The following is a 57,671-nucleotide window of genomic DNA, read 5'->3' on the forward strand; positions in this document are numbered from 1 at the left end:
ACCATTGTTTTATCAATTCCCGAAACCGTTCCTGTGAATGTTGGAGATGCTAAATTCGCTTTTAAATCTAAAGCGGTTTGAGCAGCCGTGGAAACTGGTTTGTTTACATCCGAAGTATTATCAACGTTTGCTAAGCCAACCATTGTTTTATCAATTCCAGAAACGGTTCCTGTAAAAGTTGGCGAATTCAATGGTGCTTTTAAATCCAAGGCTGATTGTATTGCTGTAAATAGAGTATTTATTCCTGTATCCACATACGATTTAACTGCTTTTACAGTTGGAAACTTAACGTCTGAACTTCCATCTTGAGTAAAATTAGTGCTTTTGTTGGCAATATCTTCTTTTAATTGCAGTGCAGATTTCGCAGCATCACTAATTGGCTTTGCTGCATCCGATGTATTATTGACTTGATCAAGTTCCAATGTCGTTTTTGCTCCTATAATAGTGGTAGCATTCGTACCTCCGTTTTCTACAGCAACAACACCTGTTACATTAGTACTATTTATTGCAGCATAAGCAAACGGAACAGTCGTAAAAGGCTGATTGCTAATTTCAGTAAATGACGAACAATCACCTGAAATATTTATACTCACTACTAATCTTTTTGGAGCAGCAACCCACGCTATATTATCAAAAGATGAGGCATATCCACCATTACGAGTACCAGTACCTATTACAAGATTTACCATCCCGTATTGATCTGTAGTAGTTTGAATAACTTCCTGGTATTCGATCTTTGAAAACTCATCTACAAACTGGAATTGCATGCATACGTTTTTATTTGCTACAGGCAGATTTTCACTAGTTACTGAAGAAATTTTATTAGTGGGTTTCAAAATAACGGCCTGATAGGTAATTCCATTGCTTTGTGCAAAACCCTTTACACAAAGAAAAAAGATGAAGAGCAAAATAATTTTTTTCATAATTTGATTCATTAAATGTGATAAATTTTAAAAAAATAAGATTGAAGTTGTTCTAAAAAAAATTAGAATTGCCTACACGTTTTCGATAGAAGTTTTGGAAGTTCCACCACAATGGGAAGCATTACATTACTCACATTGCTATTTTGACTATTCTGATTTGCGAAGACTCTAATAATTCTACATTGAATAAGAAGAAACTGTTGCGAAAATTCGGAGAAGAGTAAAGGAAAATTTTGCACGGCAGCAAACGGAAAAAAAATAAAAGCATACTTAGACAAAAAATTTACTTTCATTATTCGGAAAAATGTTGCTAAATACTCACATAAGGAAGCGTAATTTTTTGTCATAGTTTTATGATTTTGGTATATACTGAAAACGTTGAAGTATTTAAGCGAACTAAGTATTCTCCTCTTGATAAAAACGGAAGCAAAACAGTCAAGAGGAAATTTTCTGCTTTTTTACTTTGATTAAAAACTAACCTACCACTGATATCAAATACATTTATTTCAATATCATCAGAAACAATTTTTGAGAATTCGAAATTTATTGTTTGAATAAATGGATTGGGATACGTATTAAATTTTATTTCCTCGGGTGGATTTGAGGCAATATACTTTCCCCAAAAACTCTGTTGAAATCCCTGCTGAATCACATAATCAAAACTTGAAGTCCCAACATTACTGTTTTGACCAATCGTTTGTGAAACTGAAATCCCATCTGGTAATTTTTTGGAAGCACCTTGTGCAGAAACCATTTGATGATGTAAAACTTGACCTTGAAAAGTCACCGTAAATAATATAAGTAAGTACCTCATAAATATAATATTTTATACAATATTACATAAATAAAATGTATTTCAACGATAAAATTTGCATTTAATCGGAAATAATAAGTATTAACAAGTGTATAATTACATATTATAAATACATGATTAACAATACAATATAAAATCGAAACTTTTCTTTTTAGATACAAAGTGAAAGGTTATTAGCAGCCTATCACCAGACGTACAATTTTGAAATAACCAAAAAATACAATACATAAAGGTTCAAGGTGATATACGGCACAAAAAAAGGGTTTAACTCTACTACAGTTAAACCCTTTTCAATAAATAGCATTGCTATTTATTTCTTATAATACTTTCTATATTTTGGATAGGATAAAGCACCAAATAATGCAATGCCTCCAATTGTATACCAAATCCAACTTAGTGAATGTGCTTCGCCACTTGCATACGAATGTAATCCCACTAAGTGAAAATTCACTCCATAATACGTAAACAATGTAGAGATAAAAGCAAACATACTCATTAGATTAAAAAACCATTTACCACGCAATGCAGGAACAAAACGAGCATGAATTACAAAAGCATAAACCATAATGGTAATCAAAGCCCAAGTTTCTTTTGGGTCCCAACCCCAATACCTACCCCAACTTTCATTAGCCCATTGTCCGCCTAAAAAGTTACCAATAGTAAGCATGATAAGTCCAATTGTTAGAGCCATTTCATTGATATAAGTAATTTCTTGAATGTTTAAATCCATTTTTACTTTATTCTTTTCATTCGTAAACATAATTAGCAATAATGCTACAGCTCCTAAAATCATTCCCAAAGCTAATGGACCATAACTTCCTACGATAACCGCAACGTGAATCATTAACCAATACGAGTTCAAAACAGGTTGTAGGTTGGCAATTTCGGGATCAATCCAGTTCAAGTTAGCTGCAAATAAAATCATTGCAGTTACAAATGCTGAGGACGCCACAGTAAGTTTTGATTTACGATCAAATGCCAATCCAAAAAACATAGTTGCCCATGCAATATAAATGATAGATTCATAAGCATTACTCCAAGGTGCATGTCCAGAAATATACCATCTTGCAATTAACCCAACTGTATGTAAAACAAAAAGTAAACCTATTATTATATGCATCCCATTTACAGAAAATTGCAACCACTTACGTTCTTTGAAAATTTGTAAAATGGTAAAAAACAACATTGCAATAGCTGCCAAAATATACCAAGTGGTTAATTTGCTAAAAATATCATATTTGTTATACATTATCTCTGAGGAGATTCTGTCCTCACTTGGTCTTACTTTACTACCAAAACGTTTTTGAAAACCAGTAATACTTTCTACTAATTCATCAGCAGTCTTAAAATCTCCTGTTGTAGATGCAGTTGCTAATGAACCAAAATACAATGGCAACACATTTTTGGTATAAGTTGCTTCCATACCTTTAAAACCAGCCTCATTCAATTCTAAAAAGGAAACCCATTTATTGTTTTTATCCTCTGGAATCGGGAAAATTTTAAGGATACGACCACTCAAAGCAGATTCCATAAGATTTACCCTTTTGTCTGTATCGATAAAATCTTTTTCAAATTGATTTGGATTAGCAGCTTTATAAGACTCGTCTAAGTATTTAGAAAGTTTGTAATTCCCTTTTTCATCAAAAAATGCTATGAACGGTGCAACCTTTGCTTTGCTATCAACACCAATTATTTTTCTTATACTATCGTTTCCTTTTCTTAAATGAATGATAGGAATCTCAATCCAATAACTAGCATACTGAGTTATTGATAAGAAAACTTGATCTGAATTCATATCATTATAAGAATCACTCTGGCTTACTTTTCGCAATAATTCTGATGAAAAAGTGTTGATTGGTTTCATTCTTCCACCACCATCTTGAATCACTAATCTACCAAATTTAGCAGCATGAGCCTCAGACACTTTGTATTTAGTAATCAACGCTTTTAACTCCTCTTGGCTTAATTTTTTCTTAGAATGACTGCTGTGTTGTGCTGGTTTTTCACTAGCGGCTGCCTCACTTGCTGGAGCTTCAGTATGTGCGTGACCTTCATGGTCAGCATGATCGTGTTCTTGAGCCATACCGCTCATACTAAAAAACAAGAGGAAAACCCCTAGCAATTTTGCTTTTTTAGATTTCACAACATCCAATTTTCTTTTTAGATCCGCAAATCTTGAATATTTAGTAAACATAATAGCCATCATAGCAAAATACAACATAAAATAACCGATGTACGTTAATAAAGTACCCCAAAAATCATGGTTTACGGATAAAATAGTTCCTTTTTCATCAGGGTCAAATCCCGATTGAAAAAAACGATATCCTTCATAATCTAAAACATTATTCATATAAATTCGGGCATCAAATGACTCTTTATCTTGAACCGTTACTTTACTTTCAAAAGAGGAATAACTTTTCTCTGTTCCTGGGTATTTTTGAGCAATAAAATCATTCAATTTGATTTTAAAAGGTAATACATAGGCTTTGCTTCCGTAGAAAAACGAATAATCTATTTTTCCAATTTTAACCGTTTTGGACTCCCCTACTTTACCTTTGGTTCCTAAAAGAGTAACTGTTTTTTCCTGACCTTCTGCTTTTATTTTAAACGTAATAGCATCTTCATGCGTTTTAGCTTTAAAATCATTATCCGATTCATAGTCTACAATTCCTTTTACGGCAGGATCAGGAAATACAAAACGCATTTCGCCTATGCTATATAAAGAACGCATCATTAAGGGTTGTGCATTATCCTTGGTAACTTTACCTTGTAACTTATCTGCCATACGCATAAAGTTACCTTCAAAAGGAGTTTGAATGGTATATTCTTTACCATTTGTGGTAATGTTTATAGCGCCATCAGTGTATTTATTGAGTGAAAACAAAACGTTATGAATGTTTTGAACTTCGCCTTCTTTCAAGAAATGTTCGTGTCTTCCACCATCGCCAGCTTCAACTATTTTTAAATACAAAATTCCTTTTGGATCTGGTTTTATATATTCTTTGGCACCCATTATAAAGTTTTCATATTCTACTTCAAATGGGGTATCGGCAAATTTTCCTGACATGCTAAAATCATTATTTGTAGCAGGAGATAACAGTATTTTTTTCTCGAAAACTCTACGTTTCATTTCGCCTTTATACTCTCCATCAACAAAAACGGTAAGAAACGTTTTCTCTGAAAAAATCTGATTTTCAGTAGCTCCTTCACGAATCGGCATAACTCCTTCATAACTTATATAACGCGTTACAAATGCACCAACAATGATGAAAATAAACGACAAATGGAGCAATAAGGTAGCCCACTTTTCTTTTTTTAATAATTGATATCGCTTGATGTTACCAATAAAATTAATCACAAAAAAGACATGAATGGCCTCAAACCACCAAGCATTGTAAATCAAGATTTTTGCAGTATCTGTATTGTATTTACTTTCTATAAAAGTTCCGGTACCCATAGCAACTGCATATGCTATAAACAAGAAAGCCATCAAACGTGTAGAAAACAAAAAAGAAACTATTTTTTTTTCCATTTTTAGGAGATTATGTTTTGTAAAATTGCCACAAAAGTACTTAAAAATGTTGAGTACTTTTAGCTGACATTTGTTAATTAAATCAAAATTAAGGTGGTGTTAAGAGAGAAAAACATTTATTTTCGGTTTCAAACTGTTACATTTTTACAGTAATCTCCAATTGATTTTTTTTTATATTTTTTTTTCTAATTTTGTCTGATGAATAAAGTAGTTATTATAGGTTCTGGAAATGTAGCTCAACATTTAATTGAGGCTTTTCAAGTTGAGGAACAAAACAAAGAAATTGAATTAATACAAGTCTACACAAGACAAAAATCAGCACTGTCTCACCTACTGTCTTGGAATCAAATTACAGATGATTTTAATTCCCTTGCCGAGGCTGATGTATACATTATATGTGTGGCCGATGATGCTATTGAAGAAGTTTCGGCAAAGCTACCCTTTAAAAACCGATTAGTAGTACATACATCAGGCAGCATTCCACTTACCGCAATCCATGAAGACAATAGAAAAGGTGTTTTTTATCCCTTACAAACTTTTACAAAAAATAAAAAAGTAGACTTTTCTAAAATACCTATTTGTCTTGAAAGTGAAAACGCACCAGATTATCATATACTTCTTAAAATAGCACAATCTATTTCTAAAAAAGTGTATGCAATCAATTCAGAACAAAGAAGAGCATTGCATATTGCTGCCGTATTTGCCAATAATTTTACCAATCATTTGTTCCAAATTAGCCAAGAAATTTGTCAGGACAACCAAATTCCTTTTGAAATTTTGAAGCCGTTAATTTTTGAAACTGTTCAAAAACTTGAAATTTTAACTCCACAAGAAGCCCAAACTGGGCCTGCAAAAAGGAACGACCAAAAAACCATTGAAGCGCATGAAACTTTTTTGGCACACAAAAAATATTTAAACATTTATAAAATTCTAACCCAATCTATACAAGAAAATGTCAAAAAGTTATAAGGAAATAATGAATGATATCACTACATTTATTTTTGATGTAGATGGTGTACTTACAGATGGATCTGTTTTTGTGACCAATGAAGGTGAAATGTTAAGAACAATGAACATTCGCGATGGATATGCCATGAAAGCGGCTGTAGAAAGCGGATATAAGGTGTGTATCATATCTGGCGGAAGTAACGAAGGTGTTCGAGTACGCTTACGAAATCTAGGTATAACCGATATTTATTTGGGCACACCTAATAAAGTTGAAACCTTTGATGAATACACCAATTTGTACCAAATAAAACCTGAAAACGTATTATACATGGGTGATGATATTCCGGATTATCATGTGATGAAATTTGTAGGTTTGCCTACCTGCCCGCAAGATGCTAGTCCAGAAATAAAAACCATTTCAGGCTATATATCTCATAAACACGGTGGTAAAGGAGCTGTACGTGATGTTATTGAACAAGTTATGAAAACTCAAGGAAAATGGAATACCCATTTTGAAGGTAATCATGATTAGTTAATACTATTTTTTTACTCATACTTAATGAAATCAATTTAGTTTTAAAATGATTTTAAACGTAATATTATGCACTATTTAAAACTCATTCGATACCAAAATCTCTTAATGCTTGCTTTGATGCAACTCGTTTTTAGATTTGGATATTTTCAATTCGAAAATGTAACATTGGCACTTCAAGACTGGCAATACCTTTTGCTTGTTTTATCTTCTGTATGTATTGCAGCGGGCGGTTATGTGATAAATGATATTTTTGATCAAGGTACAGATGCTATCAACAAACCCAGTAGAATGACCGTTGGAAAAAGCATTTCTGAATCTCAAGCTTACAATTTATATGTGGGACTCAAAATTGTAGGTGTAGGAATAGGTTTTTATCTTTCAAATGTAATTTCTAAACCTGGTTTTGCCTCAATTTTTGTATTGATAGCAGCTACGCTATACCTTTATGCAACAAGTTTGAAACAAATGTTACTTACAGGCAATGTAATTGTAGCACTTTTATTATCTTTTAGTGTTGTAATTATAGGTGTTTTTGATTTATATCCTGCCACCGTACCTGATAATAAACAGCAAATGGGTATTTTATTTTCAATACTTCTTGACTACGCTGTCTTTGCTTTTATGATTAATTTTATTAGAGAAATTGTAAAAGATATTGAGGATAATGATGGTGATTTTAATCAAGGTATGTACACGCTGCCTATTGCAATAGGAAAGTCTAGAGCCGCAAAAACTGTTTTTGCCCTAAGCTTTATTCCTCTTGCAGCCATATTATATTATATCAACAGTTACTTATTAAACTTGTTTTTTGTAACTATTTATTTGTTGATATTTGTAGTAGGGCCTTTATTATTTTTTATTGTAAAAATATATACTGCAAACGCAACAAAAGATTTTAAAAATTTGAGCGTTATACTCAAGTGGATACTCTTTTTTGGAATCCTATCATCAGCTATTATCCGAATAAATATCAAATACAATGCTTAAAAACAAACTGAAAGATTACAAAATAATTTTGGCATCAGGTTCGCCAAGACGCCAACAATTTTTTAAAGATTTAGATCTCGATTTTGAAATACGACTCAAAGAAATAGAAGAAGTTTATCCATCTGGATTAAAAGCACACGAAATAACTGATTATTTAGCGGAGTTAAAAGCATCGGCTTTTGAAAACGAACTGGATAAAAATGAACTTTTAGTAACTAGTGACACCATTGTTTGGCATGAAGGTAAAGCTTTGGGTAAACCAAAAGATAAAGAAAATGCTTTTGAAATTTTAAAATCCTTATCGAATGCGACACATGAAGTAATTACATCGGTTTGTTTTAAAACTTCGGAAAAAATGGATGTTATTCATGAAGTTACCAAAGTTACCTTTACTGCTCTGAGCGATGAAGCTATTGCGTATTATTTAGAAAATTACAAACCTTATGACAAAGCTGGTTCTTACGGAATCCAAGAATGGATCGGTTTTATAGGAGTTTCAAGAATTGAAGGATCTTATGCTAACGTGATGGGAATGCCTACAGATAAAGTGTATGAGTACCTTTCAAAATTATAAAGCCTATGTTAATTCAATTTGTAAACGAATATTCTAAAGAAATTATAGCTACAGGAATTATAGGTATATTACTCTTTTTTTTACGATACGTCACAACAAAAATTGTGAGAAGATATGCAAAGTCTAATTTAACAATTGAGCACAGAACTAATTTAGTGATCAAATACCTTCATTTGTTCATCAATATATTAGTAGTAATTGCGTTGATTATTGTTTGGGGAGTACAACCCAAAGATATTATTATTGCGTTATCTTCATTTACTACCGTTGTAGGTGTAGCCATGTTTGCGCAATGGTCTATTTTAAGCAATATTACCTCTGGAATTATCTTGTTTTTTTCATTTCCGTTTAAAATTGGTGATGTGATAAAAATTCATGATAAAGATTTCCCCATTCAAGCAGAGATTGAGGATATAGGTGCATTTCATGTTTTTTTATTGACCGATGAAGGTGAGAAAATCATTTTTCCAAACAATTTATTACTGCAAAAAGGGATTTCGATTATTAAAAATAAACATGCTGATCAAGAATTTACAGATTAATAGTTTCCTATAGTAAAGGGAAATAAGAATTTATTATGTGATAATATTGTAATCATTTGAAGTAATGATGTAATTACTAGTTGAGGTTTTTTATTGATTTTTGTACTGTAAATTGTTCTTATATATTTGTAAGACAACTCAAACCATTTCTATATGAACGAAGAACTAAAATTTCCTTTTTACGCTAAGCTTACTTTTATCACATTGGGTTTAATTTCCTTGATTTTTATATTTTACATAGGGCAAAATATAATTGTTCCCATTATAATGTCGTTTTTGTTTGCGATCTTATTATATCCAATTGCTCAATTTTTAAAATTAAAACTTAGGTTTCCCAACGTCTTAGCAGTAATGATTGTAGTAATTTTATTCATCTTGTTCTTCATTGGACTTTTTGTTTTTTTATCCTATCAAATAAGTGATTTTGCTGAAGATTTTGATAAGATTGAGAAAAACATAAACATCCATCTCTCTAATATTCAAGGTTTCATTAGAGATACGTTTCATGTAAGTTCAAGAGAACAAAAACAATATATTGATACTGCAACCGAAGATTCATTAGAAAAAGGAAAAGAGATTTTGGGCACAACATTGATGTCATTTACAGATACTCTTGTAAATTTAACCCTAATACCTATTTACACTTTTTTAATATTATTATACCGAACCCACTTTTTGATGTTTTTATCAAAACTTGTTGATAAAGAACACCATCATAAACTAAAAGATATATTGACCAACATACGTATTGCTATAAACAGTTATATCGTGGGGTTAATTATAGAAATGATATTAGTAGCCACAATGACTACAATTGGATTGATGTTAATCGGTGTTAAATATGCTATATTACTGGGAGTGATGACTGGTATTTTAAACTTGATTCCGTACATAGGAATTCTTTTTGCAGGAGTTTTAAGTATCGTGGCCACTTTAACAGGCACACCTGATTTATCTATAATTGTTGGTGTTATTGCAGTTACTGTAGTTGTTCAGCTTATTGATAACAATATTTTGGTACCGTTAATTGTAAGTTCAAAAGTTGAAATCAATGCATTTATATCTATTATTGCCATCATTATTGGTGGTGCCATAGCAGGGGTTTCTGGAATGTTTCTTGCACTGCCTATATTGGCTGTTTTGAAAGTTATTTTCGATAGAATAGACACATTAGAGCCTTGGGGTTACCTTATGGGTGATCATTTACCCAAAACGTACACGTGGCGTAACATAAAATTACCCCTTTTTGATTCAGAAGAAGAATCCAAAAAAAGCGTATTTAAAACGGATGTCATCAATCCCGTTTTTACAGAAACTACAACTGAAATTGACCCCTCAAAAACTAAAGAATAGATCAATAAGTTTTAGTTTCTATATCCTATGCCTACCCCATCATTGATTGAGGGGTAGTTATTTCAGTCTGTCAACTGTACCCTTGATTTTTATAAAATGAGTACCCTAACAAAAACTTTATTATCCCTGCTTATTCTTTGTGCAGGACAGTTGACTTTTGCACAAAAAAAAGCGACTTCAAAGGATAGTACTGCCATCTATTCCAATATTAAAAACTTTTCTAAAAAGACCAAGTTTACACAGGTGATGCACAAACTAATCTTTAGATCTTCTGTTATAAAAAGCAGAAGCACTAAACAAGTACAGAAACAATACTCCGATTACGAAGGTAAAATTATTCGAAAAATAAACATTGTAACCTTAGATCCATTTGGATACTCAGATGTTGACACTTCAAAAAAACCAAAAAATTGGGCTGAGCGAACCGGTAATAAAATCCATGTAAAAACCAATAGATTAGCCATTTTAAATTTACTTTTAATTAAAAAAAACAAACCTTTTGATTCTTTACTTGTAAGAGAATCTGAACGATTGATTCGCTCGCAACGATACGTAAACCGCGTAGATGTGGCTCCGCAAAGCATTGCCAATAGCCCTGATTCCGTTGACATTTCTATTCGCATTTTAGATTCCTGGAGTATTATTCCAAAAGGATCACTTTCAAGTTCAAAAATGAATATTGAAATTAATGAACGTAATTTTTTAGGGTCAGGACATCAATTTGAAAATAAGATCAAAAATCAATTTAGTGATTCAAAAACTGCTTATGATGTGTCGTATAGTATTCCTAATATTAAAAATACTTTCATAAACACTAAAGTAAGGTATCAAATAGATTTAGACGGTTATTATGGCAAAAGTATAAATATTGAACGGCCTTTTTATTCCCCTTTGACAAAATGGGCAGGCGGTATTTATCTAGATCAACAGTTTAGAAAAGATTCTCTTCCTGACTTGAATGCTGTTTTTGAATTTCAAAATTTTAAATACAATACACATGACTTATGGCTAGGGCGCGCTTTCAAGCTATTTAAAGGGAACTCGGTTGGTGACCGAACTACAAATCTTGTTGTAACGAGCCGATTTATGAATTTAAAATATTCAGAAAGTCCTACAGCGGTATATGATCCCGAAGATTTTTATTCTAATGAAAAACTTGCCTTAATTGGAGTAGGAATTTCGTCACGTACCTTCGTTCGAGATCGATACATATTTCAATATGGTATAATTGAGGATATACCTATTGGTAAAATCTATGCATTAACAGGTGGATATCAATATAAAAATAATGCTAGACGTATGTATCTGGGTTCTCGTGCGTCTTTTGGTAACTTTTATAAATGGGGCTTTTTGAGTACCAATTTTGAATTTGGAACATTTTTAGAAAACTCAAATACGATGCAAACTGCATTTACTTTTGAAGCCAACTATTTTACTAACTTAATGACAATTGGTAAGTGGAAAATCAGACAATTTGTAAAACCTCAGGTAATAATTGGTTCTAAAAGAGCTAATGCCTACGGTGATCAATTATCAATAAATGAAAATTACGGGCTTAGTGGTTTTACTATGGCAGCCTATGGAACTCAAAAGGCTATCTTAACACTACAAACTCAAGGATACTCCCCTTGGAATCTTTGGGGATTTCGCTTGAATCCATTTATCAACTACTCAATTGCAGCGCTAGGCAACACCTCAAAAAGCTTTTTAGAAAGCAAAGCTTATTCCAAGTTGAGTATTGGATTCATTATCAATAACGATTACCTTGTTTTTAGTTCTTTCCAAATTTCATTATCCTATTACCCAACAATACCTGGCAATGGGAGTTCAATTTTTAAAACAAATGCAGTCGAAACAACTGATTTTAGATTGCAGGATTTTGATTTAGCAAAACCAAGAACTGTACAGTATAAATAATTGAAAATCAACAAACAAAAAAAAATAAATTAACATCAAAAATCGAGTGTGAATTATACAATTTATATTTCAAATTATGTAAATCAACTATGTCTTAATACTTTATATTTGTTATCTTAATAATCACTTCTAAAACCAATAATAATGAAAAAAGTTACCTTCTACTTAATGATGATGGTGTTGTCATTAAGTGTGCTACCAACACAAGTATTTGCCGCTGAAAAAAATCCAACTACAATTTCTTCTACTCCAAAAGAAGTTCCTGCAGAAGTTAAAGTTTTATTGAATCGTCTTGATGAAATAAAAGCAATGGACAAATCAGAAATGAGTCGAGCAGAAAAAAAAGAACTTAGAAAAGAAGTTCGAGCAATAAAAACTGAATTAAAATCTACGGGTAATGGTGTCTATTTATCTGTAGGAGCTATTATTATAATTATTCTTTTACTTATATTGCTTTTGTAAAGCAAATTTTAAAGATTTGAAGAGGAAACGTAAATGCGTTTCCTCTTTTTTTTTCCATTATACCTCCATTATATTACTAAAACAATTAAATAAATTTTAAATTATGAAAACCATTCAAACAATATTAATTGGGATACTTTTTATGACCTATTCTTTTTCAATAGAAGCACAAGTATCTGTAAATGTAAATATCGGTACACCTCCAGCTTGGGGACCATCAGGATATTCAGCAGTAGACTATTATTATTTACCAGATATTGAAGCTTATTATGACGTTAGAGCAACAGAATTTATTTTTTTAGGTAATAGTGGATGGATCAGATCTAGAAATCTACCCAATCAATATCGAAGCTATAACTTATATAATGGATACAAGGTAGTGTTGAATGATTATCGTGGTAAAACTCCTTACGTTAATTTTAAAACACACAAAACAAAATATTATAAAGGGTACAAAGGTAAACCTCAAAAAAATATTGGAGTTTACAAAGTGAATAATTCAAGTTCATTTAAAGCCAATAAAAATTACAAAAGCGAACAAGGAAATCACGGAAACAATAAAAAAGACAAAGGAAATAATGGTCATGGAAAAGGTAAAAATTAAATTTTAAATATTTAATTACCAATAATTTAAATATAAAATAAATCTTTTGATATATTTCCCTCTTTCTTTAATAAATAGTACTTAATCTGATTTGGCACAGTTCTTGAAAATTGTTGATAGAGATAAAAAAACATTTTTATAATAAATCAATAAAATAGAATAATATGAAAACGATTAAATTGATAGCTGCTGGAATTATTTTACTAGTTACAAGTTCAATGCAAGCACAAGTATCTATAAATGTAAATATTGGTAGTGCTCCTTCTTGGGGACCAGTAGGAAATGTAAATGCTGAGTATTATTACTTACCAGACGTAGAAGCTTATTATGATGTAAGAGCTACACGATTTATATATTTTGACAGTGGAAGATGGATTCGTGCAAGGTTTCTACCTAATCAATATAGAAATTACAATCTAAACACAGGGTGTAAAGTAGTTCTTAACGATTACCATGGTCCAAGTCCTTACAATCATTTTAAAACCCATAAAGTAAAATACTATAGAGGGTACAGAGGTAATGAACCTAGAAATGTAGTGTACAATGTAGATAGAAGAGTTTACGCAAACAATAGACCTGATAATCGAGAATACTATAAAGGACACAGAGACAATGATCGTCATGATGACCACAAAAACTACAAACAAAAAGATAAAAGACACGATAGAGATCACGGACGTGGACATGATAGAGATTAAGGAATCATATATACTTAAAAAAGGGAGAAGAACACTAAATGTTTTTCTCCCTTTTTTTGTAGAAAAGATTTTATAAACAGTATCGAACGTTAAAAAATTTTGTAAAAAATATTTAATCCCTACATTTGGAGTTAAAGGAATAATATATTTAGATAATGTATAAAAAAAGCTACTTAATCAGTATTGTATTGCTAATTTGTTTGCAAATCACAAATGCACAACAACCTCAAAAACTTAATTCAGTTGAAATTTACAATCAAATTGAAAAACTCAATTTTCTAGGCTCAGTATTATACATAGCCGCACACCCTGACGATGAGAACACGAGACTTATTTCTTTTCTTGCCAATGATCAAAAAGCACGCACAGCTTATCTCTCGTTAACTAGAGGAGATGGTGGGCAAAATTTAATTGGTACACAGTTACGAGAATTACTAGGTGTAATAAGAACTCAAGAACTTATAGAAGCTAGAAAAATAGATGGTGGTGAACAATTTTTCTCGAGAGCAAATGATTTTGGATTCTCAAAAAATCCAACGGAAACTTTATCCATTTGGGAAAAAGAAAAAGTATTAGCTGATGTAATTTGGGCAATAAGAAAATTCCAACCAGATGTAATTGTTAATCGCTTTGATCATAGATCTCCGGGAACCACACACGGGCATCACACCGCATCAGCAATGTTAAGCGTTGAAAGTTTTAAGATGGCTAATGATCCAACTGTTTTTCCCGAGCAATTACAATTTGTAAAGCCTTGGCAAACTAAAAGACAATTTTTTAATACTTCATGGTGGTTTTACGGTACAATGGAAAAATTTAATGCTGCTGATAAAACAAACTTAATTAGCCTTGAAACGGGTACATATTATAGTAATCTAGGGAAATCAAACCAAGAAATTGCTGCTTTGAGTCGGAGTCGTCATCAATCACAAGGTTTTGGTAGTACAGGTGTTCGCGGTGAGGAGACTGAATATTTGGAATTCATAAATGGAGAAGCTTTAAAAGATAAAAAATCTCTTTTTGAAGGTATAGATACTTCCTGGAATCGTGTAAAAGGAGGCGCTCCTATTGGCGAACTACTCGCAATCATAGCAAAGGAATTTGACTCAAAAAATCCTTCGGCAAGTATTCCAAATTTGGCGAAAGCCTTCACCATGATGCAAGCCTTAGAACCTAATCAATGGTCACCTGTAAAAGCAGCCGCAGTAAAAGAAATCATTGCTGCATGTGCTGGATTGTATTTAGAAGCTGTGGCCCAAAACCAAGAGACAACTCCTGGGAGTACCCTAAAATTAAAACTTGAAGCTATCAATAGAAGTGCCATTCCCATGGAGTTGATTAGTGTTAAAACAATACCAAATAACATTCTTTCAAGTCAAAACCAAGATTTAAAATACAATCTACTCAAAACAATAAATCTTGATTTTAAACTTCCTGAAAACCTAGATTATACACAACCATATTGGTTGCAAGATGCGGGTACAACTGGAATGTATACTGTAAACGACCAAAATAAAAGAGGTGTTCCAGACATTTTAAGAGAAGCGAAAGTAGAATTTAATATTCGTATCAACGGAATTGAAATTCCATACGAGCGTACCATTGTTTACAAATATAATGATGACGTAAAAGGTGAAGTTTACAATTACCTTGATATTGTTCCAGATGTAACTACTGCAATTACAGATAAGGTTTTGCTTTTTAAAGACACAAAAACTAAACAAGTAGGTGTTAAAATTAAAGCTGGTAAAGATAATATTAAAGGAAATTTACAGCTTGAACTTCCAAAAAACTGGACAGTAACACCTCAAAACATTCCGTTTTCATTTGAAAAAAAGGGAATGGAGCAAATTTTTTATTTTGATGTTACAGCTCCAAAAAAAGCTGAGGAAACAATAGCTAAAAGTGTTGCAATTATTGACAATAAAAGATTTGATAAAGAACAAATTATCATTTCTTACGATCATATTACAAAACAGCAAGTACTTCAAACTGCATCGGCTAAATGTATCAAAACCGACTTAAAAACAAATGAAGAAAGAATTGCTTACATTATGGGTGCTGGTGATGAAGTCCCAAACAGCTTGACACAGTTAGGATATAAAGTAACATTAATCAAAGCAGATGAAATTACACCAGAAAAGCTAGAAAACTTTGATGTAGTAATAACAGGAGTTAGAGCATACAATACTATCAACGCATTGGTTAACAAACAAGCAATCCTTTTTGATTTTGTAAAAAACGGAAAAACAATGATTGTTCAATACAATACTGCAGGTGACTTAGTGACCAATGACATAGCACCTTATCCTTTAAAATTATCTAGAGATCGTGTTACCGAGGAGGATGCTGAAGTTCGTTTTTTGGCTCCAAATCATCCCGTTATGAATTATCCTAATACAATAACGGCACAAGATTTTAAAGGCTGGAAACAAGAGCAAGGATTATATTACCCAAATGAATTTGACAAGGCGTTTACCCCTATTTTTTCATCAAATGATAAAGGAGAAACACCTAAAAATGGCGCTTTATTAATTGCGCCTTACGGCAAAGGACATTATGTATACACAGGCATTAGTTTTTTTAGGGAACTACCAGAAGGTGTTACGGGTGCTTATAAATTGATCTCAAATATTATCTCTTTAAAGCCTTCACAAACCATATCAATTCAAAACAACAAGCTCTAATTTATAACTATGGAACCATTGAAACAAAAAACTTGGAAAAAAAATTACACTTGGGTATTGGTGGCAAATGCCATATACATTGCCATTTTTTGTCTTATTATGAAATTATACTCTTAAACTATGCAATTATTTGATTGGATTATATTAATTGTCACATTACTTTTTATTGTTATTTACGGAGCTTGGAAAACAAAAGGAAGTAAAAACGTTGAGGATTTTATACTTGGTAATAACGAAACTCCGTGGTATGTCGTAGGACTATCTGTAATGGCAACACAAGCTAGTGCAATTACATTTTTATCTACTCCAGGTCAGGCTTACCATGACGGAATGGGTTTTGTGCAGTTTTATTTTGGATTACCTATTGCCATGGTTATTATTTGTGTAACCTTTATTCCGTTGTACCACAAGTATAAAGTGTACACAGCATACGAGTATCTCGAAAAAAGATTTGATTTAAAAACCCGCTCTCTTGCTGCCATACTGTTCTTGTTTCAAAGAGGCTTGGGAACTGGATTAACTATTTATGCCCCCGCAATAATTTTATCTGCTATACTCGGATGGAACCTGACATATATGAATATTATAATAGGTTTCTTGGTAATTATTTACACGTTTTCTGGAGGGACAAAAGCTGTAAATGTGACTCAAAAACAACAGATGTTTGTGATCATGTCTGGAATGTTTATCACATTCTTTCTTATTCTGTATTATTTACCTAATGATATGACGTTTTCTAGTGCTCTTCATATTGCAGGTGCCAATGATAAAATGAACATTGTCAATTTCTCTTTTGATCCCGAAGAAAAATATACTTTTTGGAGTGGTATAACAGGCGGTTTTTTCTTGGCACTAGCCTATTTTGGAACAGATCAATCCCAAGTGGGTCGCTATTTATCGGGGAAATCTGTACGTGAAAGTCAAATGGGACTGATTATGAACGGACTTTTAAAAGTTCCTATGCAGTTTTTCATATTACTTACAGGTGTCATGGTGTTTGTTTTTTTTCAGTTTAATCCGGTACCTTTGAATTTCAATCCAAACAATAAAACATTGATTGAAAAATCAGCATATAAAGGAGAGTACAACGCATTAGAACAAAAACTGAATGATCTTTCTGAAGATAAAAAAGTCATAAACTTACTGTATATTGATCAGCTTAACCAAGATTATGACAATCCTATCTTGAGAAAAGAACTAGTAGCTTTATCAAATAAAGAAAAAGATTTAAGAGACAAAGCCAAAGAGATCATTCTAAAAGCAGATAGTAACAGCGAAACCAATGATAAAGATTACGTGTTTTTTCATTTTATTCTTAATTATTTACCAAAAGGTCTTATTGGGTTATTATTGGCTGTAATTATATCGGCGGCCATGTCATCAACTGCCTCAGGACTTAATGCCTTAGCATCTACAACTGCTATAGATATCTACAAAAGAAATGTAAAAGGTGAAAAATCAGAAAAACATTTTTTGTATGCAACAAAGTTTTTTACACTTTTATGGGGTGTGATTGCCATTCTTTTTGCCTGTGTTGGAACTTTATTTGAAAATTTAATTCAATTAGTAAACATTATTGGATCTATATTTTACGGGACCGTTTTAGGGATTTTTCTAGTAGGTTTTTATATCCACAAAGTACAATCAAAAGCTATTTTTTACAGTGCTGTGGTAAGTCAACTCACCATTTTTATCATTTATTACTACGCTATTTATGTATATCCTAGCGGTCAGGAAAAGTTAGGCTATTTATGGCTAAATTTTATTGGCGCCATGCTAACTATAATTATTTCATTGCTGTTTCAGTTTACAATTTTTAGAAAGTCCCAAAAAGAAGTAGCGCACTAAATACTGTACTTATTCCTGATAAAAAATCTTATTCTTGTTTTATAGTTTTAAAACCAGAATAAGATTTTTTATTTGGTCTTGATTCACAAACTAGTTGAACACGAGAGAGCTAAAAAATTTAGATTTCTCCTCACCAAAGGATTTTGTCTAATTTTAAACTAGAACATTACAATCTTACAAAAGACTGTATACCTGTAAATCTATAAGAAAACTGTATGCTGTAATTCCTATAATCCAGTTCATCAAAAAAAAATCCCGAACTACCATGGTAATTCGGGATTTAAAGTATTTGTTTTGCTTTTTAGCTCTTACTCCATTCAGCAATACTGTCTTTATTCATTTTTACATAATCTTGATTTTTTGCAATTTCTGCTGCTGCTAGGGAAGCTTTTGCAGTTTCTACAGCTCCTTTTTTATCGCCTAATTTTGCTTGAATCAAAGATTTCAATCTGTTGTACCAAAAAGGTTTTTCTTTTGTCATGTCTAATGCTTTGTTAACATGAGCCAATGCTTTGTTAGCATCTCCATTAGATTGAAACAAAAACTGAGCTGCAGAGAAATAATCCCCAGCAGATGGACCTGCCAACACTTTATCTATATTAGCAGTAGTTTTTTGCTGTGTAGGAACTTCAAATTTTACTGCTGCATATGAATTTTCCCAATACATTTCTAGAAAAGCATAATTATTGTCTAAACCGCTAACTCCTATTGTAAAAGTTTCTACACTTTTATTTAATGTTTCTGGCTTAACTGATGTTTTCAAAGCTACATTTTCTTCTTTCCATTCTTCTGGATTTCCCCAGTTATCAGTAGTTTTATAGAAAATTACATCCCAACTTTCAATTTTAGGAATCGTGTACAAAGAATATTTTCCTTTTTTTAAGATTTTTCCATCAATAACTACATCGTCACTAAAAGAAACTATTGTGTTTTCGTTAGCTCCTGTTCTCCAAACTTTTCCAAACGGAATTAAATTTCCAAAAACTACTCTACCCTTAGCGCTTGGTCTTGAATAAGTAATTTCAACATCAGTTAATCCCACAACTTGGTTTATGGTAGTTTTAGGACTAGATTGAGGTGTTTTTAATTGTGCTTCTGCACTTAAACCAGCCACAAAAAGGGCTAGCGCGATAATCATTTTTTTCATGGTTTGTTATTTTATGATTTTCAAATTTACAAATTCAGATACTCTTAAATGTTAATTATTCCTTAATTTAGCCTTGATTTCCTGCACCTATTCAAAATTCAATTCGTTAAAATGATTGATGATCACATCTGCAATTGACAAATCTTGATCAGCAGAATGAATACTGTTGTAGCCTACACAAAAAATTCCTGCGGCATTTGCAGCTTTAATGCCATTAGTACTATCTTCAATAACGATACAATTCTCTTTTGGGGCAATAGATAGGCTTGCAGCATGTTCAAAAATGGCAGGATGTGGTTTTGATTGTGCAAAATCTTCCCCGCTTATTTTATGCGAAAAATAGTCGTGCAACTTAAACCTATTAAAAACCCGTTCAATGGTAACCTTAGATGCTGATGAGGCCAAAATTAATTGTATCCCATTTTGATGTAATTCTTGAATTAAATTTTCAACACCTTCCAGCAATTCTAAATCAGCCTTACTGTCAAAAGCATCGTTAAAAATAGTACGTTTCCGCTGAATTAATTCCTCTACTTCTTGGTCAATTGTAAATAACTCTTTCAATTTCTGAAAGGTATTTCGTGTGGAAAAACCAGTAAACGAAGTGTACATTTCTTCGGTAACAGCAATATTTAGCTCTTCAAATTGCTTGAAATACGCGTAGCGGTGAACCGGCTCTGTATCTACGATTACGCCATCCATATCAAAAATTACTGTTTGTATCATTTTAAATTATGAGTTATGAATTATAATTATTAATCCCTGAAAAGAGGAATAAAAAACGGAACACTATTTTTTTAGCAAGTAGCGTATTACTGTTTCTGCGGCATACAAGCCAAATAATCCTGGCATGTAACTATTGGTTCCGTAAAACGATTTTTTATAATTAGATCCGTCGGTCATTCTCAAACTGGATTCGTCTTGAATTTCAGAGGAGAAAACGACTTTTAATTTATCTATTTTTAACTCTTTCAAGCGTCTGCGAATGGTTTTGGCAAAAAAGCAATTTACAGTATTCGTAATATCAGTCACTTTTACTTTAGAGGCTTCCATTTTTCCACCTGCACCCATGCTGCTGATGATTTTTACTCTTTTGCGTTTTGCTGCAACGATTAAATTTAGTTTTGGTGTCACACTATCAATGCAATCCAAAACATAATCAAACTCCTCCGTAACAATCTCAAAAGCACGCTCAGGTGATAAAAATTCTTGCACGCGAGTTAATTGCAACTCTGGGTTAATATCCATCAATCTATCGCCAACGATAGTGATTTTTGGTTGTCCAACTGTAGAGTGCAAAGCTGGCAATTGTCTGTTAATGTTGGTAATATCCACTACGTCCCCATCTACAATTGTCATTTTGCCCACTCCGGCTCTAGCCAAAAATTCAGCAGCAAATGAGCCTACACCTCCTAATCCTACTACTAATACGTTTGCATTTTGTAAATTAGCTAAACCTTCTTTTTTAAATAAAAGTTCTGCTCGTTCTGTCCATTCTGCCATTTTTTTATGTTTAAAAGTGTCCTGTTTTACATGTTATCCAATTAAAATTGAATTCCAAAAACAGTACTAAAGTTATTGTTTATGATTTTTTGAATTTCTTCAACTGTTGTTTTTTTGTATTGGGCAGCACGTTCATAAACGGCTTTTATCCCATCTTCTACAGTATCGGTTTCTAGAAAAAAACGTTCTTGGGGAATGCTTTTAAAAACCGACTCTAATGCTGGATTACGCAATAAATATTTCCCAAAAGAAAGGTAAAATCCCTGCTCTAACAATTGCTTAGCTACAATTGAATTTTTAGAAAATCCATGAATTAGTATGGGAACTGAGATGTTGAGCTTTCTTTTAAGGGCAATCAATTCATCAAAAGCGGCCACACAATGAATGACAACTGGTTTATTGTATTTTTGTGCCAAAAGTAATTGTTTTTCAAAAACCACTTGCTGCAATTCAAGCGAGATTTCAATGCGTTTATCCAAGCCACATTCCCCTACTGCAAGACAATTGGATTGTTGTAATTGTGTTTCAATGATTTTCAAATCAGCGTCAACTCGTTCTTCTGTGATGTACCAAGGATGAATCCCGATAGAATAAAAAGGGAGTTTCGCATCAAATTCATGAGGATATTGATTCACCAACTCTAGGATCCCAGATTGATTTGTAAAGTGATGCGTATGTAAATTGAAAAATTCCATTAGTCATGAAACTTTTTAACACCAGCCTTAATAGCTATACTTAAATCATTTTCTAATGGTACTAAGGGACAAGAATAACCGGGATTATACGCACAATACGGATTGTACGCCTTATTAAAATCTATTGTTATAACATCACCATCAGGTATTTGTAAATCTATGTATCGCCCGCCAAGGTAACTTTCATCACCTGATGTTACATCCGAAAATGGTAGAAATAAGTAATTTACATATTCCTTTTGTTTAGACAACTCTATATTTTGATATACATTCAACTTAAATCCTTGACCATCCATAGTAAAATAAACTTCACCGTATTTAATGTAAGTTGGTTTTCTATCGGTTGATGTTTTCATTAAAAAAGGTTGCTCACTAGGTGTTCTAACTAATTTTGCAGTCACAAAATAAGTTGGGTTTGCAGGAAAAAATTCCAAAGATTTAAAAACTGCTCGATCTTGTGCCGTGAGCGGACTTTTTTTTGGGTTTGAATACTGTGCATTTAATTCTTGTTGAAACTGAGCTACGGCATCAGCATGATAAGACTTTTGCGCCACAACAAAAGTGAATTGTAAACATAATAAAAAGGTCAGTACAGTTTTCAATAGTTTGATTTTTATGCAAAAATAGTCTAAAAGTTACAATACCACAACGAAAATTAAGGAACAAGAAACGTCATGAATAGCCTATTCCGTAGCCCAGATAGCAGCGAAAATCCTTGTATTTTTTTCTTTTCGAAAAAATACAAGATTGTAGCGAATAGCTGGAAAAAGCTCCTAAAAAACATTGTAAATTTGTAACTCACAAAACTACTTTATGCTCCAAACTGCTTTTCAACGCTACATCAATAATTTTAGAGGATTTACCAGAGAAATTTGGATCCTTACCTTAATTACTTTTATTAATCGTGCCGGAACCATGGTGCTTCCCTTTTTATCGAAATATTTAAAGGAGGATTTACAATTTACTTACGCGCAAGTGGGCTGGATTATGGTGGCTTTTGGCTTTGGATCCATGCTTGGCTCTTGGTTGGGAGGTAAATTATCAGACAAAATAGGGTTTTACAAAATCATGATCTTCAGCTTATTCACTAGCGGACTATTACTTTTTATGGTTCAGTACATTCGGACTTTTTGGGGATTGTGTGCCGGAATGTTTGTGATCATGACCGTTGCAGATATGTTTCGTCCCGCCATGTACGTCTCACTAGCTACCTATGCAAAACCTGAAAATCGTACCAGAGCCTTGACTTTAGTACGCCTTGCGGTAAACCTTGGTTTTACAGCAGGACCAGCATTGGGTGGGTTAATCATCATGAATATGGGCTACAGCGGCTTATTTTGGGTTGATGGGAGTTCTTGTATCATCTCTATTTTGATTTTTACACTTCTCGTAAAAGAACGCAAAAAACCATCCGATTTGAATAGCAGTACCAGTGAAACTGAGATTCCAGCATCAGTTTTCAAAGACAAAATATTTTGGATTTTTCTTTTTGTATGCTTTATAACTGCCGTATTGTTTTTCCAACTTTTTACCACTTTACCGCTGTATCACAATGAAAAATTTGGATTAACGGAGTTTCAAAGCGGACTTTTATTATCCCTAAATGGTCTTTTAATTTTCTTTCTGGAAATGCCCATTGTAAGTTTTAGCCAAAGAAAAAATATCAAAAAACTTAAGATAATCCTTTGGGGATCCTTACTTATGGCACTTAGTTTTTACGTTTTATTGCTTAATATTTGGGCTGGCATCTTAGTGGTTAGTATTATTTTTATCACTTTTGGCGAGATGTTTATATTTCCCTTCTCCAATTCCTTTGCTCTTAGTAGAGCACCAAAAGGTCACGAAGGCCGCTATATGGCTTTGTTTACCATGAGTTTTAGTTTAGCCCATATTGCTAGTTCAAAAACAGGTTTGGAAATTATTGACAGTTGGGGTTATCAAGCAAATTGGTTCATTATGGGAACACTTGGGATTTTTGCCGTTGCAGGTTGTATATGGTTACAAAAACTAGTTCAGCAGGAAAAACGATCTAAATAATTTTATAATTTGGGCGTGACCCTAATCTAAAAAGGGGCTTATCAACATAGCGTTGAATAAGCCCCTTTTTTAGATTACGGTCGGGCTATCCGCACCGCTGCGGCGGTTTGCTCCTATCCCTCACGCGGCCCAACCTGAAACACTAAAACAATATATAACAGACATTTAGACTATTTGAAAACATACAACCCATTACAAAAACTATAATTTTAGTTAAACAACTATAAAAATAGTTTGCAAACTATAAAAATAGTTGTAAGTTTGAATCAAATAAAAAACATCATGCAAAAACTGACTAATAAAGAAGAGGAAATCATGCACATATTATGGAAGCTCAAAAAAGCTTTTGTAAAAGAAATTTTGGCCGAAATCACAGAGGAGCAACCGCATTACAACACACTATCTACTATAGTGCGCAATCTTGAAGAAAAAGGATTTGTATCACACAATGCCTTTGGGAACACACACCAATACTTTCCCGTAGTATCCCTTGAAGAGTATAGAAAACGCTTTATGCACACAGCAATTGATCATTACTTTAACAGCTCTTATAAAAATATGGTAAGCCATTTTGCCAAAGAAGAAAAAATATCAGCTGCTGAATTACGTGAAATTTTAGCCATGATTGAGCAACAAGAACAAAACAACTAAGCTATTTAAAACCAACTAACCAAAAACTAAAACCAGCATGGAAGCACTTTATCTATACCTCATAAAATCCAGCGGCTTACTAGCACTTTTTTTCGTAGCGTATCATCTTTTGCTTCGCAAAGAAACTTTTTTTACCAGCAACCGATGGTTTTTAATATTGGGTTTAATCACTTCGGTTGTTTTGCCATTCGTAGCCTTTACAAAAATTGTTTGGGTTGAACCAAGCACAAACACCATTGACTGGTCTCAAATACCACTAACTACCAGTTCTGAAAAGGATATTTCAGAAATCAATTGGTTCTTAGTTATCGGAATGATTTACGCCATTGGAATGCTTCTTTTCCTACTAAAACTTGCTTTGGATTTTTATAGTTTACACCGAGTTCTAAAAGGAAAACACTTTAAAAATCAAGCCGATTTTAAATACATTGACACCACAGAAAATATAGCGCCTTTCTCTTTTTTTAATACCATTGTTTATAATTCCACCTTGTACAGCAAAGCCGAATTAGAAAATATTTTGGAGCATGAAAAAGTACACAGTGAGCAAAATCACACTGTTGACGTATTAATTTCAAGACTGTTTTGTATTGTTTTTTGGTTCAATCCCTTTATCTGGTTGTATAAAAAAGCAATCTTGCAAAATCTAGAATTCATTGCTGATAGTGAAGCAACTAAAAAAATATCCGACAAAAAAGCGTATCAATTCACGCTCTTAAAAATAACAACACACGAAAATTGTGTTGCCATTACCAATCATTTTTATCAATCATTAATCAAAAAACGAATCGTTATGTTAAACAAAAATCAATCAAAAAAATGGAATTCATGGAAATATGCAGTAATTGTTCCAGCTCTAGTAGCGTTTGTACTTTTATTTCAAATTGAAGTAATTGCACAAGAGAAAAAACAAGTTACAAAAGAGAACACCTTAAACTCAGTCGACTTTGAATTAGAAATAAACGCTACGTCAACGAAAGAAGAACTAAATGCTCAAAAAGATTTATTTAAAGAAGATTTTGGAATTCAACTAGCTTTCACTGACTTAATATACAATAGTAGCAATGAAATTATTCAACTAAAAGCTGAAATAAAAAGTAACAACAATGAAAGAAAAATATATAGCGTTAAAGGAACAACACCTATAAAGCCTTTTAAAATATTTGCTAAAACCGAAAATGATAAAAAAGTTATTTTTGGTTTCAAAGCTGATAAACAGAAAAATAGTCAACTGAGTAATCATTTTAAAGCCACAGAAAAGAATGGTGAAAAAATTGAAATTAAACTAAATGAAGGCAATTCAGGAACAAACGAATCCAATCACGAGGATTATTTATCTATTAATAATTTTAAAAAAGATGGAGTAGAATATTTACTCGTTATCAATGGAGTTAAACAATCAAAAGATCACCCCATTCGCTTGCCATTTAATGATGAAATAGTAAGTCAAACGATATTAGAATCACAGGAAGCTATTGCTAAGTATGGATCTGATGCTGCAAATGGAGCGTGTGAAATTATAACTTCAAAGACTACAATTAAAAATAAAAAACGCAAACAAAAAAACAGCAAATATCCTGAAAATGATGATGCTGATATTTATACCACAGTTATAGCAACTGAAGTACCAGAATTAAAACTTGATAAAGACAATATTAAATCATCAAATAATGACCAAAACACTGCAAAAACTTTAGAAATGACATTTTCTAAAAATCAAACCAATTCTTTACCAAAAGACGTAGAATATTATATCAATGATAAAAAAGTAACTAGAAACAAAATTGAAAAATTAGATCATAATACTATTGAACGCGTTGATGTAGATAAATCTAAAAACAATACAAAAATTATGAAATTTTACACAAAGAAATAAGATACAAATCAATTAAAGACGGTTCAAATCATGACCGTCTTTTTTTATATCTTTGTGAAAAATTAAATTGAATGTATAAAATTCTTGCTCAAATTAACAGAATCATTCTTCCTAGTTTTACAAAACAACGTTTGGACTTGGCCAAAGCCAAAAAATGGCAGATAGCAATTATTGGTTACAGGTATTACGTTACCACTCGTGCCTTACGCTAGTAGGTCATAGCGGCAAATACAACATGATTTAAAATTTTATCTCTTCCGTTCAAAAAACGCAGTTCCATCAAGAAATTACATTGAACAACCACACCGCCTAGCTTTTCTACAAGTTCACAAACTGCCTTTGCCGTTCCGCCAGTAGCCAAAACATCATCATGAACAAGCACACGGTCCCCTTTTTATATGGCATCTACATGAATTTCTAAACTATCTGTGCCATACTCTAAATCATAACTAGCCGAAATGGTCTTATAAGGCAATTTATTAGGCTTACTAACAGGGATAAAACCCACCTTCAACTCTTGCGCTAATAAAGTTCCAAAGAAAAATCCACGACTCTCTACCCCAACAACCTTATCAATTTTTAAATTTTCCACACCTGATAACAATATTTTAAGGCATTCATTCCTTGCTTCGGGATCAAGAAGCAGTGGAGTGATGTCTTTAAACAAAATTCCTTCCTTTGGAAATCCCTGAATATCACGGATATAATTTTTTAAAATCATTTTTTTTATTTTTTTACAATTTTACACTTGCAAATTACACATTTATGCCTATATTTGCACCCGCAAGCAAGACAATAAGTCGCTTCGCAAAAAGGCCTTGTGGCGCAACTGAATAGCGCACTTGATTACGGCTCAAGAGGTTACTGGTTTGAATCCAGTCAAGGTCACTTTAAAATCCTTAAACACACTGTTATCAGTAGTTTAAGGATTTTTTTTGTACTATTTTTTTTATTTACTTTATAAAAATACAAAATCCCTATTTGATACTCTCAAAATAGGGATTATAATATAAAATGTATTCTCTTGAGATTATAGTGTAGCCATATCAATTACAAAACGGTAACGCACATCCCCTTTTGTCATACGGTCATACGCTTCATGAATGTCTTTGATATCGATTAATTCAATATCTGATACAATACCATTTGCAGCGCAGTAATCAAGCATTTCCTGTGTTTCAGGCAATCCTCCTATTAATGATCCTGCTAAACTTCGTCTTCCTCCTATTAAACTAAAGGCATGAATTTCATAGGGTGTTGGAGGTACTCCCACGCATATATGCACACCATTAACACGTAATAATGATAAGTACAGATTTAAATCATGAGGAGCAGATACGGTATCTAGAATAAAATCAAATGTTCCTGCTGCTTTAGCTAATTGTTTTTCATCTTTGGTCACAATAAAATGATGCGCCCCTAGTTTTTTTGCATCTTGTTCTTTATCCGGTGAAGTACTCAAAACAGTCACTTCAGCACCAAAAGCAACACCAAACTTAACGGCCATGTGTCCAAGTCCACCAAGACCTAGTACAGCCAGTTTATGTCCTTTTCCTACTTTCCAATGTCTCAAAGGTGAATATGTTGTAATTCCTGCACACAATAATGGAGCTACTGCTGCTAGGTCTAATTTATCTGATATGTGTAAAACAAAATCCTCATGAACTACAATTGTGTTCGAATACCCTCCGTATGTAGGTGTAACACCATCTTGACCAAGTGCATTATACGTATCTGTTCTTCCGTTGATACAAAATTGTTCTAATCCCTCTTTACAATTTTCACAAGTTCTACACGAGTCCACAAGACAGCCTGTTCCCGCTAAATCACCTACTTTAAATCGTGTAACTTTTTCTCCTACTCCAACTACTTTACCAACAATTTCATGTCCAGGTACCATTGGGTAAATAGATCCTCCCCAATCATCTTTTATTTGATGTAAGTCACTATGACAAACACCACAAAATTGTATATCAAACTGAACATCATGTGGCCCAAGAGCTCTTCGTTCAAAATTCCAAGGCGCTAAATCTGATTTGGCATCTTGTGCCGCATATCCTTTTGTAAGTATCATAATAAGTAAATTTAATTGTTATAAAATTATGAAATTTTAACTTATCAATAATTTTAAAGAGTTATATAATTACAATCAAATTATCAATCAACAGCAAAAGATTATGTAAGCTTAAAATATAATTTGGATAAGAAGAAATTGATCAAACTATATTTAAGAAAGTATTAGGTAGGCTAAACTTAATTTGATATCAGCAATTCAAATCATGATCGAATAGTACAAAAAACTAAATACTAAGCCAATATTTATGAGATTTTAGAACAATAATTGTTGCCGTTTTTTTCAAAATGTCACTGTACAATGTGTTCCTTTGTAAAAGAATTCATTTCCATAATATTCAAACAATACAATGAACACATACCTCTTTGATAATCATTTTGTTGAAACTAACTATAGCGAGCATGAGTTAAATCATCAAGAGTTTGAATGTTGCACTTTTACCAATTGTTCTTTTTCCGAATGCCATTTTATATCCGTGACCTTTATTGATTGTACTTTTATAAACTGTTTTTTTACATCCGCAAAAATAAATCACGTTGCGCTACGAAATGTAGTATTTGAACACTGCGAAATTAAAGATGTAAACTTTGCTATGTGTGACGCATTTATTTTTAGAATTGGATTTAATAACTGCATTCTTGATTTTTCGAAATTTTATAATTTAAATCTAAAGGAAACACAATTTACAAAATGCAGTCTAATAGCCGTAGATTTCATGAATACCAATCTAACTCAAGTTATATTTGATCATTGCGATTTGTATAAAAGTGAATTTTCGGGTGCAAATGCGCATCATACTGATTTTAAAACAAGTTATAATTACACGATTGATCCAAAAAAGACAAAACTAAAAAAGACCATTTTTTCAAAAAATGAAGTAAAGGGCCTTTTATATCAGTATGATTTAATAATCGAATAACAACAATAAGTGAAAAGTGTGTGCAGTACAGCATTAACCATGAATGGTTTCACTGTTCCCATATTTTGCAATAACTGATTCTTCATAAGCTAGCCATTCTCGCCAGCGTTTTTCTACATCAATTCCTTCGCCGTATTTACGTGCATAGGTTATAAAAGTGGTATAATGACCTGCTTCACTTTCCATTAATTCTCTGTAGAATAAAGCTAATTCTGGATCCTTAATATTTTCGGATAAAACTTTAAATCGCTCACAACTTCTGGCTTCAATCATTGCTGAAAAAAGCAAACGCTCCACTAAACTGGATACTCTACTGCCATTACTGCTTTTTTTCATGTACAGGTATAGCTCATTTACATAGTCGTCTTTTCGCTCTCTGCCCAGTTTTAAGCCTCGCTTAATGATGATATTATGCACTTGCTCAAAATGATCAATTTCTTCTTTGGCTAGAGCCAATAAATCACGAACTAAATCTTGATGTTCAGAGTTGTTCGTAATAATTGTAATGGCATTTGTAGCTGCTTTTTGTTCGCACCAAGCATGATCCGTTAAGATTTCTTCAATATTTTTCTCAACAATATTGACCCATCTGGGATCTGTAGGCAATTGTAATCGTAATACACCCATTTTTTTAGTCTTAAAGTTAGGAAGTCGAAAGTCATAAAGTCGAAACTAAGAAAGAATATTAAATTCTATTCAAAGACTTTCGACTTTCGACTTTAAAACTTAAAAAAGTATTTATTTAGAAAACAAAAATAGCTCTTTCGCTCATCATTTCGTTAACTTCATTAGCTACCGCTTCAATTACATCTTCGTTTGTATGATCTACTAATACTCTGTCAATTAAGGCTACAATAGTTTCCATATCTTCTTCAACAAGACCACGAGTGGTAATAGCTGCTGTACCTACACGAATACCAGAGGTAACAAATGGTGATTTATCATCAAATGGAACCATATTTTTATTTACTGTAATTTCAGCTTTAACCAATGCATTTTCAGCTTCTTTACCAGAAATATTTTTATTTCTTAAATCGATTAACATCATGTGATTGTCAGTTCCTCCCGAAATAATTTGGTAACCACGTTTTACAAAAGCTTCAGCCATAGCCTTGGCGTTTTTTTGTAATTGTAACGCATAGGTAAAAAATTCGTCTTGTAATGCTTCTCCAAAAGCAACTGCTTTTGCAGCAATGATATGCATTAAAGGTCCTCCTTGATTACCAGGAAACACAGCTAAATCAAGTAAAGATGACATCATTCTTATTTCTCCTTTTGGAGTAGTTAAACCAAATGGATTTTCAAAATCCTTACCCATCAAAATTAATCCTCCACGAGGTCCACGTAATGTTTTGTGAGTCGTTGTAGTAACAATATGACAATGAGGTAAAGGATCATTCATCAAACCTTTTGCAATAAGTCCTGCAGGATGAGAAATATCAGCTAATAAAATAGCTCCTACGCTGTCAGCAATTACTCTAAAACGAGCAAAATCCATATCACGTGAATATGCAGACGCTCCAGCGATAATAAGTTTTGGTTGTTCTATAGTTGCAATTTCTTGAATTTTATCGTAATCTAATAAACCAGTTTCTGGATCTACACCATAAAAAGAAGGTGTGTATAAACGTCCCGAAAAATTCACAGGTGATCCGTGTGTAAGGTGACCTCCATGAGACAAATCAAAACCTAATATTTTATCTCCAGGCTTAATACAAGCATGATATACTGCTGTATTTGCTTGAGATCCTGAATGTGGTTGTACATTAGCATAAGCAGCACCAAATAATTCTTTGGCTCTATCTATAGCAATTTGTTCCACAACATCAACTACTTCGCAACCTCCGTAGTATCTTTTGCCAGGATATCCTTCGGCATATTTATTAGTTAGTACAGATCCTGCTGCTTCCATCACTTCGTCACTTACAAAGTTCTCTGATGCTATAAGTTCTAATCCGTGTATTTGTCTTTCTTGTTCTTCTAGAATAAGGTCAAAAATTTGTTCGTCGCGTTGCATTTTTTTGATTTTCGTTAATTTATAGCAAAAATACAAAAAAACGTTTGGTTAATACTTAGATTATAATATATTTGATGAGTAATTTTTTAACAAAATAATTAACATCATATGCCAATAACAGCAAACGATACCAATAGAAAATCATGGTTAGAAGTACCTGAAAACAGTGATTTCCCTATTTAAAATATACCCTTCGGAGTTTTCCTAACAAAAGAAAATATTGTTACTGTAGGAACAAGAATAGGCGACTATGCCATAGATCTAGGTGCACTACAACAACTCAATTATTTTGAAGGTATTGAACTTACCGATGATATGTTTATGCAGGATACACTTAATGACTTCATATCAGATGGAAAAAAAACATGGAGACTGGTAAGAAACCGCATTGCTGAACTCTTTGATGCAAACAATACCAAATTGCAAAATAATACCAAGGACAGAGATATTGTAATCTTTAGAATGGAAGATGTTGAAATGCAATTACCTGTTTTAATAGGTGATTACACTGATTTTTATTCGAGTAAAGAACATGCAACTAATGTGGGGAAAATGTTTAGAGATCCTGAAAACGCGTTATTACCTAACTGGCTTCATATTCCAGTAGGTTATCACGGCAGAAGCTCTTCGATAGTGCCGTCTGGAATTCCTGTTCACAGACCCATGGGTCAAACATTACCTAACGGAGAAACAAGTCCAGTTTTTGGTCCGTCCCGTTCTGTTGATTTTGAACTTGAAACTGCGTTTATCACCACTGACGTCAATATCATGGGTGAAAATATTCCTGTAACGGAGGCCGAAGATTATATTTTTGGGATGGTGTTATTAAATGACTGGAGTGCACGTGATATTCAAAAATGGGAATACGTTCCGCTAGGGCCATTTTTAGCTAAAAACTTTGCCTCTTCAATCTCACCATGGATAGTAACTATGGATGCATTAGAACCATTTAGAACAAAAGGTCCTAAACAAGAGCCTACGCCCCTACCGTATTTACAACAAAAAGGGAAGCATTCATTTGATATAAATCTAGAAGTGGCAATTCAACCTCAAAATGCTGAACCTACTATAGTTTCTAAGTCTAATTTTAAATACATGTACTGGACTATGAGTCAACAATTGACGCATCACACCTCAAATGGATGTAGAGTGAATTCTGGAGATATGATGGGATCAGGAACGATATCAGGACCTACTGAAGATAGTTTTGGTTCTATGCTTGAACTTACTTGGGGTGGAAAAAACCCTATAAAAATGAGCGATAACACAGAGCGTAAATTTATAAATGACAATGATACTGTAATCATGAAAGGTTTTTGCAAAAACGGTCATGTACGTATTGGTTTTGGAGAAGTTTCAAGCAAGCTATTACCTCCTTTTGTACGAAAATAAAATTTATATAAAATTACCATTTGAAACCTAACAATTATACTATTTTTGTTAGGTTTTTTTTGGCATTATATTTGAATTTAGCTTTTTGAAATATTCTTTTCGCTACAATCAAAAAAAACATCGCTCAACATTCTACCTCTAAAATTAACGCTTATGAAAAAAATTACTATTCTATTTATCTTATTTATTTTAATTTCTTCCTGTGGAGTAAAGCAAACCCAAAATGCATTAAGCTCAGGCAATTATGATCAAGCAATAGATAATGCCATTTCAAGTTTAAGAAGTAACAAGGATAAAAAAGGAAAACAAGATTACGTTTATCTCCTGGAAGAGGCTTTCGCCAAAGCTAAAGATAGAGATCTTAACTATATTAACTTGTGGACAAAAGAAAATAATCCTGCTCAATTAGAGAAAATTTATAACACCTACGTACAATTAAATCAAAGACAAGAAAACATAAAACCAATTTTACCCTTAAAATTATTAAACGAAGGCCGAAATGCAATCTTTCCCTTTGATGACTATAGCGATAAAATTGTAAGTAGTAAAAATGCACTAGCAGCTTATTTATACGCAAATGCTAAAAAATTAATGATCTCTACTGATAAAATGAATTTTAGAAAAGCATTTAATGACTTGAATTATCTCAACCAGATTAATCCAAACTATAAAGATGTTTTAAAATTAATGGAGGAAGCAAAATTTAAAGGCTGTGATTTTGTTTCGGTTACTACAAAAAATGAGACTAGCATGATTATCCCTGTTCGTTTGCAAAATGATTTACTTGATTTTAGCACATTCGGGTTAAATGACGCTTGGACTGTGTATCACAACAACAAACAAAAAGGTATTGTTTATGATTATGGAATGATCATCAATTTTAGAGACATCTTAATTTCACCAGAACAAGTTAAAGAGCGCGAATTTGTTAAAGAACGCGTGATAAAAGACGGTGTAAAAAAACTTATTGACGCTAATGGCAAAGAAGTTCTAGATGAAAAAGGAAAAGTAGTAATGGTTGACGACTTAAAAACGGTTACCGCTAGAATTTATGAATTCAGACAATTTAAGTCTTCACAAGTCACTGCAAAAATTGACTACGTAAATTTAAAAAGCAGCCAACTCATTCAAACATTCCCTATAACAAGTGAGTATATTTTTGAAAACATATATGCCACTTGTAATGGAGACAGACGCGCCTCAGACGATAACTATTTTAGCTATTTTGACAGAAAACCAGTTTTGTTTCCTAGTAGCGAACAAATGATTTATGACACTGGTCAAGATCTAAAAGCAAAAATTAAAAACATTATTACTCAAAATAGATTTAGAAATTAATCATTATAAATCCTTCATTATCAAAACTCCTAGAGCGCTGTGTTCTAGGAGTTTTTTTTTTAAAATAACACAATAGCTCCATAATTTGTTACAAATAAAAATTTTATAGTTGTAATTCAAAAAATAATGTACTTTTGCAACTGTGAATAATACAAACGGACATATAACTTCTTTGTCACGGACAAACATGCTAACCGCTTCTCCCGAAGTACGGACACTATAACTATAGTTTCCTAGAGCTGTTTCTCATTTATTCATACTTTCATTTTTTTTGTTTTGACATTATCAAACTCTATTGGATTATTATATCCTTTATTTTTTATAGCATTTACTGTATTTCACTATAAATCAATACGCTACATCTATTCAGTAGATTTTAGCGCAAATTCATATTGCCTAAAATTCGTTTTAGTTTCTAATCAAAAATCATTTTATAACATCCAAATTCTACTTTTGAAATGAATATTTCCATTGTCACAACTCAGGAAGAGCACTACAAATATGCGCAAGAAATATGCGAAACAATAGAGTTATCAGCGCTTTTAAGAGGTACTGGTATTGCTAAAAGAACGCCTGAGTATATCCAGAAAAAAATGGAGACTCATGACGCCGTTATTGCACTAGACAACGGGAAATTTGCAGGTTTTTGTTATATCGAGAGTTGGCAACATGGCCAGTTTGTAGCACATTCTGGCTTGATTGTTCATCCGGATTATAGAAATCTTGGTTTGGCAAAACAAATAAAGTCATTTGTGTTTGATTACTCATTAAAAAAATATCCAGAAGCAAAAGTTTTTGGAATTACAACAGGCTTAGCAGTAATGAAAATAAATTCTGAATTAGGATATAAACCAGTGCCTTTTTCGGAGCTTACAAATGATCCGAGCTTTTGGAAAGGCTGCCAAACCTGCACCAATTATGAAATACTGAAAAGCAAAGAAAATAAAATGTGCTTGTGTACCGGCATGCTATATGATCCAAATGAAAAACCAAAAGACCCTCCTAAACATCCATTCAATGTCCGGATTTGGAACCGTTTGAAGAAAATAAAACAAGCAGTATTTTTAGATCAATAAATCCTTTTCTATCAATAAAATAGGAAAACATTAAAAATAAAAATCTAGTATAGCAGCGACCGCAATACCAATTGCTCAAAGGCTAAGAAGAAAAAAAATAAAAAAATGAAAAAAGTAGTATTAGCATATAGTGGAGGTCTTGATACTTCCTACTGCCTGAAATATTTAAAAAACGAAAAAGGTTTTGAAGTTCATACCGTACTTGTAGATACCGGCGGATTTACCGCTGAAGAACTAGCCAGTATAACAACAAGAGCCTATGAACTTGGTAGTGCAAAACACACCAATCTTACCATTGTAGATAAATATTATGATAAAGCCATCAAATATTTAATTTTTGGAAATGTATTAAAAAACAATACTTATCCACTTTCTGTGAGTGCTGAACGTGTTTTTCAAGCCATAGAAGCCATTAAATATGCAAAATCTGTTGGTGCAAGTGCCATTGCACACGGAAGTACTGGCGCAGGAAATGACCAAATTCGTTTTGATTTAATTTTCCAAACCATCGCACCCGAAATTGAAATTATCACTCCTATTCGAGATTTGAAATTATCAAGACAGGAAGAAGTTGATTATTTAGCTAAAAACGGCGTTTCATATTCTTGGGAAAAAGCACAATATTCCATTAACAAAGGGTTATGGGGAACAAGTGTAGGCGGAAAAGAAACTCTAACATCGCATCAAGCACTACCTAGCGAAGCCTACCCCTCTCAATTGGTAAAAGAGGGCGAAGAAAAAGTAACATTAGAATTTTTAAAAGGGGAACTAATTGCTGTAAATGGTATAAAAGACAAACCTTCAGCTAATATCGTTACTCTTGAAAAACTGGCTAATGCCTACGCAATAGGTAGAGACATTCACGTAGGTGACACCATTATTGGGATTAAAGGAAGAGTAGGTTTTGAGGCTGCCGCACCTTTAATTATCATCAAAGCACACCATTTATTAGAGAAACACACACTTGGAAAATGGCAGCAATACTGGAAAGAACAACTGGGCAATTGGTACGGAATGCTGTTTCATGAAGGACAATTTCTAGATCCTGTGATGAGAAATATCGAAACTTTTCTGCAAGACACCCAACACACTGTAAACGGAAAAGTAACTGTTACACTAAAACCATATCATTTTTCGCTTGACGGAATCGAATCTGAAAATGATTTAATGAATACGAGTTTTGGACAATACGGAGAAATGAACAACGCATGGACCTCTGATGATGCCAAAGGATTTATCAAAATTCTTGGAAATGCTCAAAACATATTTTCATCAGTAAATAATGAAACATACGAGTAATAAAGGGTGTTTTTTAGAAGCAGAAATATTTTGCATTTCCAGAAACATCGTCCCGCTTTACGCTACAATCTTTTCCTTTTTGAAAAAAAGGAAAAGGATTTTCACTGCAATCGGGGCTAAAGAGAAAAATAGTGCTTTTTTAGAAACATAAAAAAATGCAATATCCAATCTGTGGAAATCAGTAAAAACTGTGACAAAAAATAATTCGAAAAATAAAAAATTATGATCACTACAGGAATAATCGGCGGTTCAGGATACACAGCTGGGGAGCTCATCAGAATCTTGATGTTTCATCCTCACGCAACCATTGATTTTGTTTACAGCACTACAAATGCTGGAAAGCCACTTTCTGTGGCACACCACGATTTACTCGGAGATATCGAAATGAATTTTACCGATACCGTGAATCCAAATGTGAATGTGGTTTTCTTGTGTTTAGGTCATGGGAAATCAAAATCATTTTTAGAACAAAATCAATTTGCAAGTCATACCAAAATTATTGATTTGGGTAATGATTTCAGATTGACAAAAGACAAAGAATTCGATAGTAAATCTTTTGTTTATGGTTTACCTGAATTGAACAAAGCAGCCATTAAAAACGCTCAATTTATTGCTAATCCAGGTTGTTTTGCAACAGCAATTCAGCTGGCATTATTGCCTTTGGCGAAAGCCGGAATACTCACAACTGATGTTCATATCAATGCCACAACAGGAAGTACGGGAGCCGGAGTTACCCCTTCAGAAACAACACATTTTAGCTGGAGATCAAACAATATGTCGCATTACAAAGCTTTTGAACACCAACATCTAGGAGAAATTAACCAAACTATCCACCAATTGCAAGCAGAATATACAAACGAATTGATTTTTGTACCCAACAGAGGAGATTTTGCCAGAGGGATATTCGCCACATTATACACAACAATCGAAGAAAATCTGGAAGATGTAGTAGCAAAGTATGAGACTTATTACCAAGACCAACCTTTTGTTACGGTTACTACTGCAGGAATCAACATGAAACAAGTAGTGCAAACCAATAAATGCATTATTAGTTTAATGAAAAAAGGAAACCGGTTATTGATAACTTCAGTAATCGATAATTTAACAAAAGGAGCTTCAGGACAAGCCATACAAAACATGAATTTAATGTTTGGATTAGATGAAACCACAGGATTGCATTTGAAACCAAGCGGATTTTAAAAATTTGTTTCAAGTTTAAAGTTTAAGGTTGCACTCGTAACTTGAAACTTTAAACCTTAAACCATTTAAACAAAAAAAGAAAATGAACTTATTTGACGTTTACCCATTATACAGCATCACTCCAGTAAAAGCGCTAGATTGCACTATTACTGACGAAAACGGAGTGGAATATTTAGATTTATACGGCGGTCATGGCGTAATTTCCATTGGACACACCCAACCAGATTATGTTACTACCTTAAAAAAACAGTTAGACAACATCAGTTTCTATTCAAATGCGATTCAGAATCCACTGCAAGTTGAATTAGCCCAAAAGTTAGGGAAACTTTCAGGATTAGAGGACTACACTTTATTCTTGTGCAGCTCTGGGGCTGAAGCCAATGAAAACGCGTTGAAATTAGCCTCGTTTCACAACCATAAATCGCGAGTAATTGCTTTTGAGAATTCGTTTCATGGTAGGACTTCGGCAGCAGTAGCAGTCACTGACAATAAAAAAATTGTGGCGCCAATCAATGCACAGCAAATTGTTACTTTTTTACCATTAAACAACATTGAATTGGTTGAAAACGAACTCAAAAAAGGCGATGTTTCTTCGGTAATAATTGAAGGTATTCAAGGAGTGGGCGGCTTAGACCAAGGTACCACAGCATTTTTTCAGAACTTAGAAAAAATATGCGCAGCTTATGATGTTGTTTTAATTCTAGACGAAGTACAATCCGGATACGGAAGAAGCGGAAAGTTTTTTGCACACCAACATCATAATATCAAAGCCGATATAATTTGTTTGGCAAAAGGAATGGGGAACGGTTTTCCTATAGGTGGGATTATGATTTCTCCAAAATTCACAGCTAGTTACGGATTATTAGGAACTACTTTTGGAGGAAACCATCTAGCGTGTGCAGCCGGAATTGCAGTTTTGGACGTCATGGAAAAACAACAATTAATGGATAATGTGAACGACGTTTACGCCTATTTTCTTAAAACAATCAAACAAATCCCTGAAGTAATTCAAGTTAAAGGAAGAGGATTAATGCTGGGCGTAGAATTTAATTTTGACGTAAGTACACTTCGTAAAAAAATGATTATCGACAAACATATTTTTACTGGAAACGCAAACAACAAAAACTTACTGCGAATTTTACCTCCTTTAACAATAACAAAACCAGCAATAGACCTTTTTATAAAGGCTTTAAAAGAAGCTTTAGTAGAGATTCAATAACATAAAGTAATGCTCTTTGTAATAAGACTTAAATAACTACAAATTAAGTGTATATTATAAAAATTGGTATAACTTATTAAAATACAAAATCATGAATTACAACGCTGTCAATAACATAGATGAACTTGAAACATGGGTTAAAAAAGCCTTAAAAATCAAGAAAAAACCACTCAAAAATAAAAAATTAGGTAAAAACAAAACACTAGGATTGTTGTTTTTCAATTCAAGTTTAAGAACACGATTGAGTACGCAAAAAGCTGCCTTAAATTTAGGAATGAATGTCATGGTGATGAACTTTACCAATGAAGGTTGGACCCTAGAATTTGAAGAAGGTACCGTAATGAACTCGGGAGCCTCAGAGCATATTAAAGAAGCAGCCGCTGTTGTTTCTCAATATTGTGATGTCATTGCTATAAGAGCATTTGCTGGATTAGTTGATAAAGAAAAAGACAATGCCGAAATAGTACTGTCTAGTTTTATACAATATGCAACTGTTCCTATTATTAACATGGAGAGCGCCACGGGACATCCATTACAAGCACTAGCTGATGCTATTACCATTGAAGAATTTAAACCCAAACACCGAGCCAAAGTGGTACTAACATGGGCACCACATCCAAAAGCGTTACCTCAAGCTGTTGCCAATTCTTTTGTAGAAATGATGAAGTTACAAAAAAATATGGATTTTGTAATCACTCATCCAAAAGGGTATGAATTGAATCCTGAAATTACGAAAGATTCAAAAATTGAATACGATCAAGACAAAGCCTTTGAAAACGCTGATTTTATTTATGCCAAAAATTGGAGCAATTACAACGATTATGGTCAAATCACAAATTCAGACCCAAACTGGACCGTAACAGCTGATAAAATGAAATTAACAAACGATGCTAAATTTATGCATTGTTTGCCTGTAAGACGTAATATGATCGTATCAGATGAGGTGATTGACGGCCCTAACTCAATTGTGATTGAACAAGCCAATAATAGAACCTTCGCAGCACAATTAGTGCTTCAAAAAATATTAAAAAAATAAGGCACTGAGATGCAAAGGTTATAAGACACTAAGTCCTTATAACCTTTGTATCTGAGAACCTCAGAACTTTTTTAAATGAAAAATAAAAAACCGATAACGATAATAAAAATTGGTGGAAATATCATTGATAACCCGATGGAATTGGCTCATTTTTTAGCAGATTTTTCTAAGATTGAAGGCTACAAAGTACTCGTTCATGGCGGTGGAAAATCAGCTACAAAATTAGCCGAAAGTATGGGTTTAGTTCCACAAATGATTGATGGAAGACGCATTACTGATGCCGCCATGCTAGAAGTTGTAGTCATGATTTATGCTGGCCAAATCAACAAAAATATTGTAGCACAATTACAAGCCAATTCCATCAATGCAATCGGTTTTTCTGGAGCTGACGGGAATTTAATTCAATCACGCAAACGAAATCACCCCACAATAAATTATGGTTTTGTAGGTGATGTCAATAAAGTGAATACACCCTTACTAGAAACGTTACTTTTAAACAATCTAGTACCTGTATTTTGCGCCATCACACACGATGGTAGCGGACAATTATTAAACACAAACGCAGACACGATTGCTAGCGAACTAGCAATCGCTTTATCAGAAGTTTTTGAGGTAACTTTGAATTACTGTTTTGAAAAACCAGGAGTTTTATTCGATGCCGAAGACGATTCTTCAGTTATTGAAAACATGAATCCCGAATTATATTCAAAATTAAAAGCCGAAAAAGCCATACATTCCGGAATGATTCCCAAACTGGACAACTGTTTTAATAGTTTAAACAAAGGAGTTCAAAAAATAAAAATAGGGCATCATCGCATGTTGCAAGATGCAACGGCTATTTGTACAAATATCAAATTATAAAAAGTGAAACACAAGTCTCACCGATTTTGAAAAAATTTCTTTTCAATTTTAAAAAATCGTTGAATCTGTGGCTAAAATAAGTATGAAAAACATAGAAATCCTTACACAAGAAGCCATTGCGCTATTAAAGGCACTAATTGAAACACCTTCATTTTCGAGTGAAGAAGATCAAACAGCACTTTTAATCGAAAATTGGTTTACACAAAATAACATACCTTTTAAACGCGAGACTAATAATGTTTGGGCTTTCAACAAACATTTTGATGCTACAAAGCCTACGCTACTATTGAATTCTCACCACGACACGGTAAACCCAAATCAAGGCTATACCAATGATCCTTTTCAAGCCATTGAAAAAGAGGGTAAATTATTTGGTTTAGGCAGCAATGATGCTGGCGGATGTTTGGTTTCTCTTTTAGCAACTTTTGTTCATTTTTATTCCCATGAAAATTTACCTTATAATTTGGTGATGGTAGCCTCTGCAGAAGAGGAAAGCAGTGGAAAAAACGGCTTAAACAGTGTTTTAAAGCACTTGCCTGAACTGGATTTTGCCATTGTGGGGGAACCTACTTTAATGCAATTAGCCATAGCCGAAAAAGGTTTATTAGTTATCGATGTCATCGTAAAAGGTACCGCCAGTCATGCCGCACATCAAAATCTTGACAATTCCATTTACAAAGCAATTCCCGTAATCGAGTGGTTTAATGGCTACAATTTCGAAAAAATTTCTGAGGTTTTAGGTCCTGTTAAAATGACCGTAACCCAAATTAATGCCGGAAAACAACACAATGTAGTTCCTGCAGAATGTCATTTGGTTGTAGATATCAGGGTAAATGATTGTTACAGCAATCAAGAAATTCTAGATACCGTAAGAGCAAATGTTGCTGCAGACATTAATCCAAGATCCATGCATTTAAACGCTTCTTCCATTCCTATTTCTCATGGATTGGTGCAGGCCGGAATCGCATTAGGAAGAACCACCTACGGCTCGCCTACCCTTTCAGATCAATCGGTTTTGAGTTGCAAATCATTGAAACTAGGACCTGGTGAAACCCTGCGGTCACACTCCGCAAACGAATTTATATTTACACATGAAATAACAGAAGGAATCCAACTGTATATCAACATACTAACTGATTTTTTCAAACAATAAAATGATTAGGAGCTAATCCCGCTATCCGTTACAATCTTTTATTTTTTTAAAGAAAAAAAATAAAAGGATTTTCACTATTATCGGGGCTATGAAAACGATTCCTATAGATCATGCAAGTTTCAAGATGAAACTTTAAACCTGAAACAAAAAACAATATGAAACTTTGGGAAAAAGGAATACCAACAGATAAACAAATTGAGCATTTCACTGTGGGAAACGACAGGGAACTGGACTTGGTTATCGCAAAATACGATGCTTTAGGTTCAATTGCACATGCTAAAATGCTCGGAAACATTGGTTTATTGACAGCCATTGAAACAGATATGTTAATAGCTGCATTGAACGAGATTATTGCTGATGTTGCTGCTGGAAATTTCACAATCGAAGATTCCTTTGAAGATGTGCATTCGAAAATTGAATATTTGCTAACAGAAAAATTAGGCGATGCCGGAAAAAAAATTCATACGGCCCGTTCTCGTAACGATCAAGTTTTAGTAGATGTTAATTTATACCTGAGAGATGTCGTTAAAGAGTTGAAAGAGCAAGTAAAAAGCCTTTTTGATTTACTGATGGAATCAGCAGAAAAACACCAGAATGTATTGTTACCAGGATACACGCATCTTCAAATTGCAATGCCTTCTTCTTTTGGGATGTGGTTTTCTGCTTACGCCGAAACTTTAATTGATGATATCACAATGCTGAATGCTGCTTTGAAAATTGTGGACCAAAACCCATTAGGCTCAGCCGCAGGCTACGGAAGCTCCTTCCCTATTGATAGAACATTCACAACTCAAGAATTGGGTTTTGAGACTTTAAAATTCAATTCAGTAGCCGCTCAAATGAGCCGTGGAAAATCAGAAAAAACAGTTGCTTTTGCAATGAGTAGTGTGGCTGCAACTTTGGCTAAATTTTCTATGGATGTTTGTTTGTATATGAGTCAGAATTTTGATTTCATTACTTTACCATCGCATCTTACAACAGGTTCCAGCATCATGCCACACAAGAAAAACCCGGATGTATTTGAGTTAATTCGTGGAAAATGCAATAAAATTCAAGCCTTACCTTACGAAATTACTTTAATTACCAATAACTTACCGAGTGGTTATCACAGAGATTTGCAATTATTAAAAGAAGGTTTATTCCCAGCCATTCAAAACCTGAAAGCCTGCTTAGATATTGCAATTTTCTCCATAAAAGACATTGAAGTAAAAGACAATATTCTTGCCGATCCAAAATACAATTATTTATTTACGGTTGAGACCTTAAACGAAATGGTAGTTGCCGGAATGCCGTTTAGAGATGCTTATAAAGCCGTTGCAGAACAATTGGAAAATGGAACTTTTACTTCTCCAAAAGAAACCAAACACACACATGAAGGCAGTATCAATAATCTATGTTTAGACAAGATCATAGAAAAAATGAGATTGGCCTACTACTAAATAACAATCACAACTATTTTTATGAATCCATTCTGTAAAAAGAATGGATTTTTTCGTTTTAACAAAATTCAACCTTAATAAATTTTACTCTTATTGAGAAGTTAACACTTTAAACCTATATTTGAATTTAAATTTCAAGACAGTATGAGTATGAAAAAATTTGAAGAAGCGGCAACAAAAAGTCTTTTAGAAAAAGAATTTATAACCCCTGAACAATATGATCAAGTGCAGGCCTATCGAAATTTAAATCTTTTTTCATTACATACTGAGCTTAAATTATTCTTGTACGCCTCTGTATTACTTTTTACTTCAGGTATTGGTATTTTAATTTACCAAAACATCGATAGCATTGGACACATCGCTATTTTGGCTTTATTATTTTTGATTACCTTTTTTTGTTTTTACTTCTGTTTTAAAAACGCTATCGGATTTAAAAAACAACAAACTCAATTTGAAAATCCTATTTTTGATTACCTCATTTTAGCGGCAGTATTATTAAGTTGCATTTTTGTTGGCTATCTACAATTTCAATACACTGTTTTTGGTACCCATTACGGATTAGCTACTGTTGTTCCTACTGTAATAGCTTTCTTCTGTGCTTATTATTTTGATAATAAAAGTATCTTATCAATCGCAATCACGGGTTTAGCAGCATATATTGGTTTATCCGTTTCTCCACAGTCTTTACTTCACAATGATTTTAACGAAAACAATACCCTGAGCTATTCAGCTATTTCATTAGGTATTTCATTAGTAATTTGGGCTATTTACAGTTCAAATAATGACTTAAAAAAACATTTTAGCTTAGTATTTCTCACTTTTGCTTTGCACATTATAAGCATTGCTTGTATTAATAATTTATTCGATAGCTATTGGGGCATTTTTATAATACTATTGGCTGGTTCCTGCTACTATTTTTACCGTACCAGTTACCTCATTAAATCGGTTTCGTTGTTTGTCTTTACCTTAATTTACGCCTATATCGGTCTAAATATATTCTTGTTCAAATTATTAGAATTCAGCAATATTGATAGCGAATTATTTATCTCTTTCTTTTTCTTAGTTCCCTTTTACTTTATTGGTTCTATCATTTACTTTATTCGACTTATTAAACAATTCAATAAAAAAGCTAGTCATGATACAATATAAAAAAATCGAATTAGAGCAAGAGTTTCTAGTTTCAGAAGGGCACTCTTTAAAAAAAGCTGGATTTATAGATGAAAGTCAGTTTCGCTTAATTGATAAAAATTTAACCGTACTTAAAAGTCAAAAAAACATCTTAATCCGAATTGGATTTTTTCTGTTAGGGAGCTTTTTATATTCCTCCATTTGTGGCTTTCTTACTCTAATTAGCCTAGATTCAATGAATGAAAATTATCAATTTCTGGTTTATCTTTTTGCAATCATTGGATTCGTTGGCACTGAAGTTTTAACCAATCAAAAATATTATGGTTATGGACTTGACGATGCGTTTCTACTAGGTTCTCAATTGTGCTTAGCAATTGCAATAGGCATTTCTTCAGAGGGAAACGAACTTACCATTTCCCTAATACTCTCGATAACCTCTTTGCTTTGTTATCTTAGATATGTACAGCTATCAATGGCTATCTTATTTTGTGTAACACTAACTTGTTCAATACTTTTCTTGATGTTTGAATTAGGCGCTTTCGCAAAAACGATGCTGCCTTTTACTATGATGTTTTTTGCAATTGTTATCTATTTCAGCAGCAAAAAACTATTTGCACGATTAACACTCCCATTTTATTGCAACGGCATTATTTTTACCCAAGCTTTTGCACTGATTTTATTCTACTTATCAGGAAATTATATGGTGGTTAGAGAACTTTCAAGCGAATTAATGGGTGTAATTGTTACTGCAAATAACGATATTCCGTTTGCCATTTTCTTTTATGGATTTACGTTTATAGTTCCAGTGAGTTATTTAGTTTTGTCTTTATTCAAAAAAGACCGCTTTATGCTTTGGATAGGAATCCTAGCTCTTTGTTTTTCAATATACACCATTCGTTTTTACTATGCCCTTTTACCTGTTGAAATTGCCCTAACCATTGGTGGTTTGGCATTATTTGCATTTACTTTTTTTGCTATAAAAAAGATTAAAAACAATATTAATGGTGTTACTTTTCAACCAGATCGTTTCTCACACGGAAATCTATTTGGCACCGCCGAAATACTTATGGCGACACAATTGGGATTAAAACCAGAAACTACGGTGGAATCTCCAATGGAATTTGGTAATGGAGATTTCAGTGGTGGAGGTTCTGGAGGTAGTTATTAAAATAAAAAACCAAGGATAAACAAACTAAAATTTGTAAATCCTTGGCCATTTCTTTGATTGGTTATTGCAATTACAATTTAGCTCCCAATTCTCCTGCATCAATATCGCTGTGAGAAACATTGTATACCGCCTTCCCATCTTGAATCAAAATCAATTGTGGTGATTGATGTGTAACGCCAAAGCGGGAAGCAATCTCATTTGAAACATCTCTAAAAGCAATTAAATCTAAAAAATAAGGAGTTACTTTCTCAGGAAAGTTAAACTCATTCTCAAACTGTTTCAAAGCCATTCTACTCACACTACAACGAGTGCTATGCTTAAAAATGGCAACAGGTTTTACTTGAGATTGGGCTACTATTTCATCTAGTTGTTCTAATGCTTGCAAAGGCTCCCAAGTCATTGAATTAGTTTGGTCATTAGAATCACTACTACCAAAAATATTTTTTAAAAAACTCATAATTTGTCGGTTTTTCAGTCATTTTGTCTGTTCAATATGATATAAATCATATTTAATAAGCCATTTTGTCTGTAATTTTACTGTGGAATATTAATTGAATAATTAGATACAAAGATAAAATAAATTAATAAGAAACTGTGATTAAAGTATTTTACTAACAAAAACAGGCAAAAACTTGTTGCAAAAAACTAAAAAAATGAATATCAATAAATTTACCATCAAATCTCAAGAAGCTATCCAACTTTCGCAACAATTAGCACAAAGCTATGGACAGCAACAAATTGAAAACGAACATCTTTTTAAAGCTATTTTAGAAGTTGATGAAAACGTAGCGCCATTTATATTAAAAAAACAAAATGTAAATATTCCCTTATTTATTCAAATACTTGAAAGTACAATTCAAAGTTTCCCGAAAGTTACTGGTGCCGAAATAATGCTTTCTAGAACTGCAAATACCACGCTAAACGAAGCCGAAATAATTGCAAAAAAAATGAATGACGAGTACGTTTCGGTAGAGCACTTAATACTTGCTATTTTTAACTCGAAGACTAAAGCGTCTCAGATTTTAAAAGATCAAGGTGTGACCGAAAAAGGATTGAAAGCCGCAATTGATGAACTAAGAAAAGGAGAACGTGTAACCTCGGCTTCTGCTGAGGAGACCTATAATTCTTTGAATAAATATGCCAAAAATCTAAACGAACTTGCTAAATCTGGTAAACTAGATCCCGTAATAGGTCGTGACGAAGAAATAAGACGTGTATTACAAATACTAACGCGCAGGACTAAAAATAATCCCATGCTAGTTGGAGAACCTGGAGTGGGTAAAACTGCCATTGCTGAAGGATTAGCACATAGAATTGTAGATGGAGATGTGCCTGAAAATCTAAAAGATAAAATTGTATTTTCACTGGATATGGGTGCATTAATTGCGGGTGCTAAATACAAAGGCGAATTTGAAGAACGCCTAAAATCAGTAGTAAAAGAGGTTACCGCTGCAGATGGAGACATCGTTTTATTTATTGACGAAATTCACACGCTTGTAGGTGCTGGCGGTGGCGAAGGTGCTATGGATGCGGCAAATATTTTAAAACCAGCATTGGCACGTGGAGAATTACGCGCTATTGGGGCAACTACATTAGACGAATACCAAAAATATTTTGAAAAGGATAAAGCATTAGAAAGACGTTTCCAAAAAATACAAATTGAAGAGCCAGATACTGATAGTGCTATCTCCATACTTCGTGGTATTAAGGAAAAATACGAAACCCACCACAAAGTTCAAATTAAAGACGAAGCAATTATTGCCGCTGTTGAATTATCCCAACGTTACATCACAAACCGATTTTTACCAGACAAAGCCATCGATTTAATGGACGAAGCAGCTTCTAAAATCCGAATGGAAATTAACTCAAAACCAGAAGAGCTGGATGTTTTGGATCGAAAAATAATGCAACTTGAAATTGAGATTGAAGCCATTAAAAGAGAAAAAGATGAAAGTAAACTTAAATCTCTTGGCCTAGAACTGGCTAATCTTAAAGAGGATAGAAATACAATTTACACCAAGTGGAAATCAGAAAAAGATGTTGTTGATGGCATTCAATTGATTAAAAAAGAAATTGAAGATTATAAATATGATGCTGAACGCGCTGAACGCGATGGAGACTACGGAAAAGTAGCCGAAATACGTTACGGTAAAATTAAAGAAGCTCAAGAACGACTTGAAATTTTACATCAAGAACTTATTGTTAATCAAGCCGGTGGAAGTTCCTTAATTAAAGAAGAGGTTACACGCGAGGATATTGCTGAAGTTGTAGCAAAATGGACTGGTATTCCTGTGCAAAAAATGCTTCAAGGTGAAAGAGAGAAACTTTTACATCTTGAAGAAGAATTACACCGCCGTGTAGTAGGTCAAGAGGAAGCAATTGAAGCCGTAAGCGATGCCGTACGAAGAAGTCGTGCAGGATTACAGGACATGAAAAAACCGGTGGGTACGTTTCTTTTTCTTGGGACAACCGGAGTGGGAAAAACAGAATTGGCAAAAGCTTTAGCCGAATACTTATTTGATGATGAAAACGCTATGACAAGAATTGATATGAGCGAATATCAAGAACGCCATAGTGTAAGTAGATTAGTGGGTGCGCCTCCAGGGTATGTGGGTTATGACGAAGGCGGTCAACTAACAGAAGCCGTTCGCAGAAAACCATATTCTGTTATTTTATTGGATGAAATTGAAAAAGCACATCCTGACACCTTCAATATTTTATTGCAGGTACTTGATGAAGGACGTTTAACAGATAATAAAGGTCGTCTTGCTGATTTTAAGAATACCATTATCATCATGACTTCTAATATGGGAAGCCAAATCATTCAAGATAAGTTTGAAAATTTAAAAGGCAGTATTGAGGCTGCTACCGAGGCAGCCAAAGTTGAAGTTTTAGGTTTATTAAAACAAACTGTCCGACCAGAATTTATTAATAGAATTGATGAAATTGTTATGTTTACTCCTTTGACAAATGCTAACATTACTAAAATTGTTAGTTTACAACTTAAATCTGTAACTAAAATGTTGGCACTACAAAACATCACTATGGATGCCACACCTGAAGCAATAGCCTATTTAAGTACTAAAGGCTATGATCCACAATTTGGTGCCAGACCAGTAAAACGTGTCATTCAGCGTGAAGTCCTTAATGCTTTATCCAAAGAAATCCTTGCTGGAAAAATAACTACCGATAGCATTATATTGCTTGATGCATTTGATAACAAACTAGTCTTTAGGAATCAAAATGAGTTAGTTTCTTAAATTTTTTTAACCACCAGTTTGATACTGGTGGTTTCTTTTTTTACTTCAATGATTCATTATAAATTGAAGCCTCTCCCTAATTAAGACATGAAGATTTTAACTAGTGTAAATTTTTACTTTTTGGCATTTTTAAAATTAATTTTTAAATAAAAAGTTTTAGCTTCGCAAAACATAAATATTAAAAATAAAACACCCTAAAAATTCATAATTTAGGGTAATCAAACAACTTTTAAAAAGAACATAATGGCATCAGGTTTCTTCGTACTTTTAGATGATATAGCTGCAATAATGGATGACGTTGCTGCAATGAGTAAAGTGGCTGCAAAAAAAACTGCAGGTATTTTAGGAGATGATTTAGCTGTAAACGCTGAAAAAGCATCAGGATTTATTTCCTCTAGAGAATTACCAGTTTTGTGGGCTATTGCCAAAGGATCTCTGTTAAATAAAACAATAATTTTACCCATAGCTTTTTTATTGAGTCACTATTTACCAATTGCTGTAATCGTAATACTTGTGCTAGGAGGAATCTATTTGGCCTATGAAGGAGCTGAAAAAATATTTGAATATTTTTTTCCACATGAACATAAACATGAAGATATAACAGCACAGCCCATGACCGAAGAAGAGATTCTATCTCTTGAGAAAGAGAAAATTAAATCTGCAATTGTAACTGATTTCATTTTATCTGTAGAAATAGTAATTATCGCTCTAGGAACAGTAATAGAAAAACCTATTTCATCCCAAATAGTGGTAGTTTCCATCATTGCACTCGTAGCAACGATAGGTGTTTACGGAATTGTAGGTCTTATTGTTCGTATGGACGAAGCAGGTCTTAAATTAATCAGTATGAGTAAAAACGAGAACAGTATGGGAACAAAAATTGGTACTGTTTTAGTAAAAGCTTTACCTGTGGTTATTAAAAGCTTATCAGTAATTGGTACAATAGCTTTATTACTTGTTGCAGGAGGTATTTTTATGCATCAAATTCCTTTTTTACATGGGATATTACCTCAAATACCTGCAATCATAACTGAATTTACTGTAGCATTAATCATTGGATTAATTACACTAGGTTTTGTAATGCTTTTCAAAAAGTTATTTGCAAAAAAATAAACAACACTTTTCATTTTTAATCAATTTTGCTTTTGAATAATTAATCCCTAAGTCAAAGCTAACTGCAAATAAATCGTATCATTATTAATTTTCAGCATTATGGACATCGTAAAATTTAAAATCACTCCCAAAACAATTAAAGTTGAAGTGCGTAACTCTAATAATTATGTTTTTGATTTTAACAATTCAGTATCCATTGCCAAAGAAGATAAAGATGTACTTTTGAAACTCTATAATGCACTTGATTTACTTTTTAAAAAAGAAACTCCAGTAGATTTAAAAAATTATATTGCTCCCAATCAAACTAATATTTTAGATCAAATTAAAGAAGTAGGTGAAGCAAATGAATAATACAAAAATATAAAAAAAATAAAAGGCCGTTTCTAAATAAGAAACAGCCTTTTTTATGTTTTGTAAAGTGCTCTTAGTTGGTTATTTACTAATATAAATAATTTAAAGCAGTAACATCGTTACCATTAAAAGCTCCTGTGTCACTTGAACTAAAACATGCTCTCATGTAAGAAGTTGCATCATAACCAGATGGTGTTCCAGGAATAAGTACGGCTCCCACGCCACCGTCACCTTCGCTTGTATTTGATCCACAACTCTGACGGCTAAACCAGTCTGTGTGACGCAAACCTATACAATGTCCAATTTCGTGAGCAGCTACATGAGAATTCACACCTACAGAATATGTATCCATTCCTGAATATAATGTAACTGAATTAAAAGGCGCACCTCCAGATGGAAATCCAGCTACTCCACCTGCACTACCGGTAGCTCTTCTGACAACGATATTAGCACCTGTTGTGTTTGAACTAAAAGTTAATGTAAAAGTAAGTGTCAAACCTAAACTATTGTATCTATTTACAGCAGCCTGTAATCCAGAACGCATGTTAGCACTTAAAGCAGAAGTACCAGTTCCTGATAAACCTACTATTTTAATAGTTCTAGGTCCTGAAACAAGGTTATTAGTTCGGTACTGCTCAGTTGTTATACCACCATGCAAGTCCATTTTATTTAATTGATCTTTGGTCATAACAATATCGCCTTCTATTAAGAAAGCATCTTCTGTTGTTCCATTTGGATTAGTGTGCTTAACCACTTTCACATCTTTATTATTAAAAGACAAAGCACTAATTTTAGCTAAAATTTCAGGAGTTATTTTAGTTGCTTCAAGATTTGTTTGATTGGTTTCATCATCTTTACTACAAGATATAAATGCCATAACTGCGCATGACATTACTAAAATTGATTTAATTTTTTTCATTGTTTTGGTTATATTTGGGTTAATTAATGAATTGTATTTTTGAACACTTTACAAAATCATTACATCGAAAGTAGACAATTATTTTTGTACGAATATAATAATATAAATAATATAACAATTTTAACATTTATTGTTATATTAATAAATATAAAAAGCTTGTAAACCCAGTAATTTCGTTTTTATTAAATTTTACACTTTTAATAATACGTCAATCAAAATGTTAAATAAAAACACTTTATTCGAATAAGGCAAAAACAAAATCAGGTTATTTGAATTATTTATCAATTTACGCAAAACAAGTTGTACTTAAATTGTTTAAATTTGATTTTTATAAACAGTAGCCCTAGATCTTGATTTAAACAAAAAACTTAAATTTAAAATAGTTTACTTTAAATTTTTAACATATTTTTTGTAAGAATTAAAATTTATAAAAACACTTTTTACATCGAGTAAAACAGAATTTAGAAGTAATTTATTTTAAAAAAATGTTTATTTTAGATATAAATTAATAACACTTATTTTACACTATATTAAGATTAAAAAAGTTTATTTAATATCCCAAAAAAGTTGATGAAAACTAAATATACCATACTTATTATTATTTTTCCCTTTACCCTTTTTGCACAAACGGAAGAAAAATGGAAACAATTTATTAAAGAAAAAAGAGATAAAACATCAGCTCAATTTTATCTTGTAAAAACACAAGATGCACTTTTAAATAATTGTAAGATTATAAAAAAACTAGATTCAAAATTTAGTGTGATTTCCTTTTCAAAAAATTCGGTTGAAAATCAAGATATTAAATTATATCCATTAAATAATTTGTGGAAATTACCAAGCAATCTAAAAAACCATTCATCGAAGAAAAATTATATAATCGTAACTAACGATATTTTAAAACTAACAGAAAAACTTAAAGCATTACAGATAGATTACTTTATCCAATCTGATGTTGTATTTATAAATACCAACTACAAATCTTTAGTTAACCAAATCATTCCCATTCATAACGTCTTATCCATTACCCAAGAATCTTTCACCCCTACCGTTGAATCTAAAATTATTGACCAAAACTTTAGCGTTAATCAAATTAATATGTTGGTAAAAAATTTTAAAGACATAACGGGTTTAAATCAAATTGTATCTATTAAAGATGAATTTTTTGACATCAACGATATTGATTTGTTAAATAAACATATTCCTTCTAACACACAATCTAGTCAAGTTTCAAAGCACGCAACTGCAATGGCTACAATAGTTGCAGGGTTAGGAAATAGTTCTGTTTTGGGCAAGGGTGTTGCTCCAAAAGCAAAAATTCAATCATCCAATTTTCTCTCTCTCTTCCCTGATGCAATCACAACTATGCAAGGAGCCACCATTCAAAACCACTCTTATGGTACTGTAATTGAGAATTTCTATGGCAATCTAGCGGCAGCATTTGACAAAACTCTTTACGAGAATTCTACAATCAATCATGTTTTCTCAGCAGGAAATAGAGGGACTGAAGGATTTAAAAGCATTACAGGAAATTTTAAACAATCAAAGAATAGTATTGTGGTAGGAAGTGTGAATGCTAGTGAAAACAGTATGCCATTTTCATCAAAAGGTCCTGCGTATGACGGCAGGATCAAACCCGAAATCGTTGCCTATAGCACAGAGGGTACCTCAAATGCAACTGCAATCACATCAGGAATTATTTCATTATTGAAAGAGCTTTACAACAAAACACATACAATTTCTTTACAGAATGCAACTGCAAAAGCAATCTTGATAAATAGTGCAAAAGATTTAGGAAATTTAGGTCCTGATTTTACTTATGGCTATGGAAACGTAAATGCCTTAAAATGTTTAAATACCATACAACAAAATAGAATTATAACAGGAACTACAAAGTCTGAACAAAAAAACTTGCACCAAATAACCATACCAAATAATAGTAAGAATTTAAAAATAACATTGGTTTGGAATGATCCGCCAGCCCAAGTAAATACTAACATTAGTTTAATACATGATTTAGATTTAGCGTTAATTTCACCATCAGAAACTTTTTTACCATGGATATTAAATCCCAATTCACCTCAGTTACCCGCAACAAAAGGTATTGATAAAGTCAATACAATTGAACAAATAGAAATTACTGACCCTCAATTTCAAACATACAGTATATCCATAAGTGCTGGTTTACTAAATACGGATAGTCAAGATTACAGTATTGTTTATGATTATGAGATAAAAAACTCATTCGAATGGAACTATCCTATTCTAAATAATAATTTCCCGCTAGATGGTAAATTAATTTCACCAATAAAATGGAACTCCACAATTACAGGAACTAACGGTGAATTATCTATAAGTTATAACGATGGACAAACTTGGGAATCCATCAAAACAAACATCAATATAGAAAATGGACAATACCTATACCTACCTTTAAAAGAGCTTTTTACGAAAGCAAAACTTAAAATGAAAATCGGTAATGAAGAGTTTATTTCGGATAGTTTTATCATTTCGTACGATTTAAATACCACGACTTCATTAGTTTGTAATGGAACAACTGAAATCAATTGGACTAAACCAGAAACTGTTTCTAGCTTTAATATTTACGAATTAGTTGATACAAAACTTACTTTCAAGGAGCAAGTTACTAATTCAACCTACACCTATACAAAAGGTAAAATTCACGCTGTCTCTCCTAATTTCAACTCTGTTGAGGGTATAAAAAGCGAATCTACTTTACGTTATGAAAATAACTCCAATTGTTATTTTGAATTTGTAAATGCCGAGATTACAACTGAGAACCTAATCACAATCTCAACAAATCTTTTTAGTCTATTTCAAATAAAAAAAGTGGAACTCTTAAAATTAGTCAACAACAAAGAAATACTTTTAACATCGAAGAATGTTCCTTTATCTAAAAATTTTACTCTAGATGATGTCGCTCCATCAGAAGGATTTAACAAATACAGGGTACGACTGACACTAGAAGATAATACAACAATAAATTCAACAGCTATTGATATTATTTTTATGGGAAAAAGTGATTTTTTTGTTTATCCAACGGCTTTAAAACCAAACCAAGACATCAATATTGAAACTAAAAAAGAAGAAGAAACTTTTTTCTATCTTTTAAACATGAATGGGCAAAATACAGTATCACAATCCTTCATTACAAAAAGTACTTCCATCACTTTACCAAGTCTACCAAGTGGTATTTACATTTACAAAATCATCTCTAAAACAGGAAAAAATAAAACGGGAAAAATCAGCATTCAGTAGTACGCTCTAACTTAAATTGTTTTTTTATCTTACATAAAAACTCATGAGAAACACCCAGATACGATGAGAGATTCCTATCATTAATTCGCTGTGCTTTTACAGGATATTTGTTTATAAAATCTAAATAACGTTGCTTTGATGTCTTGTTCAAGATATCAAGCAATCTATCCTGCATGACAATATTTGTTTTTTCAATCAGCAAGGTGTGAAATTTCAAAAGCTTTGGAACTTCTTTAAATAATTTAGTTTTATTTATTTTATTAATGACCAAAATTTCACAATCCTCAAGTGCTTTGATGTTATACCTTGTAAGTTTATCATGATAAAAACTTTCAACATCAGTTATCCAATCATTATCAAATGCAAAAAAAAGTATACACTCAGCACCATTTTCTTTCAAGTGATAAATTTTGAATGCTCCATTTAAAACAAAGGCTTCGTATTTACTATTAGAATCCTGAATTTGGAGATAATCATTTTTTTTTAGTTTAACCTGTTTTACGTTTTCCTGAATTAATTCCCATTCTTCATTGGTCAGGGGAATTTTTTTCTCAATATTATTTCGCATTAATTCGTACATTTTTTTGGGGTTTTATTTATATTAATTATGCATTATTTCAATCGAAAAACAGTAGGTTATGCAATCGATTACGTAAAAATAATAAAATTATAGTATTTTCAATATAACAATCAATAAAAAACACAAAATTTAATTAATTATAGATTTTATTGAACAAGTTCAATAATAATACCTTTTTTTATGATTTATTTTGTAATGCTTTAAATCACTAACATTTAACAAAAAGTACTATGAAATTAAATTTAAATGTATCCGTTTTCATTGTGAGTCTTTTCTTTGGGCTCACAAGTTGTAACAATGAAGAAACTGCAGAAACTAATGCAGGTACAGCACAGTTAGAAACAAAAACATCAAAGAACAATGCAAGAGTTGGCGATTGTGCAGCTGTTCCTGGCTGGGCATCACAAAATGGTGGAACTACTGGAGGTGGCAACGCTACAGAAACAGTAGTAAGTACTTATACGCAATTAAAAGCTGCAATAGAAAACACTTCTGTGAAAGTCATTAAAGTAACAGGAACCATTACTATTCCTGCTACTTCAACGGGTCGTATTGCTTTTCAAGATCAAACTGGAAAAACAATTTATGGCGCCAGCGGTGCAAAATTAGTTTCGACGGATCAAACCAAAGCCAATTCTGGAATTTTAAATATTAAGAGATGTAAAAATATCATTCTTAGAAATCTAATTTTTGAAGGACCAGGTGCATATGATACAGATGGTTGGGATAATGCAATAATTGATAATTGCCAAAATGTTTGGGTAGATCATTGTGAGTTTAGAGATGGAGTTGATGGGAATTTAGATATCAAAAATCAGTCAGACTTTGTAACTGTCTCTTACACTAAATTCACGTACCTAAAAGCTCCAAGACCAGGCGGATCAGGAGGTTCTCCAGATCACAGATATTCTAACTTAATAGGTTCTAGTGATGGCGCAACAGCAGATAGAGGTAAACTTAGAATAACTTTTGCAAGATGTTGGTGGGCTACTGGATGTAAAGAAAGAATGCCAAGAGTACGTTTTGGTAAAGTACATATTGTAAACAACTACTTTAACAGTTCTGCTAGTAATAAATGTGTAGCTGCAGGTCTTGAAGCTAGCATTAGAGTTGAAAATAATGTATTTGAAAATGTAAATCAACCTATTGACCTTATGACAGGCTATACTGCTGTTACAGTTATAGGTAACATATTTACAAACACAACAGGTAATACTGCTGGAAGCAATACGGCTTTTACACCAAGTTATACCATACCGTTACTGTCTGCTAGCGCTGTAAAAGCTGATGTTACAGCTGGAGCAGGTGCTACATTTACTGGAAATATTTGTGGATCTTTTTAATTAATTTCAAATTTTTGTAACAACACTTCTTGCAAAACAAGAAGTGTTGTTTTTTTTTACAAATTATAAAGCAGTAGAAAGCTTAATTCAAAATTCTTTAGTAAAGTTAATTAGCAAACACATAAAGCCTATTTTATACTAGCCATAAAATTTACTATTTTTGCATTCTAAAATTTATGTAATGTCAAATAAAAAATATAAAATAGCTGTTATTCAACTAAACCTGAATGATGTAGCCGAAAATAATTTAAAAAAATGCATTAGTTGGGTTCGCGATGCAGCAAAACTTGGTGCCGAAGTAATTTCGTTACCAGAATTATACAGCAGTCATTATTTTTGTCAAAGTGAAGACGTAGATAATTTTGCTTTAGCGGAACCGTTATACAGCACTTCTTTTACTGCTTTTAGTGCTTTGGCAAAAGAATTAGGAGTTGTAATTATTGTTCCTTTTTTCGAAAAAAGAATGGCTGGCATTTATCACAATAGTGCCTATATTATTGATACTGATGGTTCAGAGGCAGGATTGTATCGAAAAATGCATATTCCAGATGACCCTGCATTTTACGAAAAATTTTATTTTACACCGGGTGATTTAGGATTTAAAAACAATCGTACCAAGAAAGGGAATATAGGAACATTAATCTGTTGGGATCAATGGTATCCAGAAGCAGCACGCATAACAGCTTTAAAAGGTTCCGAAGTATTGTTTTACCCAACAGCAATTGGTTGGCATCCGCAAGAGAAAGAGCAATATGGTGAAAACCAATATGGCGCTTGGATGAATGTAATGAAAGGTCATGCCGTTGCAAATGGTGTTTATGTTGCAGCAGCAAACCGTATTGGTTTAGAAAAATATTTACCAGAAACTCCTGGAATTGAATTTTGGGGAGCTTCATTTATCTGTGGGCCACAAGGTGAAATTTTGGCGCAAGCCTCACATGATAAAGAAGAAATTTTAATTGCCGAGGTTGACTTAGACTTACAAGAAAATGTGCGTCAAAACTGGCCATTTTTTAGAGACAGACGTATAGATGCCTTTGGAGATATTACAAAAAGAGCAATTGACTAACTGCTCTTTTTAAAACAAAAAATCCCTGCTGAATTCTTTATTCAAGCAGGGATTTTTTTATTTCGAGAGTACATTTTAGTTCAAATCTGGCTGGAAAACTTTCACACT

At 32.8% G+C, this 57,671-nt stretch carries 49 protein-coding genes, 1 tRNA gene and 3 pseudogenes (1 of these 53 running past the window's edge); 37 read left to right on the forward strand and 16 right to left on the reverse strand.

The window, feature by feature from the left end:
* The 3 genes from IQ05_RS07695 to ccsA form a co-directional block, all read right to left on the reverse strand.
* On the reverse strand, positions 1 to 923 hold a 923-nt coding region (locus IQ05_RS07695; RefSeq protein WP_208653356.1), incomplete at its 3' end, for a hypothetical protein.
* 343 nt (positions 924 to 1,266) lie between these two features.
* Positions 1,267 to 1,737, reverse strand: coding sequence for a T9SS type A sorting domain-containing protein (locus IQ05_RS07700; protein ID WP_144891692.1), 471 nt, complete (start codon positions 1,735 to 1,737; stop codon positions 1,267 to 1,269).
* A gap of 310 nt (positions 1,738 to 2,047) precedes the next feature.
* Complete coding sequence (gene ccsA, locus IQ05_RS07705; RefSeq protein WP_144891694.1) at positions 2,048 to 5,269, reverse strand: cytochrome c biogenesis protein CcsA; 3,222 nt, start codon at positions 5,267 to 5,269, stop codon at positions 2,048 to 2,050.
* Positions 5,270 to 5,467: 198 nt separating this feature from the next.
* On the opposite strand from ccsA, the gene IQ05_RS07710 reads away from it, so the two are divergent.
* From IQ05_RS07710 to IQ05_RS07765, 12 genes are all read left to right on the forward strand, one after another.
* On the forward strand, positions 5,468 to 6,238 hold the full coding sequence (locus IQ05_RS07710; RefSeq protein ID WP_144891697.1) for a Rossmann-like and DUF2520 domain-containing protein: 771 nt from the start codon (positions 5,468 to 5,470) through the stop codon (positions 6,236 to 6,238).
* The gene (locus tag IQ05_RS07715) at positions 6,222 to 6,749 is read left to right on the forward strand and encodes a KdsC family phosphatase (RefSeq protein WP_144891699.1); all 528 of its coding nucleotides are present in this window, start codon (positions 6,222 to 6,224) and stop codon (positions 6,747 to 6,749) included. Before IQ05_RS07710 ends, IQ05_RS07715 begins: the two co-directional genes overlap by 17 nt.
* 69 nt (positions 6,750 to 6,818) lie before the next feature.
* Positions 6,819 to 7,739 carry a geranylgeranylglycerol-phosphate geranylgeranyltransferase gene (locus tag IQ05_RS07720; protein WP_144891701.1) on the forward strand — a complete coding sequence of 307 codons (921 nt, stop codon included), beginning with the start codon at positions 6,819 to 6,821 and terminating at the stop codon, positions 7,737 to 7,739.
* Positions 7,732 to 8,313 (forward strand): Maf-like protein, encoded by a 582-nt coding sequence (locus IQ05_RS07725; protein WP_144891703.1) that lies wholly within the window; start codon positions 7,732 to 7,734, stop codon positions 8,311 to 8,313. The genes IQ05_RS07720 and IQ05_RS07725 overlap by 8 nt, the downstream gene beginning before the upstream one ends.
* A gap of 5 nt (positions 8,314 to 8,318) precedes the next feature.
* The gene (locus IQ05_RS07730; RefSeq protein ID WP_394345199.1) at positions 8,319 to 8,855 is read left to right on the forward strand and encodes a mechanosensitive ion channel domain-containing protein; all 537 of its coding nucleotides are present in this window, start codon (positions 8,319 to 8,321) and stop codon (positions 8,853 to 8,855) included.
* Positions 8,856 to 9,008: 153 nt separating this feature from the next.
* The gene (locus IQ05_RS07735) at positions 9,009 to 10,208 is read left to right on the forward strand and encodes an AI-2E family transporter (RefSeq protein ID WP_144891705.1); all 1,200 of its coding nucleotides are present in this window, start codon (positions 9,009 to 9,011) and stop codon (positions 10,206 to 10,208) included.
* Positions 10,209 to 10,304: 96 nt separating this feature from the next.
* Positions 10,305 to 12,125, forward strand: a complete 1,821-nt coding sequence (locus tag IQ05_RS07740) for a BamA/TamA family outer membrane protein (RefSeq protein ID WP_144891707.1) — start codon at positions 10,305 to 10,307, stop codon at positions 12,123 to 12,125.
* A gap of 144 nt (positions 12,126 to 12,269) precedes the next feature.
* Entirely contained in the window at positions 12,270 to 12,587 is a 318-nt protein-coding gene (locus tag IQ05_RS07745; protein WP_144891709.1) for a hypothetical protein, read from the forward strand.
* Between the two features lie 103 nt (positions 12,588 to 12,690).
* Positions 12,691 to 13,191 carry a hypothetical protein gene (locus IQ05_RS07750; protein ID WP_144891711.1) on the forward strand — a complete coding sequence of 167 codons (501 nt, stop codon included), beginning with the start codon at positions 12,691 to 12,693 and terminating at the stop codon, positions 13,189 to 13,191.
* A 164-nt stretch (positions 13,192 to 13,355) separates the two neighbouring features.
* Positions 13,356 to 13,889 (forward strand): hypothetical protein, encoded by a 534-nt coding sequence (locus IQ05_RS07755; protein ID WP_144891713.1) that lies wholly within the window; start codon positions 13,356 to 13,358, stop codon positions 13,887 to 13,889.
* 155 nt (positions 13,890 to 14,044) lie between these two features.
* Positions 14,045 to 16,576, forward strand: a complete 2,532-nt coding sequence (locus IQ05_RS07760) for a PIG-L family deacetylase (protein ID WP_144891715.1) — start codon at positions 14,045 to 14,047, stop codon at positions 16,574 to 16,576.
* A 120-nt stretch (positions 16,577 to 16,696) separates the two neighbouring features.
* Positions 16,697 to 18,424: a sodium:solute symporter gene (locus IQ05_RS07765; RefSeq protein ID WP_144891717.1), complete on the forward strand. Its 1,728-nt coding sequence runs from the start codon at positions 16,697 to 16,699 to the stop codon at positions 18,422 to 18,424.
* 301 nt (positions 18,425 to 18,725) lie between these two features.
* On the opposite strand, the gene IQ05_RS07770 is transcribed toward IQ05_RS07765, so the two are convergent.
* From IQ05_RS07770 to IQ05_RS07790, 5 genes are all read right to left on the reverse strand, one after another.
* The gene (locus IQ05_RS07770) at positions 18,726 to 19,571 is read right to left on the reverse strand and encodes a DUF2911 domain-containing protein (protein ID WP_144891719.1); all 846 of its coding nucleotides are present in this window, start codon (positions 19,569 to 19,571) and stop codon (positions 18,726 to 18,728) included.
* An 87-nt stretch (positions 19,572 to 19,658) separates the two neighbouring features.
* On the reverse strand, positions 19,659 to 20,297 hold the full coding sequence (locus IQ05_RS07775; protein WP_144891722.1) for an HAD family hydrolase: 639 nt from the start codon (positions 20,295 to 20,297) through the stop codon (positions 19,659 to 19,661).
* 63 nt (positions 20,298 to 20,360) lie between these two features.
* On the reverse strand, positions 20,361 to 21,074 hold the full coding sequence (locus IQ05_RS07780; protein ID WP_144891724.1) for a tRNA threonylcarbamoyladenosine dehydratase: 714 nt from the start codon (positions 21,072 to 21,074) through the stop codon (positions 20,361 to 20,363).
* Positions 21,075 to 21,115: 41 nt separating this feature from the next.
* A complete protein-coding gene (locus tag IQ05_RS07785; RefSeq protein ID WP_144891726.1) occupies positions 21,116 to 21,769 on the reverse strand; it encodes a TatD family hydrolase in 654 nt (217 codons plus the stop codon).
* The gene (locus IQ05_RS07790) at positions 21,769 to 22,371 is read right to left on the reverse strand and encodes a DUF1684 domain-containing protein (RefSeq protein ID WP_144891728.1); all 603 of its coding nucleotides are present in this window, start codon (positions 22,369 to 22,371) and stop codon (positions 21,769 to 21,771) included. Before IQ05_RS07790 ends, IQ05_RS07785 begins: the two co-directional genes overlap by 1 nt.
* 211 nt (positions 22,372 to 22,582) lie before the next feature.
* On the opposite strand from IQ05_RS07790, the gene IQ05_RS07795 reads away from it, so the two are divergent.
* From IQ05_RS07795 to IQ05_RS07810, 4 genes are all read left to right on the forward strand, one after another.
* Positions 22,583 to 23,806: an MDR family MFS transporter gene (locus tag IQ05_RS07795; protein ID WP_144891730.1), complete on the forward strand. Its 1,224-nt coding sequence runs from the start codon at positions 22,583 to 22,585 to the stop codon at positions 23,804 to 23,806.
* 282 nt (positions 23,807 to 24,088) lie between these two features.
* Entirely contained in the window at positions 24,089 to 24,457 is a 369-nt protein-coding gene (locus tag IQ05_RS07800; protein WP_144892109.1) for a BlaI/MecI/CopY family transcriptional regulator, read from the forward strand.
* A 37-nt stretch (positions 24,458 to 24,494) separates the two neighbouring features.
* Positions 24,495 to 26,333, forward strand: coding sequence for a M56 family metallopeptidase (locus IQ05_RS07805; protein WP_144891732.1), 1,839 nt, complete (start codon positions 24,495 to 24,497; stop codon positions 26,331 to 26,333).
* Positions 26,334 to 26,404: 71 nt separating this feature from the next.
* Positions 26,405 to 26,545 carry an SsrA-binding protein gene (locus IQ05_RS07810; RefSeq protein WP_144891734.1) on the forward strand — a complete coding sequence of 47 codons (141 nt, stop codon included), beginning with the start codon at positions 26,405 to 26,407 and terminating at the stop codon, positions 26,543 to 26,545.
* On the opposite strand, the pseudogene IQ05_RS07815 reads toward IQ05_RS07810, so the two are convergent.
* Positions 26,542 to 27,054: pseudogene (locus IQ05_RS07815) on the reverse strand (adenine phosphoribosyltransferase). The gene IQ05_RS07810 and the pseudogene IQ05_RS07815 overlap by 4 nt on opposite strands.
* Positions 27,055 to 27,147: 93 nt before the next feature.
* On the opposite strand from IQ05_RS07815, the gene IQ05_RS07820 reads away from it, so the two are divergent.
* Positions 27,148 to 27,221, forward strand: a tRNA-Arg gene (locus tag IQ05_RS07820).
* A 142-nt stretch (positions 27,222 to 27,363) separates the two neighbouring features.
* Here the strand turns inward: IQ05_RS07820 and IQ05_RS07825 are convergent.
* Complete coding sequence (locus IQ05_RS07825) at positions 27,364 to 28,407, reverse strand: NAD(P)-dependent alcohol dehydrogenase (RefSeq protein ID WP_144891736.1); 1,044 nt, start codon at positions 28,405 to 28,407, stop codon at positions 27,364 to 27,366.
* Positions 28,408 to 28,756: 349 nt separating this feature from the next.
* Between IQ05_RS07825 and IQ05_RS15630 the strand changes: the two are divergent.
* Together IQ05_RS15630 and IQ05_RS15635 are read left to right on the forward strand one after the other, a co-directional pair.
* A pseudogene (locus IQ05_RS15630) lies at positions 28,757 to 28,921 on the forward strand (pentapeptide repeat-containing protein); the annotation flags it as partial.
* A gap of 201 nt (positions 28,922 to 29,122) precedes the next feature.
* Positions 29,123 to 29,326, forward strand: coding sequence for a pentapeptide repeat-containing protein (locus IQ05_RS15635; protein WP_449404241.1), 204 nt, complete (start codon positions 29,123 to 29,125; stop codon positions 29,324 to 29,326).
* 33 nt (positions 29,327 to 29,359) lie between these two features.
* Here the strand turns inward: IQ05_RS15635 and miaE are convergent, their stop codons facing one another.
* Together miaE and glyA are read right to left on the reverse strand one after the other, a co-directional pair.
* Positions 29,360 to 29,953: a tRNA-(ms[2]io[6]A)-hydroxylase gene (miaE, locus tag IQ05_RS07835; protein ID WP_144891740.1), complete on the reverse strand. Its 594-nt coding sequence runs from the start codon at positions 29,951 to 29,953 to the stop codon at positions 29,360 to 29,362.
* Between the two features lie 115 nt (positions 29,954 to 30,068).
* Positions 30,069 to 31,343, reverse strand: coding sequence for a serine hydroxymethyltransferase (gene glyA / locus IQ05_RS07840; RefSeq protein ID WP_144891742.1), 1,275 nt, complete (start codon positions 31,341 to 31,343; stop codon positions 30,069 to 30,071).
* A 108-nt stretch (positions 31,344 to 31,451) separates the two neighbouring features.
* Between glyA and fahA the strand changes: the two are divergent.
* From fahA to IQ05_RS07900, 12 genes and pseudogenes are all read left to right on the forward strand, one after another.
* Positions 31,452 to 32,735: pseudogene (fahA, locus tag IQ05_RS07845) on the forward strand (fumarylacetoacetase).
* A gap of 153 nt (positions 32,736 to 32,888) precedes the next feature.
* Complete coding sequence (locus IQ05_RS07850; RefSeq protein WP_144891743.1) at positions 32,889 to 34,073, forward strand: hypothetical protein; 1,185 nt, start codon at positions 32,889 to 32,891, stop codon at positions 34,071 to 34,073.
* Between the two features lie 458 nt (positions 34,074 to 34,531).
* Positions 34,532 to 35,149: a GNAT family N-acetyltransferase gene (locus tag IQ05_RS07855; RefSeq protein ID WP_144891745.1), complete on the forward strand. Its 618-nt coding sequence runs from the start codon at positions 34,532 to 34,534 to the stop codon at positions 35,147 to 35,149.
* A gap of 105 nt (positions 35,150 to 35,254) precedes the next feature.
* Entirely contained in the window at positions 35,255 to 36,448 is a 1,194-nt protein-coding gene (locus tag IQ05_RS07860) for an argininosuccinate synthase (RefSeq protein WP_144891747.1), read from the forward strand.
* Between the two features lie 222 nt (positions 36,449 to 36,670).
* Positions 36,671 to 37,648 carry an N-acetyl-gamma-glutamyl-phosphate reductase gene (gene argC / locus IQ05_RS07865; protein WP_144891749.1) on the forward strand — a complete coding sequence of 326 codons (978 nt, stop codon included), beginning with the start codon at positions 36,671 to 36,673 and terminating at the stop codon, positions 37,646 to 37,648.
* Positions 37,649 to 37,730: 82 nt separating this feature from the next.
* Positions 37,731 to 38,867, forward strand: coding sequence for an aspartate aminotransferase family protein (locus IQ05_RS07870; protein ID WP_144891751.1), 1,137 nt, complete (start codon positions 37,731 to 37,733; stop codon positions 38,865 to 38,867).
* Between the two features lie 91 nt (positions 38,868 to 38,958).
* Positions 38,959 to 39,903, forward strand: a complete 945-nt coding sequence (locus IQ05_RS07875) for an N-acetylornithine carbamoyltransferase (protein ID WP_144891753.1) — start codon at positions 38,959 to 38,961, stop codon at positions 39,901 to 39,903.
* A gap of 75 nt (positions 39,904 to 39,978) precedes the next feature.
* The gene (gene argB / locus IQ05_RS07880; protein WP_144891755.1) at positions 39,979 to 40,764 is read left to right on the forward strand and encodes an acetylglutamate kinase; all 786 of its coding nucleotides are present in this window, start codon (positions 39,979 to 39,981) and stop codon (positions 40,762 to 40,764) included.
* Between the two features lie 82 nt (positions 40,765 to 40,846).
* Positions 40,847 to 41,917, forward strand: coding sequence for a M20 family metallo-hydrolase (locus IQ05_RS07885; protein WP_144891757.1), 1,071 nt, complete (start codon positions 40,847 to 40,849; stop codon positions 41,915 to 41,917).
* A gap of 155 nt (positions 41,918 to 42,072) precedes the next feature.
* The gene (gene argH, locus IQ05_RS07890; protein WP_144891759.1) at positions 42,073 to 43,356 is read left to right on the forward strand and encodes an argininosuccinate lyase; all 1,284 of its coding nucleotides are present in this window, start codon (positions 42,073 to 42,075) and stop codon (positions 43,354 to 43,356) included.
* A 144-nt stretch (positions 43,357 to 43,500) separates the two neighbouring features.
* Positions 43,501 to 44,505, forward strand: a complete 1,005-nt coding sequence (locus IQ05_RS07895; protein ID WP_244289545.1) for a DUF2157 domain-containing protein — start codon at positions 43,501 to 43,503, stop codon at positions 44,503 to 44,505.
* The gene (locus IQ05_RS07900; RefSeq protein WP_144891763.1) at positions 44,492 to 45,652 is read left to right on the forward strand and encodes a hypothetical protein; all 1,161 of its coding nucleotides are present in this window, start codon (positions 44,492 to 44,494) and stop codon (positions 45,650 to 45,652) included. The genes IQ05_RS07895 and IQ05_RS07900 overlap by 14 nt, the downstream gene beginning before the upstream one ends.
* Before the next feature lie 70 nt (positions 45,653 to 45,722).
* Here IQ05_RS07900 and ytxJ read toward each other — a convergent pair whose 3' ends face one another.
* Positions 45,723 to 46,109, reverse strand: coding sequence for a bacillithiol system redox-active protein YtxJ (gene ytxJ / locus IQ05_RS07905; protein WP_144891765.1), 387 nt, complete (start codon positions 46,107 to 46,109; stop codon positions 45,723 to 45,725).
* Positions 46,110 to 46,305: 196 nt separating this feature from the next.
* Between ytxJ and clpB the strand changes: the two genes are divergently transcribed.
* From clpB to IQ05_RS07920, 3 genes are all read left to right on the forward strand, one after another.
* Positions 46,306 to 48,912: an ATP-dependent chaperone ClpB gene (clpB, locus tag IQ05_RS07910; protein WP_144891767.1), complete on the forward strand. Its 2,607-nt coding sequence runs from the start codon at positions 46,306 to 46,308 to the stop codon at positions 48,910 to 48,912.
* Between the two features lie 243 nt (positions 48,913 to 49,155).
* Positions 49,156 to 50,025: a DUF808 domain-containing protein gene (locus IQ05_RS07915; protein ID WP_144891769.1), complete on the forward strand. Its 870-nt coding sequence runs from the start codon at positions 49,156 to 49,158 to the stop codon at positions 50,023 to 50,025.
* 99 nt (positions 50,026 to 50,124) lie between these two features.
* Complete coding sequence (locus IQ05_RS07920; RefSeq protein ID WP_144891771.1) at positions 50,125 to 50,376, forward strand: hypothetical protein; 252 nt, start codon at positions 50,125 to 50,127, stop codon at positions 50,374 to 50,376.
* Between the two features lie 88 nt (positions 50,377 to 50,464).
* Here the strand turns inward: IQ05_RS07920 and IQ05_RS07925 are convergent, their stop codons facing one another.
* Positions 50,465 to 51,295 (reverse strand): M57 family metalloprotease, encoded by an 831-nt coding sequence (locus IQ05_RS07925; protein WP_144891773.1) that lies wholly within the window; start codon positions 51,293 to 51,295, stop codon positions 50,465 to 50,467.
* Positions 51,296 to 51,865: 570 nt separating this feature from the next.
* Between IQ05_RS07925 and IQ05_RS07930 the strand changes: the two genes are divergently transcribed.
* Positions 51,866 to 54,571, forward strand: coding sequence for a S8 family serine peptidase (locus IQ05_RS07930; protein ID WP_144891775.1), 2,706 nt, complete (start codon positions 51,866 to 51,868; stop codon positions 54,569 to 54,571).
* Here IQ05_RS07930 and IQ05_RS07935 read toward each other — a convergent pair.
* A complete protein-coding gene (locus IQ05_RS07935; RefSeq protein WP_244289546.1) occupies positions 54,558 to 55,139 on the reverse strand; it encodes a Crp/Fnr family transcriptional regulator in 582 nt (193 codons plus the stop codon). The genes IQ05_RS07930 and IQ05_RS07935 overlap by 14 nt on opposite strands.
* Before the next feature lie 242 nt (positions 55,140 to 55,381).
* On the opposite strand from IQ05_RS07935, the gene IQ05_RS07940 reads away from it, so the two are divergent.
* Both IQ05_RS07940 and IQ05_RS07945 read left to right on the forward strand, forming a co-directional pair.
* Entirely contained in the window at positions 55,382 to 56,494 is a 1,113-nt protein-coding gene (locus IQ05_RS07940) for a pectate lyase family protein (protein WP_144891779.1), read from the forward strand.
* Positions 56,495 to 56,675: 181 nt separating this feature from the next.
* Positions 56,676 to 57,563: a carbon-nitrogen hydrolase gene (locus tag IQ05_RS07945; RefSeq protein ID WP_144891780.1), complete on the forward strand. Its 888-nt coding sequence runs from the start codon at positions 56,676 to 56,678 to the stop codon at positions 57,561 to 57,563.
* A gap of 75 nt (positions 57,564 to 57,638) precedes the next feature.
* Here the strand turns inward: IQ05_RS07945 and IQ05_RS07950 are convergent, their stop codons facing one another.
* Positions 57,639 to 57,671, reverse strand: partial view of a choice-of-anchor I family protein gene (locus IQ05_RS07950; RefSeq protein WP_144891782.1) — the 3' end only. 1,494 nt of this gene lie beyond the right edge of the window; 33 of the gene's 1,527 nt are visible here — the last part of the coding sequence; its start codon lies beyond the right edge, outside the window; the stop codon is at positions 57,639 to 57,641.

Source organism: Flavobacterium tiangeerense (genome assembly GCF_007830355.1).
Lineage (GTDB): Bacteria > Bacteroidota > Bacteroidia > Flavobacteriales > Flavobacteriaceae > Flavobacterium > Flavobacterium tiangeerense.

Bases quoted from the DNA above. Each gene is read 5' to 3' on its own strand.
- IQ05_RS07775 (WP_144891722.1), bottom strand. From the start codon at position 20,297: ATGATACAAACAGTAATTTTTGATATGGATGGCGTAATCGTAGATACA.
- IQ05_RS07740 (WP_144891707.1), top strand. From the start codon at position 10,305: ATGAGTACCCTAACAAAAACTTTATTATCCCTGCTTATTCTTTGTGCA.
- glyA (WP_144891742.1), bottom strand. From the start codon at position 31,343: ATGCAACGCGACGAACAAATTTTTGACCTTATTCTAGAAGAACAAGAA.
- IQ05_RS07920 (WP_144891771.1), top strand. From the start codon at position 50,125: ATGGACATCGTAAAATTTAAAATCACTCCCAAAACAATTAAAGTTGAA.
- argB (WP_144891755.1), top strand. From the start codon at position 39,979: ATGAAAAATAAAAAACCGATAACGATAATAAAAATTGGTGGAAATATC.
- IQ05_RS07805 (WP_144891732.1), top strand. From the start codon at position 24,495: ATGGAAGCACTTTATCTATACCTCATAAAATCCAGCGGCTTACTAGCA.
- IQ05_RS07795 (WP_144891730.1), top strand. From the start codon at position 22,583: ATGCTCCAAACTGCTTTTCAACGCTACATCAATAATTTTAGAGGATTT.
- IQ05_RS07930 (WP_144891775.1), top strand. From the start codon at position 51,866: ATGAAAACTAAATATACCATACTTATTATTATTTTTCCCTTTACCCTT.
- ytxJ (WP_144891765.1), bottom strand. From the start codon at position 46,109: ATGAGTTTTTTAAAAAATATTTTTGGTAGTAGTGATTCTAATGACCAA.
- IQ05_RS07770 (WP_144891719.1), bottom strand. From the start codon at position 19,571: ATGAAAAAAATGATTATCGCGCTAGCCCTTTTTGTGGCTGGTTTAAGT.
- IQ05_RS07780 (WP_144891724.1), bottom strand. From the start codon at position 21,074: ATGGCAGAATGGACAGAACGAGCAGAACTTTTATTTAAAAAAGAAGGT.
- IQ05_RS07785 (WP_144891726.1), bottom strand. From the start codon at position 21,769: ATGGAATTTTTCAATTTACATACGCATCACTTTACAAATCAATCTGGG.
- IQ05_RS07745 (WP_144891709.1), top strand. From the start codon at position 12,270: ATGAAAAAAGTTACCTTCTACTTAATGATGATGGTGTTGTCATTAAGT.
- IQ05_RS15635 (WP_449404241.1), top strand. From the start codon at position 29,123: ATGAATACCAATCTAACTCAAGTTATATTTGATCATTGCGATTTGTAT.
- IQ05_RS07940 (WP_144891779.1), top strand. From the start codon at position 55,382: ATGAAATTAAATTTAAATGTATCCGTTTTCATTGTGAGTCTTTTCTTT.
- argH (WP_144891759.1), top strand. From the start codon at position 42,073: ATGAAACTTTGGGAAAAAGGAATACCAACAGATAAACAAATTGAGCAT.
- IQ05_RS07710 (WP_144891697.1), top strand. From the start codon at position 5,468: ATGAATAAAGTAGTTATTATAGGTTCTGGAAATGTAGCTCAACATTTA.
- IQ05_RS07825 (WP_144891736.1), bottom strand. From the start codon at position 28,407: ATGATACTTACAAAAGGATATGCGGCACAAGATGCCAAATCAGATTTA.
- clpB (WP_144891767.1), top strand. From the start codon at position 46,306: ATGAATATCAATAAATTTACCATCAAATCTCAAGAAGCTATCCAACTT.
- IQ05_RS07885 (WP_144891757.1), top strand. From the start codon at position 40,847: ATGAAAAACATAGAAATCCTTACACAAGAAGCCATTGCGCTATTAAAG.
- IQ05_RS07730 (WP_394345199.1), top strand. From the start codon at position 8,319: ATGTTAATTCAATTTGTAAACGAATATTCTAAAGAAATTATAGCTACA.
- IQ05_RS07900 (WP_144891763.1), top strand. From the start codon at position 44,492: ATGATACAATATAAAAAAATCGAATTAGAGCAAGAGTTTCTAGTTTCA.
- IQ05_RS07945 (WP_144891780.1), top strand. From the start codon at position 56,676: ATGTCAAATAAAAAATATAAAATAGCTGTTATTCAACTAAACCTGAAT.
- IQ05_RS07850 (WP_144891743.1), top strand. From the start codon at position 32,889: ATGAAAAAAATTACTATTCTATTTATCTTATTTATTTTAATTTCTTCC.
- IQ05_RS07870 (WP_144891751.1), top strand. From the start codon at position 37,731: ATGAACTTATTTGACGTTTACCCATTATACAGCATCACTCCAGTAAAA.
- argC (WP_144891749.1), top strand. From the start codon at position 36,671: ATGATCACTACAGGAATAATCGGCGGTTCAGGATACACAGCTGGGGAG.
- IQ05_RS07800 (WP_144892109.1), top strand. From the start codon at position 24,089: ATGCAAAAACTGACTAATAAAGAAGAGGAAATCATGCACATATTATGG.
- IQ05_RS07720 (WP_144891701.1), top strand. From the start codon at position 6,819: ATGCACTATTTAAAACTCATTCGATACCAAAATCTCTTAATGCTTGCT.
- miaE (WP_144891740.1), bottom strand. From the start codon at position 29,953: ATGGGTGTATTACGATTACAATTGCCTACAGATCCCAGATGGGTCAAT.
- IQ05_RS07715 (WP_144891699.1), top strand. From the start codon at position 6,222: ATGTCAAAAAGTTATAAGGAAATAATGAATGATATCACTACATTTATT.
- IQ05_RS07895 (WP_244289545.1), top strand. From the start codon at position 43,501: ATGAGTATGAAAAAATTTGAAGAAGCGGCAACAAAAAGTCTTTTAGAA.
- IQ05_RS07875 (WP_144891753.1), top strand. From the start codon at position 38,959: ATGAATTACAACGCTGTCAATAACATAGATGAACTTGAAACATGGGTT.
- IQ05_RS07925 (WP_144891773.1), bottom strand. From the start codon at position 51,295: ATGAAAAAAATTAAATCAATTTTAGTAATGTCATGCGCAGTTATGGCA.
- IQ05_RS07760 (WP_144891715.1), top strand. From the start codon at position 14,045: ATGTATAAAAAAAGCTACTTAATCAGTATTGTATTGCTAATTTGTTTG.
- IQ05_RS07750 (WP_144891711.1), top strand. From the start codon at position 12,691: ATGAAAACCATTCAAACAATATTAATTGGGATACTTTTTATGACCTAT.
- IQ05_RS07810 (WP_144891734.1), top strand. From the start codon at position 26,405: ATGTATAAAATTCTTGCTCAAATTAACAGAATCATTCTTCCTAGTTTT.
- IQ05_RS07735 (WP_144891705.1), top strand. From the start codon at position 9,009: ATGAACGAAGAACTAAAATTTCCTTTTTACGCTAAGCTTACTTTTATC.
- ccsA (WP_144891694.1), bottom strand. From the start codon at position 5,269: ATGGAAAAAAAAATAGTTTCTTTTTTGTTTTCTACACGTTTGATGGCT.
- IQ05_RS07725 (WP_144891703.1), top strand. From the start codon at position 7,732: ATGCTTAAAAACAAACTGAAAGATTACAAAATAATTTTGGCATCAGGT.
- IQ05_RS07855 (WP_144891745.1), top strand. From the start codon at position 34,532: ATGAATATTTCCATTGTCACAACTCAGGAAGAGCACTACAAATATGCG.
- IQ05_RS07860 (WP_144891747.1), top strand. From the start codon at position 35,255: ATGAAAAAAGTAGTATTAGCATATAGTGGAGGTCTTGATACTTCCTAC.
- IQ05_RS07755 (WP_144891713.1), top strand. From the start codon at position 13,356: ATGAAAACGATTAAATTGATAGCTGCTGGAATTATTTTACTAGTTACA.
- IQ05_RS07915 (WP_144891769.1), top strand. From the start codon at position 49,156: ATGGCATCAGGTTTCTTCGTACTTTTAGATGATATAGCTGCAATAATG.
- IQ05_RS07935 (WP_244289546.1), bottom strand. From the start codon at position 55,139: ATGCGAAATAATATTGAGAAAAAAATTCCCCTGACCAATGAAGAATGG.
- IQ05_RS07700 (WP_144891692.1), bottom strand. From the start codon at position 1,737: ATGAGGTACTTACTTATATTATTTACGGTGACTTTTCAAGGTCAAGTT.
- IQ05_RS07765 (WP_144891717.1), top strand. From the start codon at position 16,697: ATGCAATTATTTGATTGGATTATATTAATTGTCACATTACTTTTTATT.